The organism is Enterobacter sp. RCC_40 (assembly GCF_041360735.1).
GTDB lineage: Bacteria > Pseudomonadota > Gammaproteobacteria > Enterobacterales > Enterobacteriaceae > Enterobacter > Enterobacter ludwigii.
This window is the reverse complement of sequence record NZ_JBFUPR010000001.1, coordinates 740,295-795,306: the sequence shown is the minus strand read 5'-3', so window position 1 is coordinate 795,306 and position 55,012 is coordinate 740,295. Positions and strand designations below refer to the sequence as shown.

Sequence of the window (55,012 nt, the reverse complement as noted above, 5' to 3'; positions counted from 1 at the left end):
CGATAAACACGCCAATCTTCCTGTGACGATGAGTTGAACGCCACAGGGAGAGCGGACTTCTATTCTCAAAAGCAAACGTTGTAGCGCCCAATATAATACGTTACATCTCTCTTAACGCCATCCGCGTGCTCCGTGTTCAGGTAATGCCCTTATAAAGTGAAAAAGAATCAATAGTCGTTGAACAGATGAAGATAAAAAAACAACATCAAAAATCTCTTCTTCAGATTTTTAATGGTGAAGTCAATCTCCCTCGCAGCAAAAATTCACGTGATTATATGTGAATTCGCAGACTAACATCTTAACGCTCTATTAATTCGGCGAATCTCTCAAGAAATGCACTAAATGCAGCTTTCGGTAGCATCGGAACGACTTTAATTATAACCGATGGTGATATATCTCGCAGGGAAGGATAGTCTAATACCTTTTCCATACCCAGGTCCCTCGCTTCAGTAGCGAGCATGATCCGATCAGCATGCTTAACTTCTGAGGCTTTACAGGAGGAAATATTAAATTTCACTCTGATCAATGACTCAATTTCTTTCTCAAGGTTTATATACTGCGGCATACATTTTTTTAAAGGAGAAGGGAAATCTTTTATGTAAGCCTCGGTGGCATCATGAAGAAGCCCTTCCAGAGCCAAATGCACTGGCGTTAAATAACTTACCAGAACGGAATGCTGAGCCACTGAATAGAAACTTTCGCATTGCCCACCAAAACGGCATTCATTTGACAAGCCCTTAGCGATATCAATTATATCTATATCATTTATACTGAGATTAAGAAAATCAATTTTCTTGCCGCTAAAAGTAACGATAGTGGTTGCTGAATGCATAAAACCGCCCCAAATAAAATAACTCTCAGACCATTTACCTGGAGTATAAAAAACGCTTTATCGAAAAAAAAGGACGCATGTCCTTTTTTCGAAAGGAGTTTTATTATAAGAATTGATGACGATTTGAGAAAATGGTATAGATGCGCCAGAAATATCATCGCTGACAGGTTAACCTAGGGATGCCAGGCATATGACTTGAGATTATTTCATGCGCAATCTATAATAATTCACAAACAAAGCGTTGAGTCACCTTTATGAAATCATTACAAATAGATTTATCACATTCTGACATTCTGAACTCTAAACTTAAATTCATTTTACCAGATGACATACTCAGCAGAGCTAAATTACTGATTTTTAATAAGGGAGAGATTTTACTCCACCAAGGAGATTCCCCATCGGGAGTTTACTGTTTAATTAAAGGTAAGGTACAAATAGAGCATTTATCTAAAGATGGTAAAGATATTACTTTTTGTATAGAAGAACCTCTCTCTGTGATTGGTGCCATTGAAATTTTCCAACATGATAGCACCAGCAGAAATCTGAGTACAGTAAAGATCCTTAAGACGTCAACGATAGTTTATTTTTCACTTAACTATATAAATACTATTGGATTAAATGAGCCAGTTTTTCTTCGTTTTCTTTGCCAACAACTTGCAAATAAATTATTCATCTCTTCTCAATTAAAAACCACTATGTGTTTAAGTTCATTACAGAGAGTGTCAAATTACCTCATGAATGAATATAATAAACATGGTTCCGTTATCAGGCTTGAGCGAAGAGAATTGGTCGCATCATTTCTTTCCATTTCGGTGAGACATCTCAATCGAGTTTTAGCAGAGTTACAAGAAAATCAAATCATAGAACTCAAGAATAAAACGATTATAGTGAAAGACAGTGAATCATTAAAGCCAGAGTAATCTGCAAATAACCTTCGCACCACATTCTACCACAGCCGCTTTCAACGCCATCGGAAGATGGTTCATTTATATGAAGCCTTTTTTAATCACAATTTTTTTATTTTATAAAAGCACTAACCATATATAAAAACTATGGCGCGCGATTTTTTCACAAATATCTTAGCGAAGTTAGCGCTCAGAATACTAATCGTTATTGAAGCGAGACCGACTGGCATGTCCACTAAAAAGAGATAGATGTCCTTTTTTTTGGATGCATTGTTCGTCATCTTATCTCGTGACAAGCTTCCTTACTGAGAGAAATACTATGAGAAAATTACTTATTGATACTGATACCGCTTCTGATGACGCAGTCGCTATTGTGATGGCACTCAGAGAGCGTACCGTTAGGGTTGAAGCAATAACAGTAGTCGTTGGTAACTGTGAGATCGAACAGTGTGTTCAAAACGCATTAGTGAGTATTGAAAAAGCCGGAACATATGCTCCTCCTGTATTTTCCGGAATGACAAAGCCGCTTTTTAAAACCCACTTCACTTCTCACCATATTCATGGCAAAGATGGTATGGGTAATATGGAAAATCCCCCCACCACCCTAAAGTCGGAATCACTTCATGCGGTAGATGCGATTCTTCTTTATGCAGAAAAATTCAAAGGTGAACTTGAGATCGTTACCCTGGGACCTCTGACTAATCTGGCAATGGCAGTACTGAAGGAACCACCGCTTGCGAAAAAAATTAAACATGTTTATATCATGGGCGGTGCCGGCCTTACTTCGGGAAATATCACGCCTCTGGCTGAGTTCAATTTTTTTGTTGATGCGGAAGCCGCTAATATAGTGATGCAATCAGGGCTCCCTATGACAGTCGTTGGGTGGGAAATAGGCATGGGAGAAGCTTTCATTAATGAAGATGATATAGCATACCTCAATCAACTGAGCCCCTTGGGTCAGTTCGCCGTAAGATGCAACAAATCCTTGATGGAGTTTAATGCAGGCCGAACGGTACGCAAGGGTTTTGATTTGCCAGACCCCACCACCATGGCAGTAGCGCTTTTTCCTGATATTGTTGAGGAGGCGTTTTCCCGTTATTCCTGGGTGGAGTACAAATGTGAGTCATCGTATGGACATTATGTTATCGATGCGACAAACCTTACAGGGAAAGCACCTAATGCCAGAATTATACTTAAAATAAAAAGTGGTATGTTCAAAGAGAAATTATTCTCGTTACTCGCAGACTCCGCAATGATGTATAGAGGAACTTTAGATGCATTTTAATTCCCGAAGGATTCCGAAAATTGAGCTTCACGTTCATTTGGATACGTGTATTAGCTATCATTGCGCAAAAATGCTGATGCCTGCACTGAATCTTAAAGTATTTCAGTCGAATTTTATCGCACCGAGTCAATGTACTGACCTGGGAGATTTTTTAAGAAGAATTTCTCCGCAGCTGAGCTTATTACAAACCCACACTGCATTACGTCAGGCCGTCGAAGACATGTTTGATCAACTCCATGCTGATGGGGTAATTTATGCTGAGTTACGCTTTGCGCCACTCTTACATCTTAATCAATATCTTACGGCTGAAGAGGTCATTGAAACCGTCCTGGATGCCATGCAGATAAATAGCCATATTTTTGATATCAAAGCCAATTTAATATTATGTACACTGCGTCATTTTACGGCAGAACAGAGCCTTGAGACGGCAAGACTGGTGACAAAATACCTGCATTATGGGGTTGTCGCGCTTGACCTTGCAGCTGATGAAGCCCGCTACCCGCTGGATAACCATGTTGAGGCGTTTAATTATGTACGCCAGCATGGAGGCAACTGTATCGCACATGCAGGAGAGGCTAAGGATTTCGTCAGCGTAAATGAAACGCTTAATAAACTGAAAGTTTCTCGCATCGGACATGGCGTCAGAAGCATTGCTGACAGAGCGACACTAGATCGGTTGCTTGAAGAGCATATCCATCTGGAGATTTGCCCGGGTTGTAACATTGTCTGTAATATTTATCCTTCCATTGAAGAGCACCCTGTTAATGCGCTTTTTCGTGAAGGCATTTCATTAAGCATTAATACTGATGCCAGAACCGTTGCCAACACCTCACTGGATAAAGAATATCAACTATTACATCATGTTTTTGGATGGGACACAGAAGAATTTCTGGTTTGCAATATCAATGCTATTGACGCATGTTTTGCCTCGCTACCGCTGAAGAAACAACTCAAAGCCAATCTTACGGGGTGATAATCCCAGACATACATTTAAACAACAGGCATGAGCGCTCATAACATCGAATATGAAATAACATGACCACATTTTTGTATCTAATACTCTGTGCGATGTCTACCGCCGCCGGCACCGATATGGTTTTGCCTGCTATTCCACTTTTTGCTACAGTCTTTAATATCTCATCGGAGATATCACAAAGGATACTCTCCATATATGTAGCAGGTAATGCCTGTGGTTTATTACTATTTGGTAACCTGGCCGATCGCTTCAGCAAAATCAGGATGCTCTTCTTTGCGCTACTTTTATTTTCACTAACTTCTTTTGGTTGCGCGTATGCTCCAGAAATAACACTTCTTTTAATATTACGATTTATACAAGGGATGGCTTCTGCTGCAGCATCAGTTTTCATCCCTGGATTTATTAGAGGTTTGTTTCCTCATCGGAAGGCAGCCCGGGCAATTGGATTGTTAGGGAGCATACAGGCATTAGTTCCGGCGATAGCCCCTGTAGTAGGTACACTTATCCTGCAGTTCTTTAACTGGAGAATCACGTTTATCTCTCTGGGCGTACTGACGATGGCTTTAGCTGTAATGATAAGGTTTGCAAAGGGACCAGAACGAAACCCAGGCCAGCACACGCCTGGAACGTACGTACAATTATTGAAAAATGCTGTTTATCTTCGCTATGCATTGAGCCAGGCTTTGGCCGTTGGCGGTCTGATAACGTTCGTATTCGGAGCACCAAGCGTCATTATCCTTTCCATGGGCGGGAACCTGAATGACTTCATCCTTATGCAAATGTTGAACGTAGGAGGTTACATCATCGCCGCCAACATTTCTCCGGGGTTGGCTGAACGTTTTAGCCATGAAAAAGTAATTCTTGCCGGCACGCTTATGGCATTGCTCAGCGCCTTCGCGCTATCGGGATATGGTTTCCTGAACGGAAGCCGGGCTTTTGTTATGACCATACTCTTTACGCCAATGGGTTTTGCGCTGGGGTTAAGGGGCCCCGTCGCCTTCTACAGGGGTATCGTTTCTGCAGGCAGTAATGATGCCAGAGGATCTGCGCTTATGATTTTCCTCACCTTCATAACGACTGCGCTGGGGTCACTCATAACTGGACATTTTATTACGGGTGGGCTCACCCCTCTTGCCATGTCAGTCACCGCCATGTTCTTACTGTCATTTTTGCTTTTTGTGTTATTGCCAAAACTGAACCGCCAGTGAATAAACAACAATGGGTAAGTCAATATTCTTTACAGCAGTGCATGAACGCTGTTGAAGAGTCGCTTCGGGGCGCAGCGGACATTGCACCCGCCCACCCCGGCAGTTAAAGCAAAGTAACTCCCCGGTACCTGTCTTGTCAGTCACCAGACGTACACTTATCAGGAACCCGAATCCGCCTCAATCAGGATAGGTCATCGGCGTCCGGTTTCTGCGCACGGTGGATCTTGTCACGGATCTTATCAACTGATGCTTTGATGTCAGCAATGATGTCGGCATCCATGCCAAGGGTATCCACGATACAGCGCGTGATAGTGCTGGTCTCGCTTTTCAGCGCCTCACCCTTCTCCGTTAGGTGGATAAGCACTTCGCGCTCATCCTTCGGATTGCGTGTCCGGGTGATCAACCCCGCAGTCTCCAGACGCTTCAGTAAAGGGGTCAGCGTGCTGGACTCAAGAAAAAGAATTCCACTCAGTTCCTTCACTGTTCGCCCATCCTGATTCCACAAGGTGACCATCACCAGATACTGGGGATAGGTCAGGCCAAGCTTATCGAGCATGGGACGATAGAGCTGGGTAAAAGCATGTCCCGCTGAGTAAAGAGAGAAACAGAGCATACCGTGCACATCGGGCAGGGAATCCTCGGAAGTAGTGTGTTTAGTCATATGTCCTCCAGTCCCCCTAAAATAATTTGCATACGATTTAATTGCAAGCGATTGACAAAGGCAAAAAGGGCTGCCATATTCATTTGCACACAAACAAGTCGCACACAAACTAATAGCACAACACATGACAGGAGAACGAAATGACAACTTTCACCACCACAGACGGAACAGGCATTTTCTACAAAGACTGGGGTTCAGGTCAGCCTATCCTCTTCGCTCACGGATGGCCGTTATCGTCTGATGCCTGGGATCAGCAGATGCTGTTTTTCAGCCAGAAGGGTTTCCGGGTCATCGCACACGACCGTCGCAGCCACGGGCGTTCGGACCAGACTTTCCACGGCAACAATATGGATCAGTATGCGGACGATCTCGCTGAGCTGATTGAGGCGCTGGATCTGAAGGATCTGATTTTAGTGGGTCACTCAACAGGGGGCGGCGAAGTTGCACATTATATCGGTCGTCATGGTACCTCACGTGTGGCTAAAGTCGTTCTGGTCGGCGCTGTCCCTCCTCTGATGCTCCGGACGGATGCCAATCCTGACGGCACCCCGATGGAGGTGTTTGATGCCATCCGCGAAGGCACGGCCAAAAACCGCTCACAGTTTTTCTTCGACCTGACGGTTCCGTTCTATGGCTTCAACCGTGACCATGTCCCCACCAATGACGGGTTACGTGAAAACTTCCGCAGAATCGGCCTGCAGGGCGGTATTAAAGGGCAATATGACTGCATCCATGAGTTCTCTGAAGTCGATTACACACACGACCTGCAGCAGATTGATCGCCCTACCCTGATTATTCATGGCGACGACGACCAGATTGTCCCCATTAAGGCATCTGCACACCGCGCCGCTGAGATCGTCGCGAATGCGACGCTGACGATATATGCCGGTGGTTCACATGGACTGGCGGAGACAGAAGCCGATCGCTTTAACGCTGACGTACTGGCCTTTATTCGCAGCTAACAAGGTGGCCTGTTCCAGACAGGCCGCAACCATCATACGCATAGCCTTTAAACTGAATTGAAAAGAGGAACGATCATGTCCAAATTTGCTGCCTCCCTTGCCGTTGCCACCGTTTTGCTGTCTGCCAGCGCTATTGCAGAAACCGCTAAGCCGACTGTTGTCCTGGTTCATGGTGCCTTTGCCGACTCTTCTAGCTGGAATGGCGTTACCCAAATCCTGCAAAAGGACGGGTATAACGTCGTCGCTGCGGCGAATCCGCTGCGCAGTGTTTCGACTGATGCGGCTTACGTCTCTTCCGTGGTGAACAATATTAAGGGGCCGGTCGTCCTTGTCGGCCATTCCTATGGTGGCCAGGTCATTACGAACGCGGCCCGTGATACAAACAATGTGAAATCGCTGGTGTATGTCGCCGCATTTGCTCCGGATGCCGGTGAAGCGGCGGCCGACCTGGCCGGAAAATTCCCTGGCGGCACGCTTGGCCAGGCGCTCGCCGCACCGGTGAAGCTGGCTGATGGTAGCGTCGATCTCTCCATCGACCAGGCGAAGTTCCACCAGCAATTCGCACATGACGTTTCAGCTAAAGAGGCGGCGCTGATGGCCGCAGGGCAAAGACCGATTACCGAAGCGGCTTTAACTGAAAAGTCAGGGGCACCTGCCTGGAAAAAACTGCCCTCTTACTTCATTTACGGTGACGGCGACAAAAATATCCCCGCCCAGGGTTTGCGATTCATGGCTGAACGCGCGGGATCAAAACACACCGTGGTGATCAAGGGCGCATCCCATGTCGTGATGGTTTCTCATCCGCAGGACGTTGCCACACTTATTGAGGAAGCGGCGAAGTAAACATCGCTCTCCCCCCTGAACGCCATCCCTCGTCTGAGGGATGGCCGTATTAGTAATGCCTCTTATGTTCCTGCCGGTATCCGTGAAAATGACATCAGCGGTATTCTTAATAATCCCAGGGACCTGGAATGCAACGGAACGTATCGCCGTCGACAGCAACATGGCAGACAGACGGGAATGAGAGATGAGTAGCGATCAATGACTCCCTGTTATCTGCCAGTTCCTGCAGCAGACGAATGCGAATCTGTGCCGCTTCTTCGGGATAATGGTCGAAACCATTGAACCAGTCAGGATGTTCAAACCCAACCTGGAAAATGGCATCGCCGGCAAAGGTGAGTCGTTCCCCCTCAGAGGCCAGCCTTACCACGCTGTGTCCGGGAGTATGCCCGCCTGTACGAACGACACGCACGCCGGGTGCAACCTCGTATTCCTCTTCGAATGTATGCAGTTGAGTCTGGTACGCTTCCAAAAATTGGGTAGCGGTTTGGCGCAGTGCTTCCGGGAAACCAGGCGGCATGGAGACCTGTGAAAAATCGGGGTCACGCCAAAATTCCACCTCAGCAGCAGCGACATGAATGCGAAGGTCTGACCGCATGCGCGCTTTCACACCCTCAATAAGCAGCCCACCAACGTGATCCATATGCAGATGCGTGATAATCACATCCGTGACGCTGGCAAGATCTATCCCCGCTGACGCCAGGCGGTTAACCGTTCGACCGGCGCGGGGTAAATCAGGGAAAGCCTCCCCCATCCCTGCATCAACCAGGATCGTCCGGTCACCGCTATGCACGAGAACCACATTTAAGGCCCAGTCGAGAAAATCGGCAGGCAGAAACTTATCTTCAAACCAGTGGGTACGTTCGGAGGCCTCCGCGTTATGACCCAACATGGGTCCAGGTAATGACAACACGCCGTCACTGATCACCAGAACATCAATCTTACCGACCTGTAGTGCATAACGTGATGGCACCTTTTCATAAACGGCTTCCCCATGCGAGGTGCCATTAACCGGTGCTAACGACGCTGCATCATTCTTAGATATCGCCATATTTCCTCCAGACAACATAATTAATCGATTTAAGGGTATACACACCGTCGAAATGACTTTTTCCCCTCTGTTATTTCCCATCATCAAAAATAAACATGCAGACAGAACACAATGAAACAGGGTTAAAACATCGCTATACTCTTATGATGCCCACTGTTATTAACAGGTATACTCATGAAAAATCATGATATTCCTCTTGACGATGCCGTTCATAAAATGGCTCAGGTATTAAAGAACCGACCTGAATTAGGCATAGACAGTGGAGATGCGCTGCAAATTCGCTGTTATCACTGGCCGCATGGGCCATTGCATGAAACTATCCCGCCACTCGATCAACATGTGATTATTGCTCACGTTGGACATATGCAGCGTGTTGAGCGAAAAACAGAAAATAAAATCGTTCAAAACACGATCCGGAAAGGCGCCATCACGACAATTCCTCAGGGAAGTACGTCTCGCTGGGATATTGCTGGTCTTGTAGATGTTATGCATTTATATATTCCTGATAATATTTTCGCCGATCTTCTGAATCAAATGGAGATACCCACTGCAGAGTTACTCTTACGCACAGCGCATTTTGATGAGACGGCATCAAAAATCACGCTGGCCGTTGCGGAAATCATTTCGGACAATAACAAAATTAACCAACTGCTCTGCGAGCACTTAACGCTGTCATTAATATTACAGTTAATAAAAAACCATCCCAACACGCTGACAGCCGCAGGTCAGTCGCAAGGAGTATTGTCTTCGCGCGCATTAAAAATGGCGCTGGAAAAACTGGATAACAGCCCCATAGGGGATGTCACGATTAAATCACTGGCTCTTGAGTTGGGAGTTTCCTCAGCTCATTTCTGCCGTGCCTTTAAAAACAGTACCGGCTTAACCCCGTACGGGTGGCTTAAGCAGCGCGTAATGGAACGCGCTTTCCACGAGTTACAACACACCGATAAACTGATTACAGAAATTGCCATTGAAAGCGGCTATGGCTCGCAAAATGCATTCACCCAGGCCTTCAGAAAAATAACAGGCTTGACTCCCGGTCAATGGCGTGAAAAAAAGAACACACGTTGATGCTGCCAGCCGCCAGGCAGCATCAATAGAGATGCCCTGTTACGGAACAATAATATAATCAGGGTTAGCAACAGAAAACATTTTCTCTCTGTCGGGTTCTGGCGGATAAATCCACTGAGTATTAATTTCCTGCTTTATTTTTTTCGCTTCCATGCCCTGGTACATAACCTGATGATCCCAGCCTTCCGTGTAGACCGCCCCCCATTTGCCCAGATCAAGACAGGTAACATATTTTGGCTGGCTGTAAGAATGCAGCGGTAATCCCAGTATTTCTGCTGCCGCGTTATGACCGGCGACGCGCCCCAGGCTCATCGCATGCTGGCAGGACATGACGTTATAATTACCTTCATCATCCGTAGGGACTTTTACGGTATCGCCGGTAACGAAGATACCCCTGGCGGCAGGTGCCCGCAGATACGCATCCCCAATAACACGGCCCAGATTATCGTGGTCGCCCGGGATGAGCCCGGCTAACGCGCTGGCCCGCATTCCCGCCGTCCATATCACCGTTTTGCTGGGGATAAATTCATCGTCCGAAAGCATCACCCCCTCAGCGTTGATTGCGCGCACTCTGACGCCCGTTCGAACAGTCACGCCATTACTGGCCAGCGCCTGATTGATGATCTCACAGGCATCCTCGCCCATCGCCTGACCAATTTTGTTCGAACTGTCCACAATAATAACCTGCAAATGGCGCTCCGAACCCAAGAGGTCTCTGAGGCGTTCCGGCATTTCAGTGGCGGTCTCAAGCCCGGTCAGGCCCCCACCGGCGACAACAACAGTATTTCGTGCGACAGAATCAGGCTCTGAAGCTAACGACATGAGGTGTTGCTCCAGTTCATGAGCAGCATTCAATGAGTTCACGTCAAAACTGTATTCCGTGATCCCCGGCAGTTCAGGGTGAAATGCCTGGCTTCCGGTGGCCAGCACAAAACTGTCAAAATTAACCGAGGTTTCGCCACTCTCTTTTTTTACCGAGATAGTTTTATTTTCTGCATCAATACCGGTGACATAACCGGCAATATAGTGCACACCCGCAGCCTCAAGAACATGCAGAATAGAGGGTGCCATATTTTCAAGTACGGCTTCATACAATCTTGGGCGAATGGTTAATGCAGGTTCCGGAGAAACCAAAAAAATCTCAATCCGATCATTTGCCTTTTCCATATGTACCAGCCTTGCTGCTGAAATGGCGGCCCACATACCTGCAAAACCCGAACCGGCAATAATAATACGTTTTTTCATAGCGATACCTGTTAACAGCGGATGATGAAAATGTCGTTACCGCACCAAGAGTAGTGAAAGTCAAACCTGCCTGCTCTAGCAAAATTGATGTGCTTTAATCAAATTTGATGTTTTTTTATCAGCGCTGCACGCGTCGCTAAATTTGTCCCATCCCGCCATCGACAGACAGGTCGATACCCGAAATAAAACTGCTTTCATCCGATGCAAGAAACAGCGCTGCCGCGGCAACCTCGTCGGGTTTGCCTAATCGACCTAACGGAATACGACTTGCGATGCTGGCGTCAAAAATCTCGCGTTCGCTCAGGGAAACGCCCATTTTACTGATAATCGGTGTGGCGATGGGTCCTGGGCTCAGGCAATTCACGCGGATCCCACGACCTTTAAGGTCGGTCGTCCAGCTGCGGGCAAAAGATCGCAGCGCGGCTTTTGAGGCGGCATAGATAGTGTGGCCATCGAACCCTTTATAATGCGCAATGGAGGACGTTAATATTATCGAGCCACCGTCGGACATTAACGGGAGGGCCTGTTGCACGGCGAAAAACGTCCCTTTTACGTTGATATCAAACTGCGTATTAAAATCATCTTCGGTGGAGGCCGGGAAATCGGAAAGCACAATAACGCCGGCATTTGCAAACATCACATCCAGCTTGCCGTACTTTTCGTTAATAATGCGAAAGAGGTTTTCATGGCTTCGTATGTCACCGATATCATGTTGTATTGACAGTGCATTATCGTCACCGAGCTCATTCATCGCCTGCTGCAGGGTTTCTGCATTCCTGCCAGTGATAATCACCTTTGCACCTTCTTCAATAAACCGTTTGGCCGTGGCCAGTCCGATACCGCTACTGCCTCCGGTAATTAACGCGACTTTATTGTCTAACTGTTTCATGATGATATTTCCTGTTATTACTGCTCAGACAGAGCGATCACTCGTAAGCGTGAATACGCGTGGCAAGTGTATTTCTGCGTTCATTAAGTAATTCGATAAGCGTGTCCAGTGCCCGAAGTTTTTCTCTGTGCTGCGCCAGACACTGGATAAAACGCGCATCATCCATGTCGCTTACCTGAGAAAACTTTTCCAGCTCTGCAATCTGTCGGGTACTGAACCCACATTTTAAAAGCGAGGTTATCCATCTCACTTTCTCGACGTCTTTTGCGTTGTAATTCCGATAACCGTTGTCCAACCGCTGAGAAACAATCAGTCCTTTAGCTTCATAATGTCTTAGCACTCGGGTGCTGACGCCAGTGAGCGCCGCCAGTTCAGATGGTCGCATACCTTTCTCCTCGTCATAGATGCACTCTACAACATTGACACTAGTGTCAATGTAAAGAGCCTAGCGCTAGCTGGAATGTAAGCAGATATTCCTGAGACAGGCAAAATTAACTCCGCCAACGAAGATTGCAGCAATCTTGATTTTGCCTTGACCGTTTATTGATTAACGGTCGGGATAATCAGCCTGTTCAGACAGAACTGCCCGGCGCTGACAGCGCCCTCTGATGAGATTGCAAGGAGAAACAATAATGGGCTTTAGACATTCGCTTTTTGGATGGGAACGTTCAAACTTCACGCATTACCAGGCGGCTTATTATAAGTACGGCGGCAGTGTTAATACTCACCCCGACATTATCAATTTCTTTATGCAGAAGAAGGAAAAAGATTTCGCATTCTGGCATTATCGACGCGATGGCGAGGTCACCGCAGCGTACTTTACCAGTGATAAAAATACCTTCGGCCTGAATGTCTGGCGCGATTACCCGGTATCTTATGATGAAATCATTATCCCCATGGCTGCCGATCAAAAAATCGTTCTGCCAGTAAAAACAAACCGGCTGTCTTCATCGCTGCGTGGGAATATAATAAATGCCACCTATGCTTTTCGTGAAAAACGTAAGGTTTGCCTGATTAAAACGTCTTTCTCAGGTAAAACGGTGAAAAAAAGAAACGGCGAGCTAAGAAAAATGCTGGCTGCGGGCGGAAAATGCATCCCGCTCAGAGAGATGTCACCGGCGGATATTGCTGATATTTACGTGCATCTTTTCAGGCTGCGTTTTGCTGACAGCGTCAGATGCTATAACAGGAAAAACATCACTGAACTGTTAACCGCCCTGCCACATATGGTCACCGGCAATGTACTTTTCTTTGAAGGTGCCCCCGTTGCGATAGATCTCGTACTGTGTGCCCGTAGTGAAAAAAGCCTGTATTTTGATGTTCCTAACGGAGGGATTGACCCGTCGATCACCGCATTCAGTCCAGGAAGTCTGCTCATGTGGAAAAATATTGTTGATGCACGAGAAGTGTGTCGCAATGAAAATAAGGCAATGCAATTTTCAATCGGATTGTATGATAAAAAATGGGACTATAAACTGCTTTGGGCCGAAACCCAGCCCACAGGTAAATCACTGGTTCTTTGAACTGTATTCGCCGCCCTGCCCTCAACAATTATTTATCTCCTTTCGGCGCATCCAATAAAACAATAATGATAACCTGAAATATGACAATCACCGGTGCGATGTACAGTAAAAAACATCCACATCGTACCATTTTACGAAAGGCAGAAAGCAGAGAGAGAAGTAATTCAGGTGACATGGTAAACCCCCGTTTACCATGTATTTAAACTCAATTTTTACAAGATTCAGTTCACCCTTTGTTAAGGAACCGTCAATGCTGTCCCTTTTCGCTTAGCGGTATCGTCATCGTGAACGATAGCCCTCCGCTGGCATTCCGTTCTGCAAAGATAGTACCGCGATGCGCCTCGCATATCGCTCGGGCAATAGAGAGCCCAAGCCCGGATCCACCGGTATGTCGTGAACGGGACTGCTCCTCACGCACAAACGGTGAAAATATGGTTTCAAGCAGTGCGTCCGGGACTGCCGGACCGTTGTCGCGGAAAATAACGGATACCTTTTTATCGCTGACATGATAACGAATATCCAGGATACCCCCTTCCGCAGCGTAACGCAGAGCATTGTCCATCAGGATCAAAAAGACCTGGCCTATCCGGTACGGATCAACCCGACAGGTCACAGATTCCCCCTCATGGTAGATAATGTTCACTCCCACCCTTTGGGCTGAAGGCATCGTCCATGCCACTTTCTCACGGATTATCTGGTCCAGGCTGGTTGATACCAGGCTCAAATTCAGCTGGTTGGCATCAGCCAGTTTTAACAGATGCAGATCGTCAACCAGTCTGTTTAAATCATTCATCTGCTGCATAATCATGTTCAACTGGGCCTGACTGGGTTCAAATACGCCGTCCATAATGCCCTGCAGACGACCGATGGCAGCCGTCAGCGGCGAGCGCAATTCATGTGCCATGATCACATGCGATTTTTTCAAATCTTTCTCGTAGCGTTCCAGCTGCATCGACATCCCGTTAAAGTTCTCGCTGAGGCTACGCAATTCAAGCGGCAGATTGTCCGGGACGGGCACACGGGTCCCAAATCCGCCTTCAGCAACAGACCGTGCCGCACCGGCAAGCCGGCTAATATGATGGGATATGGGGCGCGCTGTTTTCAGCGTAAGCATAAAAATAATCGGTATGAATATCAGAACCAGGATGCCAAGAATGACCCAGTCCTTAATCCCCATCGTCGGATCTGAGTAGGACAGCCCATACCAGGTGTCGATAATTTCATGATAGCGGTTGATGTTCTGTTCAGGGTGCTTGCTCAGAACTGAGAGTTCAGCCCTGACGGCCTCTGGCATCCGGTAGGCGTGCCATTTGTTTTCAACAAAAAATCGCACCCACATAAAAAAGGCGATAAGAATAATACTTCCGACTGCCAGAGATATCAGCCGCTTGCATATCCAGTTCCACAGCGTACTCGGTTCGCCTCGTGGAGATAACGTAAAATTTTTCATGCATTTGCAAATCGGTAACCGATCCCTCTTACGTTTATCAGCAAATCAGTCTGCCCCGCTGACTCGAGTTTTTTTCGCAAGTTATAGATATGCGTGTCCACAACGCGCTCCAGGGCTTCACTTTCTGGGAGACACGCTTCAAGAAGCGCCTGACGGGTGAAAGCCTTATTCGGTGACTTAAGAAATGTCATCAGCAGCAGCAGTTCCGTCGGCGTTAAATCCAGCGCTGTCCGTTGCCCGTGCTCGCTCTCAACGCTTACCGTCATGGACTCTGTATCTGCCTGCAGTCCCCGGTACTCAATAAGCGTGCTGCTGCGCTCGCCGGAATAACGACGGAGTACAGCATGGACTCTGGCGACCACCTCACCCGGGTTATAGGGCTTCACCACATAGTCATCCGCGCCAAATCGCAGGGCGCTGATTTTGTCGCTGCCGTCGCGGATGGCGGTGATCATAATCACGGGAATATCACTGCGCCGGCGCAGGGCCAGCAGAACATCGTTCCCGCTCATGCCGGGCAACATCACATCCAGCAAAATAATGTCGGGCTTCCAGCTGAATGCCAGTTCGAGCCCCCGGTTACCGCTGCTGGCCGAAGAGGTCTGAAACTGATCGCGCTTAAGGTAAGCCTCAAGCACATTCGCGGCATCCAAATCGTCTTCAATAATTAAAACACGTTTCACATTCGCACCTTGATGGAATCTTGATTAAATCTTGCAGGAATATTGATTGACCGCCCGCATACTCCGCAATTCATAGATATAAGCATAATTCATTCAGGAAGTTTTATGAAGGAAATAAAAATCGCCTTAGTAACACTCATCGCAGCATCGTTCGCTTCACAGGCATCATCAGATAAAAAAGCATCTTATGTCACGATTGGCGTGGGTTCACAATATGCGCCTGAATATACCGGCTCGAATAAATATGATGTCAATACGCTGCCGTATTTCGGATGGACTTACGATGACTGGTCCGTCAATACCGACAAAGGTATCGTCTATTCCCATCAGTTCAGTAATGGCGTTTACCTGGGGCAAGCTCTGGGGTATTCCCTTGGCCGCACGGATAGCGGAAACGCCTGGCTTCAGGAAGGCTCTGATAAACTTAAAGGTATGGGTAAGATTAATACCGTAATGAATACCACCACCACGGCAGGATGGTGGATGGCACCCTGGATAGGCTTTGAGGGAAATATTACGGCACCGCTGACTGAAAGCCAGGGAATACAATATAAAATTAAACTTAATGTCGTTCTTTTTGCTAACGACACAGATACCCTGCTAATCAGTACCGAAAGAAAATACGGCGACGCACGGTATAATAATACCTGGCTTGGGGTGAATGAAAATCAAAGTACCCATTCCGGATATAGACCTTTCAACGCGGGTAGCGGATTAAACAGTGTGAATTACGATATTAACTGGCAACACACATTTAATGATAACTGGTCCGGCTATGCGGATTTAGGGTATATCACACTTGCAGACCGTGTAAGCAGCAGCCCCATTGTGCAAAAGGATGAATATCTTCTCTTTACCGTCGGGGCATTTTATACATTCTGATGCAGGATATCGGTTATCTGGTGCTCTGACCGCCAGATAACCTGGTTTAGTGCGTTTTAAGCTTATTAATAAACCAGCGTCCGGCTGGCCCTGGAGGATATTGCGTCATATGTACCGCATGCATGGAAAAACCAGGGCCAACATCGGGCTGCATCTCCAGGTTCAGGATAACCAGTCTGCCATTAGCAAGATCGTCCTCAACCATAGGCAAAGGCATATAACCCCAACCGAGGCCCGCACGCAAGAATGCATGTTTTGCCCCCATGTCACCCAAACGCCACGTCTTAGCCGACATCACACCAATATTGGTGTGTCCATGATGCAGGATATTGAGCTGCGGGAAGTGTCGGGCGAACGCGATGAAACACTGTCAGCCCTGCTGGAACTTATGCGCGCAGAGCTTTATTTTCAGCACCCACCCAGTGGACCTTACATCCAGGGTATCGCTCAAGCCCTTGCCATACATCTCTCCCGTGCTTACCGGACATCGGCAAGGCGACACCACGGCGGGTTGCAGGCATATAAATTACACCGGGTATTTAAGGCGATGCATGAAGAGCTGGCTCACCCCTTTGACTTAGCACGTCTGGCTGGCCTTGCCGAGCTTAGCGAATTCCATTTCAGCCGGGTCTTTAAACAGTCTACCGGGCTTTCGCCTTCCCATTATTTTATCCGCTTGCGAATGGAAGAGGCGCGCCGCCTGTTGTCCGAGACAGAGGATTCGATGATCAGCATTGCCCTGACCGTGGGCTACAACAGCCCCAGCCATTTTGCTGCCATATTCCGCAAGCACACCGGTATTTCGCCCTCCCAATATCGCCACGAAAATATGCGTAGCAAAACACCGACAGTGTGAGCAAACCACCGCGCGAAGAGAGTGCCTTTTGCAGACATGATTGACCCGAACTTCAGATGTTCTTTGCTGAAGCGCTGAAACAAACGCATAAGAGGATCAATCATGGAACTCAACGGTAAATCAGCCATCGTGACCGGTGCATCAAGCGGAATCGGCGCAGCCACCGCCATTAAATTGGCCAGAGAGGGGGTCAAAGTGGGACTCGCGGCCCGCCGCCGGGATCGTCTCCAGGCGCTGGTGTCAGAAATCAAGGCCTTCGGCGGAGAATCCATTGCGCTGGAAATGGATGTGACTGACCAGGCGTCAGTCTTCGACGGCGTGAAGAAACTGCACGACGCCTATGGCCACATTGATATCGCCTTCAACGATGCCGGACTCATGCCCATTTCAGACATCGCCAGTCTCAAACTGGAGGAGTGGCATCGTATGGTTGATGTCAATATTAAGGGCTTAATGAACACGGTTGCCGCGGTACTCCCTGTGATGCAAGCGCAAAAGTCAGGGCATATCATCAATACGTCCTCGATTGCGGGCAGAAAAACGTTCGCTGGACTCGGGGTATATTGCGCGACGAAACATGCGGTAGCCGCATTTTCAGATGTATTACGCATGGAGCTTTCGTCTCAATACAATATTCGCGTAACCTCACTTCAGCCAGGCGCGGTTGAAAGTGAATTATTCGAGCACATTACTGACGAAAACTACCGTGCACAGATGGAAAACCTGAAGGAACACATGACGTTCCTGAAGTCAGAGGATATTGCTGATTCCATCCTTTATGTGCTGCGCGCGCCGGACCATGTCGACGTGGCAGAATTGTTCATCATGCCCACAGAGCAGCAGTGGTAAGTTTGTCATGCGGGCCACACCGGTTGTCTGGCCCGCGTTATGACCTTTTCAATACACATACAATTTTCACCCTGCACTCTGTGACGCGACAAAAAAAGCTGCCTTACAGGCAGCTTTCGTGGTGCATATGCGTTAGCCAGTTCAGTTCGCAGACGCGGTAGGTCGAATCGTGATTTCTGTTGTATCAACATTTTCAGGCGCTTCAATCACTTGCCGAACAGCGCGGGCAATATCAGCCGGCTGGAGTGCAATGGAACGGTATACCTCCATTGCCGCCTGCGTTTCCGGATGAGTAATGGTCGAGGCAAGTTCGCTTTCCACCACACCGGGGTTGACGCAGGTGACACGGATGCTGGCACTTTCCTGTCGCAAGCCATCTGAAATCGCCCGAACGGCGAACTTTGTGGCGCAATAGACGGCAGCTGTCGGCACCACAGAGAGAGCACCGATAGAGCCAATATTGATTATCTGACCGGAGCCCTGCGCTTCCATGGTGGGAAGCACGGCGCCAATCCCCCATAGTACGCCCTTGATATTCACATCGATGGTACGTTCCCATTCATCATATTTACCCGCTGCCAGCGGAGAAAGGGGCATTATTCCCGCGTTGTTGATCAGAACGTCAATACGCCCCCACGTAGTCAGTGCCGCCTGCACGAAATCAGACATCGACTGGCGATTTGTGACATCCAGCTCGCAGGCTTCAGCATGCCCGCCTGTACTGCGGATTTCTGCAGCGATGGCTTCTATACGATCTTTCCTGCGTGCCCCAAGTAACAACTTCGCGCCTGCATTGCCAAGCTCTCGTGCAATACCCTCTCCGATACCGCTGGATGCACCGGTGATCAAGATGACTTTATCCATGATTTACTCCTTCAGTTGAGTTCAGAGGGATAATAGAACGAGGGTATTGTTTCGTGTATCCTGCCACTGGTGTACACACTGGTTAGCAAACCTAAACAATGAAAATTGACCTTAATCTTTTACCTCTGTTTCTGGCTGTCGCGGAGGAACGTAGCTTCAGCGCTGCCGCCGAACGTCTTGGCGTGACGCGATCGGCGGTCAGCCAGGGGATCAGACGCCTGGAGGATACGTTCGGGACCCTGCTTGTCATGCGCACCACACGTTCGGTAAACCTGACTGAAGCGGGAGAACGGCTGCGAAAATCGTTGTCCGTACCGCTATCAACGATTGACGCGGCGTGCGAAGACGTTCTCTCTGACAACGGGCCGCGAGGGCATCTGAAAATTGCTGTCACCTCAATTGCAGAAGAATTTCTTTCAGGCCCTCTGCTCGCGTCCTTTGCAGCCGCTAACCCTGCCGTCACCATCGATATCGTCGTGTCGGATGACGAATTTGATATCGTGGCAGCGGGCTATGATGCCGGCGTAAGGCTCGGTGACGTGATCGAAAAAGACATGATTGCTGTCCCTCTGACGGGACAGCAACGGGAAGTGGTGGTGGCATCACCAACTTATCTGGCCGCCCACAGCGCACCGCGCCATCCGCGAGAGCTTATCCGCCATCGCTGTATCGGCTGGCGCCCATCGCCAGACGTCGCGCCCTATCGCTGGGAATTTGAGGAAGCGGGAAGACCTTTCGACGTGGCGGTTGAACCGCATATCACCACCAACGATCTCCGTCTCATGCTCAGGCTCGCGCTTGCGGGGGGAGGAATTACCTTTGCAACCTATGAAACATTCAGGCCATTTATTGAAAAAGGACAGCTTGTTTCATTACTGGATGATTTTCTTCCGCCTTTTCCTGGGTTTTATCTGTACTTCCCGCAACGTCGAAATATGGCCCCCAAGCTGCGGGCTCTGATTGAACACGTCAGGCAGTGGGGGAAGACGTCACTGCAGTAGTTTCAAACCCGCGCAGAATATTTAGCTGCCGGAGAGTTGCCGCGCCGTAGCAGCGAATGACGCATGCTCGACTGGGCAAGCCATTAACCGGGGTGTACCTCAGGCAGGCAAGAAATTTTGTTCAACCGTTTATTTAACAGCCTCATATTCGAGTTTGAGAACTATGGCTGCCCTTTTGTTACCGAGCGCGTAAGGCTTGTGCGAAGTTCGTTTTCAAGGAAAGCGACACATGCTCGTGTTTCAGCGGAGATGATATTAGCCGGGGGATAAAGTAGATATGCAGGGAATGAAGGAACAAGGTAGTCGGGTAACACAGGTACGAGATGCCCGTCGGCAATCTCCTGTCGGCAAACCGGAGACTGCAATACCCCGATTGCCTTTCCTGCCAGAAGTACAGTACGTAACGGCCGCCAGTGGCTGGAAGTGAATGTTATTCTCACAGGGACGGTGAGTAACGCGTTGTCAGGCGCGATCAGCGTCACATGGTTATTCATAAACAGGCCCGAAACACGAGCAAACGCATGTCGGGCGAGCTCACCCGGTGTACGGGGCATATCATAACGCTGCAAATATTCGGGAGAGGCCACCAGCAACCGCTCAATTTTCCCCAACGGGCGGGCAACATAATATCCTTCCCCCGCCTCACCAAGACGTAGCGAGATATCCACACCTTCGGTGACCGGGTCCGTCACTCTGTCACTGAGCACCAGATCTATGTTTATGCCCGGATAGGCCAATTGCAGTTTAAGCAGGGCGGGCATAAGTACCTCTTCCCCGGCACCATAGGGTGCGGCAATGCGCAGGGTTCCACTAATTGCTTCACCATTATCCACGATTGCCAGCGCATGGTCAGCCGCTGCAACGGCGCTTTTGCTCCGTTCATAGAACAGCGTCCCGCTATTGGTGAGAGACATTCGGCGCGTGTGACGTCGCAGCAGGCGGGTATTAAGATGAGCTTCCAGACGCTCTATCCTTTCACTGACCGCCGGCTGTCCGATGCCGAGATCGCGCGCGGCGGCAGACATGCTTCCGCGCTCAACCACCCGAATGAAAATACGCATTGCCGTAAGTAAATCCATTCACCGATTATATTGGTAAAACCGATAAATGAAAGTGGTCCCGCCCCTCTACTGGCAGGCCCTTCTGTTAATGAAAATCTGTGCGTCCACGGCTGGTGTAGCTATGGCGTACAGAACATTTCATTTTTTACGGGAAAAGAAGCATGTCAGATATCAGGCTTTATATGTTCCAGTCGGGCTATCAGCGTTGTAAATATCACGATATCAGGATGAATCAGGGTGAAGGCTCCGACTACATTATACCTGTCCCCTGGTTTTTACTGACGCATCCGCAGGGGAATGTTGTTATTGACGGTGGTCTTGCGGTGGAAGGGCTGAAGGATCCCCGCGCCTACTGGGGACCGACTGTTGACCAGTATCACCCCATCATGGATACAAACCAGGGCTGTAGAAGACAACTGGCGAAGCTCGGAATAAGGCCAGAATCGGTGCGTTATGTTTTACTCTCCCACCTCCATTCTGACCATACCGGTGCGATTGGCCGCTTTCCTGAAGCCACTCATCTTGTGCAGCGTGCTGAGTACGACTATGCCTTTTCACCGGACTGGTTTACCGCCGGGGCCTACTGTCGGAAAGATTTTCATCGCGAAGGTCTCAAATGGCAGTTTCTGGCAGGAGATGCCGATGACGGTTTTGATCTGTATCGCGACGGCGTTCTGAAAATTATTTACACACCAGGCCACTCCCCGGGTCATCAATCTTTTGTCGTCTCCCTGCCGAGTGGAAAATCGTTCACCCTGGCGATAGATGCTGCCTATACGCTTGACCATTTTCAGGATAAAGCCCTGCCTGGCTTGATGACATCGGCCAGTGAGGTGGCACGATCGGTGGCAAAACTAAGAGTGGTTACCCAGATGCATAATGCGGAAATTATTCCCGGGCACGATCCTGATATCTGGCCGCATTATGCGATGAAGACGGAGGGCTATAACTGATACGAACGGTGATAGTGACAATACCTCTTCCCTGAGGCGATAACCCTGGTCATTTATGCTTAGCACAGAGGCAAGCCTTCATTGCTATCACTCATGAATTTTAACCACCACTTTCCCCTTTGCATGCCCGCGAGCCAGATAGGCGAAGGCGTCGCCAGTTTCGGCAAAGGGGAAAACGTTGTCGATAACGGGTTTGATGCGTTGAGCGTCCATGAGTTCAGCGATTTGGCTAAGCTGGCTGCCATCAGGGCGGACAAAAAGAAACGAATAGGTTAACCCTCGTTTTTTTGACAGTCGCATGATTTTGCGGCTCATCAGTCCTAATACGAAACGCAGGAACACATTAAGGTGCCTTTCCCGTGCGAAAGCCGTATCTAACGGCCCGATCAGGGAAACTATCTTCCCTCCCGGTTTAAGGATTTGGGTGGATTTCTCAATCGCGTCACCTCTGATAGTCCCGAGGACAATATCGTAGCCGCTCAGCACTTTTTCGAATTCCTGCTTTTTATAGTCAACCACCTCATCTGCACCAAGGCGGCTCACCCAGTCAATGTTGGCGGTGCTGGTTGTCGTCCCTACCGTTGCGCCAAGGTGTTTTGCCAGTTGGATAGCAAAACTGCCAATTCCACCGGAGCCGGCCGGGATAAATACTTTCTGCCCCGCTCGCAGCTTCGCGCGTTCCGTCAGCGCTTGCCAGGAGGTGAGACCGACCATCGGAAGCGACGCTGCCTGTACGAAATCCAGAGTGGCGGGTTTTAACGCTGCAAGGTTTTCTGGCACCCGCACAAATTCAGCAAGCGAACCCGTTCCCCTGTCAAAAATACTGGCAAACACCTCATCGCCTGCTTTGAAACGCGTCACGCGACGTCCTGTGGCAACGACAACGCCGGACACGTCACTGCCCAACGTCGCGGGGAGACTGAAATGCAGAACACGTTTGAACATGCCGGTCGGGATCATGTTATCGATCGGGTTCAGACCTACTGCATACACTTTGACCAGAATTTCATCATCACCAGGGGAGGGAAAATCGACGTCGTCGAATCCCAGTTCAGGGGATTTACCATAGCGTTTGAACGTAAATGCTTTCATCGTCTTCTTATTCATTTGTCTTTTACTCTGCCGGGTTTGCCGGTGGCGTGTTTCTTACCAACGCTGTTGCTGAGTAAAAAAGCGATACCCAGGAATAGCTCGATAAATACTGCAATAACGATCTGCCCATTAACGTGTCCTGCATACCACTCAACAACGCCGGACACGGCTAACGTACCGATCCCTGCTGCCAGGGCATAGCGTGCCAGCGTGGGCTCTGCATGCCTGGCGAATAAACACATCACCCCCAGGCCTGCATACAGGGCGGCAGAGCGATGGCCGAGCACATCAGTTCCCGGTGTTGGCGTGATTCCCCACTGCGTTAACAGCAGTTGCGGGCAGAACATCCATATCGCCGCCAGGATGAAAAACAACCCGGCAGTCAGAATAGCCAGTTGAGAAAATTTCATATTCTTATTCTTTCGCGTCGAGCTGAAGACTGTTGCGTACTACCTTGTCCAGAAGTGAAGCAGGCGCAAAGCGGCGAATGAAATTCAGTTTCCCCGCCAGCGTGCCCGCCGTATAACGCACCTTAGGCCGTAAAGACTGGGCAGCCTTTACCACCACATCAGCCACCACTTCCGGACGTTCCGCCTCGTCCATTGCCTTGCTGACGACGTTGTTCAGCTTAGCCCGGAGCGGTTCATATTCTTCTAGCTTCGCGTCAGGTTCTAAATTGTTTGCGTCGAACTGTGTCTTTATATAGGCCGGCTCGATCACGGAAACCCTGATACCCTGTGTGCGCAGTTCATGGTCCAGCGCGCCCGTATACCCTTCAACCGCATGCTTACTGGCTGCATACAGTGCCACGTAAGGTAGCGGGACAATCCCTAATATCGAACCAATGTTGATGATGCGCCCACTGCCCTGACGGCGCATGTGCGGGATCACTGCCCGCGTCATTCTGACCAGGCCAAGAAAGTTGGTGTCGAAAATACGCCTGGCCTGATCAATCGAACTTTCTTCCGCGGCCGCAGGAGCAACCCCAAAGCCCGCATTATTCACCAGCAAATCTATCCGCCCTTCCAGGTGCAGTAACGCCTCAATGGCGGCGCTCACGGACGCATCGTCCGTCACATCAAGCGTTAATAACGCAAAGGGATGTGTACCTGCCTGCGCACCGCGCCGGCTGGTGCCATAGACCGTATACCCCGCGGCCAGCAGTTTTTTAGCCGACGCCTCACCGATCCCCGAAGAAGCTCCGGTCACCAGTGCTACACGTTTTTTTGTCATTCTCACTACGCTCTCTTGATAGAGTCCTGCTCACCCTGCAGCGCAACAACACGCTGCAGGGAAACAACGCGGCATAGGGTTATGCCGAATCCCCGTGGCTACACTGTGTACCGTTCTGCCGCTTTAGCCTGATTGATATCCGCCAGAAGAGCCTGACGCGCCTTCTCCAGGTCATCCCAGTGGGCAGCATTTTGTAAAGGAGGGATGGTGACGAGTTCGCGACGATCAAAGCCGGCCAGGGCTGCGTCAACTAACTGACCCACTTCCATCATCTCGGGCGCCTTACTGATATCAATACCTGCACGTTCCCAGATTTCGGTGTAAGTGCCGGCCGGAAGTACCGCCTGGACGTAAACGCCCGCGGAGGACAGCTCAAGATGCAATCCCTGCGACAGGAAAAGCACAAAGGCTTTGGTTGCACCGTAAACCGTCATGGCAAATTCCGGGGCGAGCCCAACGACGGAACTGATATTGACGATTGCGCCTTCTCCGGTTTTGACAAACCGAGGCGCCGCGGCACTGGCAAGCCTCGTCAGCGCAGTGACGTTCAGGGCGATAAGACGCTCAATTGCCTCAGGCGTCTGGCCGGTAAAATTGCCCGACTGTGCCATGCCTGCGTTGTTAATCAGCACCCCTATTTTTTCGTCTTCACGAAGACGAGCTTCCACCGTCGCTAAATCCGCTGCCTGAGTGAGATCGGCTGGCAGAACATCTACAGAAACGCCCTTCTCCTGTCGCAGACGCTCGGCGAGTGCGTCTAATTTTGTTTTATCGCGGGCAACCAGTACCAAGTCATGTCCACGGTTCGCAAATCTTTGCGCATAAACAGCACCAATACCCGTCGATGCGCCTGTAATGAGAACTGAAGTTTTCGTCATATGTGATCTTCTTTATTCAATGTTGAACAGAATCTGCACTGTTCGATGCAGGTAAATCCGGGGATATGTCCGGCTCTCTTTGCTGATCTCAGTCAGACTGACAGAGCGCGCATACCTCTGCGAAGCGCCGTCGGGGACATGGATTTAATGATGATGATCATAATCTATAAAGTCAACTGGTTTGATTATGATCATCATCAATGTATAATTGAGCCTTGTTTTGTAAGGGGGCGGGAAAGCATGAAAGTGTCAAAAGAGCAGGTTCGGGAAAACCGGATGCGCATTGTTGAAACAGCATCAGAACTTTTTCGTGAGCGCGGCTATGACGGCGTGGGCGTGGCGGAGCTGATGTCTGCGGCGGGTTTAACCCACGGCGGGTTTTATAAGCACTTTGGTTCAAAGGCTGACCTGATGTCAGAAGCCATGAACTGTGGTTTTGTACACGCCGCGGAAAACCTGGCGGGTGTGGACAGAGAAAAATTCATTGAATATTACCTCTCCCGACAGCATCGCGATGATATGGCCAGGGGTTGTGTGATGTCTGCCCTGGGCACCGACACCGCCCGTCAGTCCGGGTCCATCAAAGAGACATTTGCAGCCGGGGTTGAACGCCAGCTGGCAATGTTAAGCGACGAAAATGTCTCACGTGCTGACCTGATAGACACCTTTGCACATCTTGTCGGGGCTCTGGTGTTGTCCCGTGCCTGCCCGGATAATTCTGCGCTCGCTGACGAAATTCTGGATGTCTGCCGCTCGCGTATTCTGCGTGAGGAGCCGCGAAAAGAGTGAATATTTTGCAGCCGGGTGAGTGATTGCCAGGAGATATCAGGAAGATTTGATGACGGAGGTCATAAAAAAGGTAGGTATTTTTGAGAAAAGTTTTGGAGAGGTTTTGGAGAAAGAAAAAAAGTTATATATTCCAGCCCGTTAAATCCAAATATACCTTCTGAGTTCAGAGGCTTACTCATGTCATGGCAATACTTCAAACAGACTTACCTGGTTAAGTTCTGGTCACCTGTACCCGCCGTTATCGCAGCGGGGATCCTGTCTACTTACTATTTCGGCATTACCGGTACGTTCTGGGCTGTAACCGGCGAGTTTACCCGCTGGGGTGGACAGCTGCTGCAGCTTGCCGGTGTGCATGCTGAAGAGTGGGGTTACTTTAAGCTCATTCATCTGGAAGGCACTCCGCTGACCCGCATCGACGGGATGATGATCATCGGCATGTTCGGCGGCTGTTTTGCCGCCGCGCTGTGGGCAAACAACGTTAAGCTGAGAATGCCAAAAAGTCGGATCCGCATCGTACAGGCGGTCATCGGCGGCATGATTGCCGGTTTCGGTGCGCGCCTGGCGATGGGCTGTAACCTTGCCGCCTTCTTTACCGGTATCCCACAGTTTTCGCTACATGCCTGGTTCTTTGCCGTCGCTACCGCCATCGGTTCTTACTTTGGCGCAAAATTTACCCTTTTGCCGCTGTTCCGTATTCCCGTCAGGATGGTTAAGGTCAGCGCCGCATCGCCGCTGACGCAAAAACCGGCCCAGGCACGCCGTCGTTTCCGCCTGGGGATGCTGGTCTTTTTCGCCATGGTGGCATGGGCACTGTGTACAGCGCTCAATCAACCTAAACTGGGTCTGGCAATGCTGTTTGGCGTGGGCTTTGGTTTGCTTATTGAACGCGCGCAGATCTGCTTTACTTCAGCGTTTCGCGATATGTGGATCACCGGGCGGACAATGATGGCAAAAGCGATTATTGCCGGGATGGCGGTGAGTGCTATCGGCATCTTCAGCTATGTTCAGTTAGGTGTTGAACCGAAAATCATGTGGGCTGGCCCGAATGCGGTGATTGGCGGCCTGCTGTTTGGCTTCGGGATTGTGCTGGCTGGCGGTTGTGAAACCGGCTGGATGTACCGCGCCGTTGAAGGTCAGGTGCATTACTGGTGGGTTGGCCTGGGGAACGTGCTCGGGTCAACTCTCCTCGCGTACTACTGGGATTCCCTTTCTCCTGTCCTCGCGACAAACTGGGATAAGGTCAACCTGCTCAGCACGTTCGGCCCACTCGGTGGCCTGTTGGTCACGTACGCCCTGCTGCTGGTCGCTTTTTTACTGGTGATTGCGCAGGAGAAACGGTTCTTCCGCCGTGCCGCTGTCAAAAATGAAACGCAGGAGAATGCCGCATGAAAGAGATCGTACCTGACTATCGTCTGGATATGGTGGGCGAACCCTGCCCTTATCCCGCTGTCGCTACGCTGGAAGCCCTGCCTCAGCTCAGGAAAGGGGAAATTCTGGAGGTGGTAAGCGACTGCCCGCAGTCCATCAACAACATTCCTCTGGATGCTAAAAACCACGGTTACACCGTGCTGGACATTCAACAGGATGGGCCAACCATTCGTTATTTGATACAGAAATAATCCCGCCACAGACGCTCCTTAACCGGGGCGTCTTTCCTGCCCCAAAAATCCGCCTTACGTCCCACTTTGGCGGTAAAAGCAGCCCTCTGTTCACCCCCGGAACTACACTTAAAGTGGATAAAAAACAAACAGGAGGTGTGGCATGTTTGCGTCAATTCTCGTTCCTGTCGATATTTCAGAGCGTCGCCTGACCGAACAGGTGATTCCCTATGTTCAGGCGAACGCAGCAATCAGTAACGGCAAAGTGCATTTTCTGACTGTCGTTCCTTCTTTCCCCTACTATTCCTCTCTTGGTCTGGCCTATTCCGTTGAGATGCCAAAACTGGAAGAAATGCAGCAGGAGGCGCTGGCGAAATTGAATGAGATCGTTACGCAGTTCAATTTACCGGCCGACCGCATTCAGACCCACGCCATTTCTGGCACGCCTAAAGATCAGATCCTGAAACTGGCTGAGAGTATCAATGCAGACCTGATAATTATTGCGTCTCATCGACCTGATATTTCGACCTATCTGTTAGGCTCTAACGCTGCGGTCGTCGTGCGCCACGCAAAATGCCCGGTGCTGGTGGTGCGTTAGCGTGCCTGCGAGGAAAGATAAGCCCCGGGCTATCGGGGCTTATCTACTGTGAAAGTGACCGTTTCTGTTTGACGGCTTTTATTCGGTGATAAACACCATATTTGCACGGCACGCAGCGTTTCGCGTTCAAACACCCCTTCAGGCTGTGCAGAGACAATACGTATATCGTATGGATGACCATCGTCGCCCACAGAAAAAGAGAAAACAACGTTACCCTCAATGCCCAGCGCCTGTGCCTTTACGGGCATGGCAGGGAAAGGCTTATTCGTTATTCCATTGCACGGTTTCTGCGCCGGTTCAGGTTGCATGGGCTGTTGATGGCAGCCAGAAATGAGCGTAACCGCAGCCGCAATAATTATTCTTTTCAATATTATGTCCTGTAAAATTTAACGTCTCGCTTTTCGAGAACAGTATATTGCGGCATCTGGCATTAATCTCCTCCCAACTCCGATAGCCTGCTTGCGGAATAACTTTCATAAATGGACTTTCTCATGAATCAAATTCTTTCGTCAGTGTGTATTACTGCTGTGCTTGCCGGATGTGTTCCCCTTCCCCCTAAACGCTGTCACAAACAACGTGCCCCCGATGCCTGTACTTATAAGCATTCCGGTAAAGCCTCGGATAACAATATCCACGGGCTACAGGCCTGCGCCATTGAGCAATCACTGGACGCCGCACTGACCGATCCTCACGCATAAAGCGGTAAGCGGTGCAACCTGCACCTCGACTTTAGGAATGGTGTGAATAGGTTATTGTCAGGCGTTGGCTGACGCGGCTAAACGGGCAGTATTTCGGCCGTTTACGGTTCAGCATGTATTTGATGAGATGAGTTCAGCACGCTGGAATATGGAGGGGCAACCTTAATCCCCCCGAAGCAAGACTGGCCATAACCAGGCCAGTCTCAGGGGATAAATCAGAAACGATAACCCGCGGAGAACATAAACACCCACGGATCGAGGCGAGTGCTGATACTTTGCTGTTCACCGCCCGCTTTAAAGCGAACGTCGGTATCAATGTCCATGTACCAGACCGAGGCGTTAATTAACCAGTCACGGTTAATCAGATAGTCCAGCCCCACCTGCCCCGCAACACCCCACGAGTCTTTCAGACTGAGATCGGTAAGCCCGGCTTCTTTACCGGTATCGTTAAATTTCTCGTCGAAGAAGGTGGTGTAGTTCACCCCTGCGCCAATATACGGACGCACCTTACTGTTAGCATCACCAAAGTACCACTGCGCCATCAGTGTTGGCGGTAAATGGTGCACCGTCGCGATATCCCCGGTTGGCCCTAAACCGACGCGATGACGGAATGGCGTTGCTGCCAGAAGCTCAACACCAATGTTCTCCGTCGCCATATACGTAAAGGTCAAACCGAGCTGGGTATTGTTGCTGACGTTAAAACCGCCCATACCCAGTACGCTATCAGAGCCTTCTGTTGGACGCACCGTTGCCGAACCGGCACGAATAAAGAATTCACCTGCTTCATGCGCATACGCGCCGCCAGAGAGACTGCTTAATACAAGGGCTGCCACCGCTAATTTTTTCATATCCGCTCCATCGTTGTGGTTTTAGTCGCGGAGGAGAATATACTCACAAATGAGTAATAAGTGATCTGCTACAGATCACATTAAAACCAGTAAGTTAACATTCATTGATCTGGGTTAATTTTTGGTGACACACCGTAAAGCGATAAGTTGTCGTCAGGTCAATTTCTGGCATTTCGGCGTTACAAAATTTTCTCTTTTCACCCTCTTGCTCTTCCTCTCGCGGCTGGATAATTTAGCGCTCTCACAAGTTGATTTGATGCGTTCTTCTTTTGCAGGTGTGCCATGAGTGATTTTAACCCGTGCATGACGTGCGGAGCCTGTTGTGCGTATTTTCGAGTCTCTTTCTACTGGGCCGAAGCCAGCGATGGCGGCGGTACCGTTCCGGTTCATCTCACTGAACCGTTAACGCCTTTTCTGCGCTGCATGAGCGGCACCAACCAAAAACCGTGCCGATGCGCTGCGCTTCATGGTGAACCTGGGGTGTCCACCCGGTGCTCTATCTACGAGCACCGCCCCAGCCCGTGCCGGGAATTTTCCATGTCAGGTGAGGATGGGCAGGTCAATGAAGCCTGTAATCGTGCCCGTGCGCGCTTTGGATTACCGCCGCTTTACAAAGATATGCTTTTCCATACAAGCCTTGATGCTGCCACGACAGTGTTATCCGGTGTACAATTGCTGGCTAATTAACACCTGCAATACTCAAGGAGAGTGCATGTCTATCACGGCGAAGTCTGTCTACCGTGACACGGGAAACTTTTTCCGCAATCAGTTCTTAACCTTTTTACTGATCGCGTTGCTATGCGCCTTCATTACAGTGGTGCTTGGCCATGCGTTCTCGCCAAGTGACGAACAGATTGCCAGCCTGAGCCAGGGCGACAACCTTGCAGATAGCGTGGGGTTGTTTGAACTGGTACAAAACATGACGCCGGAGCAGCAACAAATCCTGCTGCGGGCTTCCGCTGCTTCGACATTCTCTGGTCTTATCGGCAATGCGATTCTGGCAGGTGGCGTTCTGCTGATGATTCAGCTGGTTTCCGCCGGTCAGCGCGTCAGCGCCCTGCGGGCGATTGGTGCCAGCGCGCCGGTATTACCGAAGCTGTTTATCCTCATCTTTTTAACCACCATGCTGGTGCAGATGGGGATTATGCTGGTCGTCGTGCCGGGTGTATTACTGGCTATCGTGCTCTCCTTCGCGCCGGTAATGGTCGTGCAGGATAAACTGGGGATCTTTACCGCGATGCGCAGCAGCATCCGGCTCGCCTGGGCAAATATACGCCTGGTGGCACCGGCTGTTATCGGCTGGCTGTTGGCGAAAACGCTCCTGCTGCTGTTTGCCCCGAATTTTGCGGTACTCACGCCAAATGTTGGCGCGGTGGTGGCAAATACGCTGAGCAACCTCATTTCAGCGGTACTGCTGGTCTATCTGTTCCGCCTGTATATGTTAATTCGTCAGTAATCCTGTGGCCGGGAACGTCAGCCCGGCCCTACACAGAAGATGGAATCACAGAATGAAGCAGTTTCTTGATTTTTTACCGCTTGTGGTCTTTTTCGCTTTCTACAAGCTGTATGACATTTATGCCGCCACGACTGCACTGATCGTGGCCACAGCGGTTGTGCTGATCTACAGCTGGGTTCGCTACCGTAAAGTTGAAAAAATGGCGCTGGTGACCTTCGTCCTGGTCGCGGTGTTTGGTGGACTCACCCTGTTCTTCCACAACGATGAATTCATCAAATGGAAAGTCACGGTGATTTATGCTCTGTTTGCGGGTGCGTTACTGATTAGCCAGTGGGTGATGAAGAAGCCGCTGATCCAGCGCATGCTGGGCAAAGAGCTGACGCTGCCTCAGGAAGTGTGGTCCCGACTGAATATCGCCTGGGCGATCTTCTTTATTCTCTGTGGTCTTGCCAATATCTATATTGCTTTCTGGCTGCCGCAGAATATCTGGGTCAACTTCAAGGTCTTTGGCCTGACGGCTCTGACGCTCATCTTCACGCTGTTAAGTGGCGTTTATATCTATCGCCACATGCCACAGGACGACCAGCACTGATCGTTCACCGACCAGAACGTGTGCAGCAGGCGTTCTGGTCTATTCTCTCCAGCCTGAAATCATAGTAGCATCCCGCCTGAAGTCTTCAGTTACGAGTTAAAACAATGACAACAAATAACGCCCCTCAGGGCGAACTGGTTTTACGCACACTGGCAATGCCCGCTGACACCAATGCCAATGGCGATATTTTTGGCGGCTGGCTGATGTCGCAAATGGATATGGGCGGCGCTATTCTGGCAAAAGAGATTGCACATGGCCGGGTAGTGACGGTGAGAGTGGATGGCATGACCTTCCTGCGCCCGGTTGCAGTGGGTGATGTGGTTTGCTGTTACGCGCGTTGCGTAAAACGTGGCAATACCTCCATCTCCATTAACATCGAAGTGTGGGTGAAAAAGGTCTCGTCCGAACCCATTGGACAGCGTTATAAAGCGACAGAAGCGCTGTTTATTTATGTGGCCGTGGACAACGAAGGTAAACCCCGACCGCTTCCTCAGGCCTGATTGTCCGGTAAAAAAAGCCTCCTTGCGGAGGCTTTTTTTATTCCATCTGTGCCCCGCCATTCAGGCGGAAGACAATATTCACGATCAGTCCGTTGCCCGGTTTACCGGCTTCATAACGCCATCTGCGCATCGCCGTTTTCACTTCTCTTTCGAACATATTAGACGGCTGCGCGGACAGTATTTCCACGTTCTCAACACGCCCTTCCGGCGTAACATCAAATTTCACCCGTACACGCCCCTCAATACGTAATGCCTGAGCACGAGCCGGATACTGCGGCTGATTACGGCTGACCGCACGCGGTCCCGCGGGTGCGGTGACTGTCGGTTTGGCTGTCGTCGTGGTGTTATTCATCACCGGACGCGAAGGTGCTGCGTTTTCTACCGTCTGCGTGGCGCGGGGTTCAACCGGACGCGTTTCGCGTTTTGGACGTTCTTCTACCTTCTTCACCGGTTTTGGCTTCGGCTTAGGTTTCGGCTTCGGCTCGGGTTTGTGGATCACCACCGGAGCTTCTTTTGGCGGTTCCGGCACCGGTTCAGGTTCGGGTTCCGGTTCGGCGACGGGCTGTGGCGGCGGAGGCGCAACCTGCGGTGGTTCGAGATCCGCTGGCGATACCATCGTCACAGAAATAGGCTGTGCGGGCGCTGGCATTTCAACAACCTGATGAACCGAGGTATAAAGCAAACCCGCCACGACAGCACCGTGAATAACGACAGAAAGCAGCGTCGACCAGGGAAAGCGGCGAGGTAAATCAAGGGTCATCGAAGTCATAATCATCAACGTTAAAAAACCGAACACTGATTTTAAATGCAAATAGCAATCATATTCAATAAGACACTTTGTCCTGGCGCAATTTAAGCGCAAGAGAGGCCAAAAAAGGCGCATTCAGATCAGGGTTTTAACATTGTTTTTATCTTTACATTGCAGTCAGTTGCCCTTTCACATAACGTTACTGACACTTTTAATGGTTAAGGAGCTTCACCGTGCTTTACGTGATTTACTCTGAAGATGTCGCTGATTCCCTCGAAAAACGCCAGTCCGTTCGCCCTGCCCATCTGGCGCGTTTACAACTGCTCCAGGATGAAGGTCGATTACTGACCGCGGGTCCAATGCCTGCGGTAGACAGCAATGACCCTGGCGCTGCCGGTTTCGCGGGCTCCACGGTGATCGCCGAGTTTGAATCCCTGGAAGCGGCTCAGGCCTGGGCTGATGCAGACCCGTACGTTGCCGCAGGTGTCTATGCGAAGGTGACGGTTCGCCCGTACAAGAAAGTGTTTTGATGCAAAAGTGGCTCCGAAAGGAGCCACTCATCTCTTCAGTGCAGTGACGCTAAGCGCGCCGCAAATCCGACAAACAGCAGCCCAATCAGCCCGTTCCCCAGCTTTGCCAGTTTCTTTTTGGTTTTCAGATAACGCGTGACAAACGCACCAGAGAAGATCAGGAAGCTCATATACATAAAGCTAATCAGCTCCAGCGTGGTCGCGAGGATCAGGAAAGACGTGCCCGTGTTTTTCGCATTCACATCGATGAACTGCACAAAGAACGAGACATAGAACAAAATAGCCTTTGGATTCGTCAGGCTCAGCACCAGCGAGCGTTTCATGATCATGCTCGCAGGCTCGGTTCCGCTCTCATGGGTATTCTTCTGACGGGTGATGACTGACCAGAGCATTTTGCCGCCGAGCCACAGGAGATAGAAAGCACCGAGGTAGCGCACAATATTAAACAGAACCGGGGTCGCCTGGATTAATGCTGCGACGCCCGCCCAGGCCAGAAACATCAGCACTGCATCGCCGATAAACACGCCAGTGGCGGCGAGATACCCTTTTTTTACACCGTGCCCAATACCGGTTTTCAGTACAAACAATGTGTTCGGTCCAGGCACCAGCACGATAAAAAATGCCCCTACAACATAGGTCCAGAAATTAAGTACACCAAACTCCGCAAACACCTCTCCCTCCTTTTGCTAAAAAACGACGGGAATATCGCTGCAAATACGATATCCTCAAAATCAGACGCTATTGTACGCCGTTATAGCCATCAAGATAAGTCGCAGACAGTTCGTTACCAAATAAAACAGCGTCCTTCTCTTCCATTTGAGACGTCCATTTATCCGCGGTATTACCGTCGAAAGCATGCTCCGTTTTCGCCTGATTCTTCAGTTGATCGCGAATGCTTTGGGCGTACTGGTTTGCCTCAGACAGTGTGCGTCCTGCAGCGCGATCGGTTTTCCCCTGCTCATACAGCTCACGGAACTGAGGGACATTCAGACGATAATTTTGCGATACACTTGACGTAAAATTGCCGCCAGTAAAATTGGTTTTATGCGACACGAAATAATAAGCATGCCTTTCCGGTGACGTTTTACTGCTGGCACAACCGCTCAACACGGCAATCCCAAGAAGGGCAGCAACCACTTTTCCGTTCATCTCTTTTCCTTTTTAGTTTATCCAGTGCGATATCCCGCTGAGCAGTAAATTAATCAACGCGGATAATGACGATAATCCTGCGTTTTCCCTGATCGCATCCAGCGCAAGCAGCACAATAAATACCCAGAGATAAGGATTCATCTTTGAAATGCATAAGATTAAGAGGGCGGAGTATATCGCGGAATGAATCGGGGGAGAGACTGCGAAAAATGATAGCCTGAAAATCAGTGGGCACCTTAACGGTGCCCTGATGGTTCTCAGATAACCTGTGTAGCGAACAGCAACGCGTTACGGTGTCTGGTCATTCCACATTTTCTGATGGCGTGTATACGCATATTGCGGCGGGATTGTGCTTCCAGCCAACGAGCCTTGCGACGACTCACCTGTCGCAACATGCGCCAGCGCCCTACTTCTGTTCTACTGCGCTTCATGTTTACAACTCTTTCTCTAACAGAAACCCCATTATAAACCCAACCCCGCAGCAAACCAGCGCTTTTAACTGGCGTTTTTATTTGCCAGATGATTCCTGATGCGTACACTCATAACAATACGCTTTCAAAAGGATTTTTTTACCTATGACAACCTTCTACACCGTGGTGAGTTGGCTGGTCATTCTGGGATACTGGCTGTTAATCGCGGGTGTGACTTTGCGCATCCTGATGAAGCGCAGAGCCGTACCCTCTGCCATGGCCTGGCTGCTGATAATCTACATCCTGCCGCTGGTGGGGATTATTGCCTATCTCTCTTTCGGTGAGCTACATCTGGGTAAACGCCGTGCCGAGCGTGCCCGCGCCATGTGGCCTTCAACCGCCAAATGGCTCCACGATCTCAAAGCCTGCAAACATATCTTTGCCGAGGAGAACAGCAGTGTTGCCTCCTCGCTGTTTAAGCTGTGCGAACTCCGTCAGGGTATTGGCGGCGTTAAGGGCAACCAGCTCCAGTTGCTGACCTCCTCGGATGACGTCATGCAGGCCCTCATCCGCGATATTCAACTGGCTCGCCATAATATCGAGATGGTGTTCTATATCTGGCAGCCTGGCGGCATGGCCGATCAGGTTGCTGAATCGCTGATGGCCGCTGCGCGTCGGGGCATTCATTGCCGCCTGTTGCTGGACTCCGCTGGCAGCGTCGCCTTCTTCCGTAGCCCCTGGGCGGGCATGATGCGTAATGCCGGTATTGAAGTGGTTGAGGCGCTGAAGGTCAATCTCTTGCGTGTGTTTCTGCGCCGGATGGACCTTCGCCAGCACCGTAAAATGATCATGATCGACAACTATATTGCCTATACCGGCAGCATGAACATGGTTGACCCGCGGTTCTTCAAGCAGGACTCGGGTGTCGGGCAATGGGTAGACCTGATGGCGAGAATGGAGGGGCCCATTGCCACCTCGATGGGCATCGTTTATTCCTGCGACTGGGAGATAGAAACCGGGAAACGTATCCTGCCGCCACCACCGGATGGCAATATCATGCCGTTTGAAGAGGCCAGCGGGCACACCATCCATACTATCGCTTCCGGACCGGGCTTCCCGGAGGACCTGATCCATCAGGCGTTGCTGACGGCCACTTACGCAGCGCGTGAATATTTGATCATGACCACCCCCTACTTTGTTCCCAGCGATGACCTGCTGCACGCCATCTGTACCGCGGCACAGCGCGGTGTCGATGTGAGTATCATCTTGCCACGCAAAAATGACTCGCTTCTGGTGGGCTGGGCCAGCCGGGCATTCTTCAGTGAACTGCTGGCTGCGGGGGTGAAAATCTACCAGTTTGAAGGCGGATTACTCCACACCAAGAGCGTGCTTGTCGACGGCGAGTTAAGTCTGGTGGGTACGGTTAACCTGGATATGCGCAGTCTGTGGCTGAACTTTGAAATCACACTGGTGATCGATGATGCCGGCTTTGGCGGCGATCTGGCCGCGGTCCAGGATGATTATATCTCCCGCTCGCGACTGCTGGATGCCAGACTGTGGGTTAAACGCCCGCTGTGGCAGAGAATTACCGAACGACTGTTTTACTTCTTTAGTCCGTTGCTGTAAAACGTGCCCAACGATGTTAAACAGGTAGTCATCATGGAAATGGATCTGAACAATCGCCTGACCGAAGACGAAACGCTCGAACAGGCCTATGACATTTTTCTCGAACTGGCGGTTGATAACCTCGATCCCGCAGACGTGATCCTCTTTAATCTCCAGTTTGAAGAGCGCGGGGGCGCCGAGTTGTTCGACCCTTCTGAAGACTGGGCTGAACATGTGGATTTCGACCTCAATCCTGACTTCTTTGCCGAAGTGGTGATTGGCCTGGCCGATGAAGATGGCGGTGAAATTAACGACATCTTCGCCCGCGTCCTGCTGTGTCGCGAGAAAGACCACAAGCTGTGTCATATTCTCTGGCGCGAATAATAAAAAAGGCTGCGATTGCAGCCTTTTTTATTTAATCCGGTAACTCACTTCCGCACTGATTACAAAACCGCGCGCTGTGTTCATGTTCACCCTGGTGACATTTCGGGCATTTTCGTTGCGCCTTACGGTTCTGAAAGGCGCTGCTCATGTGCGTAGTAATGAGCCCTGTCGGGACCGCAATCACCGAATAACCAATCAGAATCAGTACCGAGGCGACAATCCGTCCCAGCGGAGTGTGAGGGGCTATATCACCATAGCCAACGGTCGTAACGGTCACAATCGCCCAATAAACAGAAGCATTCAGCGTTGAGAAGCCATTCTTCGGCCCTTCTATCAAATACATCAGCGCGCCGAATATCACCATAACGATGGCAATAAATGAGTAGAACAGGATCAGCTGATGCCGTGCGCTGACGATGGCACTCCAGAATATCCGCAATGACGGCATAAACCGCAGCAGTTTAAGAATGCGTAACACTCGAATAACGCGCATCGCTCGCCAGGCAAAAACATAGCTCAGACTGATTTCCGGCCATAGCCACATGACATAGAGCGGCAGGATCGTGGCTAAATCAATAAATCCCCAGAAGCTGAAGACATATTTCGCCGGGTCAGGCCAACAGAATACCCGCAGGAAATATTCAGCGGTAAAGACCAGCGTAATGACCAGCTCCAGCCAGACAAAAAGATGCCATTCTTCCAGCGTCAGGTGATACTGCGTTCCGACGCCCGATTCGATAAAAATGATCACCACGCTGAGCAGCGCAAACAGCGCGCAGAGGGCTTCAAAACGCCGTCCGGTTACCGTTTCAGGATCGAATAAAAGATGATAGAGCCGCCGACGGACGGAGGTGAATAATCGCGACACATTAACCTCGCAAATAATAAGGGCTGACATCATGTCAGCCCTTGCGATTATAACGGGTCTACTTTCAAGCAGGAAACCGCATGTCGGAAACTGCCCTCCAGAACCGGACGTGTTTTTGCACATTCCGGCCCGGCCATCGGGCATCGCGTACGGAATACACAACCGGACGGCGGGTTAATCGGGGACGGTAATTCACCTTCCAGAAGCTGGATGGTTTTATTTTTTTCCAGATCCGGATCGGGAATCGGTACCGCAGACATCAGTGCCCGGGTATATGGGTGCAGTGGGTTATGGTACACCTCATCGTAAGTCCCTAATTCCACCGCATGGCCCAGATACATCACCAGTACGCGGTCAGAAATATGTTTCACCACCGCGAGGTCATGCGCAATGAAGATCAGCGACAGCCCCATTTCACGTTGCAGTTTCTGCAGCAGGTTAACCACCTGCGCCTGAATAGAGACGTCCAGCGCCGAGACGGGCTCGTCACAGATAATCAGCTTCGGCTCAAGGATCAAGGCGCGGGCGATACCGATACGCTGGCACTGACCACCGGAGAATTCGTGCGGGTAACGGTTGACGAGGTTAGGCAACAAGCCCACTTTCATCATCATTGCCTTCACACGGTCGCGTACTTCCTGACGCGGCATCTTCGGATGATAGGTTCGCAGTGGCTCAGCAATGATCTCCCCGATGGTCATACGCGGGTTCAATGAGGCCAGCGGATCCTGGAAAATCATCTGGATGTCGCTACGCACATCGCGCCACTCGTCTGGCTTCATGCCCAGCAGATCTTTACCCAGCCAGGCAACTTTGCCGTCGGTGGCTTTCACGAGGCCTATGATGGCACGCGCAAACGTGGATTTACCGCAGCCGGACTCACCCACCACCCCCAGGGTTTCCCCTTCATACAGACGAAGCGTTACGCCATCGACCGCTTTCAGGGTTTTCGGCGGCTGCCAGAACCACTGTTTTCCGTCTTTAATGTCGAAATGCACCTTAAGGTCAGCAATTTCGAGCAGGACATTTCTTTTTTCATCTAATGCGTTCATACCAGATCCTCCTGCGGCTTAAAGCAGGCGCGCAGACGGCCTGGTGCAAACTCTTCCAGCGGCGGCGCGGTATTGCAGATTTCCATCGCGTGCGGGCAGCGTGGCTGGAACGGACAGCCTTTCGGCAGACGCAGCAGGTTTGGCGGGTTGCCAGGGATGGTCAGCAGGGATTCCCCTTCTGCATCGAGGCGCGGCACCGCATTCAGCAGACCAATGGAGTAAGGGTGTGCAGGCTGGTAGAACACGTCGCGCGCCTTACCATATTCCATGGTGCGACCGGCATACATCACCAGTACCTTGTCACAGATACCGGCCACTACGCCCAGATCGTGAGTGATCATGATAATCGCGGTGTTGAACTCACGCTTAAGCTCGTTCAGCAGCGTCATGATCTGTGCCTGGACGGTCACATCAAGCGCAGTGGTCGGTTCATCGGCAATCAGCAGTTTTGGCCGGCACATCAGCGCCATCGCAATCATGACACGCTGACGCATACCGCCGGAGAACTCATGCGGGAACATGCGCATACGCTTGCGCGCTTCCGGCATTTTCACCGCGTCGAGCATTTTGACGGACTCCTCAAAGGCTTCCGCTTTGCCCAGGCCTTTGTGCAGCATCAGCACTTCCATCAGCTGCTCGCCGACACGCATATACGGGTTCAGCGAGGTCATCGGGTCCTGGAATATCATCGAAATCTGCTCAGCGCGCAGCTTGTTCAGCTCGTATTCCGGCAGGTTGAGGATCTCACGCCCGTTGAATTTGGCGGAACCGCCAATGACACCGTTAGACGCCAGCAGCCCCATCAACGCAAAGGCGGTTTGGGATTTACCGGAACCCGACTCGCCCACGATCCCCAGCGTTTCACCCGCACGCAGGTTGAAGTTGAGATCGTTCACGGCGGTCACATCGCCATCCGGCGTTTTAAAGGTCACGCGGAGGTCTTTTACGTCCAGCAGAAGGTTACCCTGCTGTTGCGCCTGTGGCGCAGTGGCCGTTTCAATAATCGTCATGACGGCGCTCCTTAACGGTCTTTCGGGTCGAGGGCATCACGCAGGCCATCGCCGATAAAGTTGAAACAAAACAGGGTGACGACCAGGAAGCCCGCCGGGTACAGAAGCAACCACGGTGAGACTTCCATTGAGTTTGCACCATCACTCAGAAGCGCGCCCCAGCTGCTCAGTGGCTCTTGTGTACCCAGACCCAGGAAGCTGAGGAAAGATTCAAACAGGATCATGCTTGGTACCAGCAGCGAGGCATATACCACCACCACGCCGAGCACGTTAGGAACGATATGGCGAACCACAATATTACCGGTGGAGACACCGCCCACCTGCGCCGCTTCGATAAACTCTTTACGCTTAAGACTCAGCGTCTGACCACGAACGATTCGCGCCATATCCAGCCAGGACACCATCCCGATTGCCACGAAGATCAACAGGATATTCTGGCCAAAGAAGGTCACCAGCAGGATAACGAAGAACATGAACGGGAAGGAGTTTAAGATTTCCAGCATACGCATCATGACGGAGTCCACTTTACCGCCAAGGTAGCCTGAGAGTGAGCCGTAAAGCGTACCCACGATCACCGCCACCAGGGCGGCCGCAATACCGACCATCAGCGAAATGCGGCCACCGATAGCGACACGCACCAGCAGGTCGCGCCCTGAGGAATCCGTACCAAAATAGTGCCCGGACGTCATATCGGGTGCGCTGGACATCATGCCCCAGTCGGTGTCGAAATAGGTAAATTGCGACAGAATCGGCGCCAGGGTGACAAACAGCGCGATGAGCACCAGAACAACCAGGCTGGCGACCGCGGCGCGGTTATGCATAAAGCGACGACGGGCGTCTTGCCAGAGGCTACGACCTTCTACTTCCAGTTTTTCACTGAAGTTTTCCAGCGCCTCGCTGTTTTTCTTACTCAACATCATGGCGTGCTCCAGTATCAGTAACGGATTTTCGGGTCGATAACGGCATACAGCACATCGACGATAGCGTTAAACAAAATGGTCAGTGCGCCGACAAGGATTGTCAGGCTCAGTACCAGTGAATAGTCGCGGTTCAGCGCGCCATTAACGAACAGCTGACCAATGCCCGGCAGACCGTAGATGGTTTCGATAACCATAGAGCCGGTGATGATCCCAACGAATGCCGGCCCCAGGTAGGAGAGCACGGGCAGGAGCGCAGGCTTGAGTGCATGGCGGAATATAATCCGGCGCATCGGCAGCCCTTTCGCACGCGCGGTGCGGATGAAGTTCGAGTGCAGGACTTCAATCATGGAACCGCGGGTGATACGCGCGATACTGGCGATATAAGCCAGGGAGAGAGCCACCATTGGCAAAATCATGAACTTCAGCGCCCCACCGTTCCAGCCGCCTCCGGGCAGCCATTTCAGCGTAATGGCAAATATCATCACCAGTAATGGCGCGACAACGAAGCTGGGTATAACCACCCCGGTCATCGCCACCCCCATTACGGTATAATCCCATTTGGTATTTTGTTTGAGCGCGGCAATAACGCCCGCGGTGACGCCGAGAACGACGGCAAGTATGAATGCCGCAGCACCCAGTTTCGCCGATACAGGGAAGCTGGACGCCACCAGGTCGTTAACGGAATAGTCTTTGTATTTGAATGACGGCCCAAAATCACCGTGCGCCAGTTGCTTCAGATAGTTGAAGTACTGCGTGGAGATAGGATCGTTTAAATGATACTTCGCTTCGATATTGGCCATCACTTCCGGTGGCAGCGTACGTTCACCGGTAAATGGACTTCCCGGCGCGAGACGCATCATAAAGAAGGAAATCGTAATTAGAATAAATAACGTTGGTATCGCTTCTAAGCAGCGACGCAGGATAAATTTCAACATTGCCCGTACCTTCTGGCGTGTGCCTGATGAATGTTACAAAGTAGACACAGTGGGGCAAGCCAGGCCTGCCCCACGTATTGCCATTAATGCTTGATAATATAAAGATTCTTAACGGAAATATTATCCAACGGGTCTTTACCGGTATAACCCCCTACCCACGGTTTCACCAGGCGGGCGTTAACGTAGTAATAGACCGGTACAATTGCAGAGTCTTTATCGAGCTGCTCTTCTGATTTCGCGTACAGATCAGCGCGCTGCGCATCGTCTGTGACTTTCAGCGTATCAGTAATGATCTTATCGAATGCCGGGCTCTTATAGTGCGCGGTGTTATTCGAACTGTCACTCAGCATGGTGTTCAGGAAGGAGGTTGGTTCGTTATAGTCCGCACACCAGCCGGCACGAGCAACGTCGAACGTCCCCTGATGGCGGGTATCCAGGAAGGTTTTCCACTCCTGGTTTTCCAGCTTCACGTTCACGCCCAGGTTTTTCTTCCAGATAGACGCGACGGCGATAGCCAGTTTTTTATGCAGGTCAGACGTGTTGTACAGCAGGTTAAACGTCAGCGGCTTGTCAGCGGTATAACCGGCTTCAGCCAGCAGTTTTTTCGCTTCTTCGTTACGTTTTTCCTGTGACCACTTGAACCACTCAGGCTCAACCAGTTTCATACCGTCGGTATAAGGAGGGGTATAGCTGTATGCCGGCAGGTCGCCCTGGTTTTTCACCTTGTTCACGATAATATCGCGATCCAGTGCCAGCTTCAGCGCTGTACGCACGCGCACATCGGTGAAAGGTGCTTTCTGGTTGTTGATTTCGTAGTAATAAGTGCAGAGATACGGATCAACATGCACTTCTTTCGGGATCTCTTTTTTCAGCTTCTGGAACAGTTCAATCGGCATGTTGTTATAGGTCATGTCGATTTCGCCGCTGCGGTAACGGTTAACGTCAGTGACTTCAGAAGAGATCGGCAGGTAGGTAACCTGATTAATGACGGTTTTCGCGTTATCCCAGTACTGCGGGTTACGCTCCAGAACCATACGTTCGTTGACCACCCAGTCTTTCAGTTTATAAGCACCGTTGGTCACGATATTGGCAGGCTGGGTCCATTTTTCACCAAATTTTTCCACCGCGGATTTTGGTACCGGGGAAACGGACGGGTGAACCAGTAATTTGTAGAAGTACGGAACAGGCTCGCTCAACGTCACTTCAAAGGTATTGGCATCAATCGCTTTCACACCCAGGTCGGTGACCGGTTTTTTACCGGCGATGATGTCATCAATATTGGCGATGTGGCCATATTGCAGGTAGCTAGCATACGGAGAGGCGGTGGTTGGATTCGCCAGACGCTGCCAGCTATACACGAAATCTTCGGCGGTAACCGGCGTACCGTCGGACCATTTCGCATCTTTACGCAGATGGAAGGTCCAGACTTTGAAATCTTTATTTTCCCATTTTTCCGCCACACCCGGTGCCGGGTGGCCGTCTACGTCGGTCACCAGCAAGCCTTCGAACAGGTCGCGGTTGACGTTAGACTCCGGAACACCTTCAATTTTGTGCGGGTCAAGAGACTGAACTTCCGCACCGTTGTTACGAACCAGCGTCTGTTTCTCAGCCAGTTGAACGCCTGCAGGAACGTCCGCAGCCATTGCAGCGTTGCCCGCGATTAGCGCAGTTAAAATCCCCGCCGCTACCAGATTTTTTTTTGTGATGATGGACATTGTGTTGGTACTCCACTCATTATAATTACTGGCCTTCGCCAGCTGTGTAATCCCCTGTTGGGGCCTGTACAGCGCAGGAGTTTTTTTTGCTGCTGTCAGGTTCTTCTTTTTACTTCTTGCTATCACCGACTTTTTTATTACTGACCGCTCGTATGGCCGTCTTGCGTCGATTCTTCACAGGTCTCCCCTGTCTGAGGCCTGCGCTGGATATCTGAGAAGAGGACTATATGAAAATAATTCTCATCTGCTTGTTTTATGCTGCAAAATATTAGGCCGGAAAGTATCAAATGGCGTAAACGCGCGCCAATACATTTTGCAAATTTGTTAAGCAATTCTCTTTTACGGTGAGTACCGTATCTCGGGGGGCAGCCCTGCCTGACATCAAAAGCCGCATAAAAACATTGGTATTCAATATGATAGAGAAAACATTCTCTACAAGCGCGTCGCTGCGCTATCATCGAGTGGTTTTGTACAAAAATTTAACAACTGATTATTATTTAGCACATTCCTCTAGGGGAACGTTGAAATTACTAATATCATTTCGGTTATGACTCAGCAAGCCCCAGAGTATCATGTGAGTAAAATAACAGATCGATTGAAGGTTTTATGCGCAGAGAGGCACGAGGTAAATTGATAACTTATTGAAATATAAGAAAAGCGGATTATTAGTAGAATTTATTATGATATGTGAGCATTTCAACTTTAGTTATATGATTTGCTGATAATCACGTAAAAAAACGGAGCCGCAGGCCCCGTTCTTTCATTTGAAATATTAGTGCAGTAAGCCGGGGAAAATGCTTTTAATACCGGTGACAATAAATTCGATGCCTAACGCCATCAACAACAGCCCCATGATACGCGTAATGACGTTGATGCCCGTTTGCCCCAGCCAGCGCACCAGCCAGGGTGCCATACGGAAAACACCCCAACAACACAGTGCGAAGATAGCGATGGCGACAGAAAAGCCAATCAGGTGCATCAGGCTATGGTAACGTGTCCCCCAGACAATGGTGGAACTGATTGCCCCAGGCCCTGCCATTAAAGGCAACGCAAGCGGGACCACGCCGATACTTTCGCGAATGGCGGTTTCTGATTTCTCCTGTTTGTTCTGTTTATCCTCACCCAGCTTACCGCTGATCATCGACATGGCAATGGTCACCACCAGGATGCCACCTGCGATGCGGAAAGAATCAATTGAAATGCCGAACAGCTGGAGAATGGCATCACCCAGGAAAAGCGAGGTGAGCAAGATAATGGCCACTGACAGGTTAGCGGTGAGGTTGGTTTTGTTCCTGGCCGCCGCCGTCTGGTAACTGGTCATACTAATGAAGACAGGGATGATCCCTACCGGGTTGACCAGGGCAAACAGACCAATAAAAAATTTAAAATACGTTGGAAAATCAAAGAGCGTTTGGATCACGTTTTGCTCCGCTTATGCACATGCCCGGGACTGACACTTTGTCATGAAAAATCGCGCTGAAGATACGCTTTTTATGAGCATACTTCACCAGAAATCTGTGCCTAAACGTTATCCTTTCAGGATGTTAAACAGATGTAGAATCAGTGATAGCATCACTTCCAATAGTTACTTAATTATTTAACACTGGAAATATCTACAATAAATAACCCTGCTGAAAGGTATCAGCTTGGGGAAAAATTGACGCAGATCATGATTTTCGTACTCAGAAGTGAGTAATCTTGATTACGCCCCCCAGGAAGGTCACCTGTCACAAAGGGATGATGTTAAGGTAAGGCTCTTTTAGTAAGTTAGCGCGCCAGAGCATAAAGTAACTCTTTGTTTTACTTTATCTAACGCAAGTCGTAGTGGCTCTGTCTATACTGTCAGACGTATCGAGCGCTGGTTTACTAAAAGAGTTTAAACATTATCAGGAGAGCATTATGGCTGTTACTAATATCGCTGAACTGAACGCACTCGTCGAGCGCGTGAAAAAAGCCCAGCGTGAATACGCCAATTTCACCCAAGAACAGGTTGATAAAATCTTCCGCGCGGCCGCTCTGGCTGCTGCAGATGCTCGAATCCCTCTCGCTAAAATGGCCGTTGCTGAATCCGGCATGGGTATCGTTGAAGATAAAGTGATCAAAAACCACTTTGCTTCAGAGTATATCTATAACGCCTATAAAGATGAGAAGACTTGCGGCGTCCTGGCTGAAGATCATACCTTCGGTACCATCACCATTGCTGAACCTATCGGTATTATTTGCGGTATCGTTCCAACGACTAACCCAACGTCTACTGCCATCTTCAAATCGCTGATCAGTCTGAAGACCCGTAACGCAATCATCTTCTCCCCTCACCCACGTGCTAAAGATGCCACTAACAAAGCAGCGGATATCGTGCTGCAGGCTGCTATCGCTGCGGGTGCGCCAAAAGATCTGATCGGCTGGATCGACCAACCGTCTGTTGAACTGTCTAACGCCCTGATGCACCACCCGGACATTAACCTGATCCTGGCAACCGGTGGTCCTGGCATGGTTAAAGCAGCATACAGCTCCGGTAAACCGGCTATTGGTGTAGGTGCGGGTAACACGCCTGTTGTTATCGACGAAACGGCCGATATTAAACGTGCTGTTGCATCTGTACTGATGTCTAAAACCTTCGACAACGGTGTTATCTGTGCGTCTGAACAGTCCGTTGTTGTTGTAGACTCCGTCTATGATGCAGTTCGCGAACGTTTCGCCAGCCACGGCGGCTACATGCTGCAGGGCAAAGAGCTGAAAGCCGTTCAGGATATCATTCTGAAAAACGGCGCGCTGAACGCCGCCATCGTTGGTCAGCCAGCCTATAAAATCGCTGAACTCGCCGGCTTTACCGTTCCGGCAACCACCAAGATTCTGATCGGCGAAGTTAAAGTTGTCGACGAAAGCGAACCGTTCGCTCACGAAAAACTCTCGCCTACGCTTGCTATGTACCGTGCGAAAGATTTCGAAGACGCGGTAGTAAAAGCGGAGAAACTGGTTGCAATGGGGGGTATCGGTCATACCTCTTGCCTGTACACCGACCAGGATAACCAGCCAGAGCGCGTTGCTCACTTCGGTCAGATGATGAAAACTGCGCGCATCCTGATTAACACCCCGGCTTCTCAGGGTGGTATCGGTGACCTGTACAACTTCAAACTCGCACCTTCCCTGACTCTGGGTTGTGGTTCCTGGGGTGGTAACTCCATCTCTGAAAACGTTGGTCCAAAACACCTGATCAACAAGAAAACCGTTGCTAAGCGAGCTGAAAACATGTTGTGGCACAAACTTCCGAAATCTATCTACTTCCGCCGTGGCTCTCTGCCAATCGCGCTGGATGAAGTGATTACTGATGGCCACAAACGTGCGCTCATCGTGACTGACCGTTTCCTGTTCAACAACGGCTACGCAGACCAGATCACTTCTGTTCTGAAAGCGGCTGGCGTTGAAACTGAAGTGTTCTTTGAAGTTGAAGCTGACCCAACCCTGACCGTAGTACGTAAAGGTGCTGAACTGGCGAACTCCTTCAAACCCGATGTGATCATCGCACTGGGTGGTGGTTCCCCAATGGACGCCGCGAAAATCATGTGGGTTATGTACGAGCACCCAGAAACACACTTCGAAGAACTGGCGCTGCGCTTTATGGACATCCGTAAACGTATCTACAAGTTCCCGAAAATGGGCGTAAAAGCGAAAATGATCGCCGTTACCACCACTTCCGGTACAGGTTCAGAAGTCACGCCGTTTGCTGTTGTAACCGACGATGCAACCGGTCAGAAATACCCACTGGCTGACTACGCGCTGACGCCAGACATGGCTATCGTTGATGCCAACCTGGTCATGGAAATGCCGAAATCACTCTGTGCGTTCGGTGGTCTGGATGCAGTGACTCACGCCCTGGAAGCTTACGTTTCCGTCCTGGCTTCTGAGTTCTCTGACGGTCAGGCTCTGCAGGCTCTGAAACTGCTGAAAGAAAACCTGCCAGCGTCTTATAATGAAGGGTCTAAAAACCCGGTTGCCCGTGAACGTGTTCACAGTGCAGCAACCATCGCCGGTATCGCGTTTGCTAACGCCTTCCTGGGTGTTTGCCACTCAATGGCACACAAACTGGGTTCACAGTTCCACATTCCTCACGGTCTGGCGAACGCCCTGTTGATCAGCAACGTTATCCGTTATAACGCGAACGACAACCCAACCAAGCAGACTGCTTTCAGCCAGTACGACCGTCCACAGGCACGTCGTCGTTACGCTGAAATTGCAGACCACCTGGGTCTGAGCGCACCGGGCGACCGTACTGCGGCGAAGATTGAGAAACTGCTGGCATGGCTGGAAAGCCTTAAAGCTGAGCTGGGTATTCCTAAATCTATCCGTGAAGCGGGCGTTCAGGAAGCTGACTTCCTCGCGCATGTTGATAAGCTGTCTGAAGATGCATTCGATGACCAGTGTACCGGCGCCAACCCGCGCTACCCGCTGATCTCTGAGCTGAAACAGATCCTGCTGGATACCTTCTACGGCCGCGAGTTCAAAGAAAATGACACTGTTGCTGTGAAAGTAGACGCACCTGTCATTAAAGCTGACAAGAAAGCGAAGAAAAACGCGTAACTGACAGCCTGATAAAAAACCCGCCTCTGGCGGGTTTTTTTATGTCTGCATTTTACTGTGAAGGATTATTTGCGGTTGTCAGGCTGAAGCGCCGTCAGTGAGCCGACAATCAACGCTTCCTTATAATGCTTACGGCACACCGATACGTAGCGCTCATTGCCTCCTATGACCACCTGCTCGCCATCAGCATAGGGTTTTCCGGCCTGGTCGAGGCGAAGCACCATGCTGGCTTTACGGCCGCAAAAACAGATGGTTTTAAGTTCAACGAGTTTATCCGACCACGCAAGTAAATACTGGCTGCCGGCAAATAGCTCACCACGAAAGTCAGTGCGCAACCCATAGCACAGAACGGGAATATCAAGCTCATCGACAACCTCTGAAAGCGCATGAACTTGCTCACGCGTCAGAAACTGGCTTTCATCAACCAGAACACAATGGATGGGCTGTGAAGCATGCGCTGCGCGGATATCCTCCAGCAGGTCAGTTTGCGGGTTAAACAGCCTTGCAGGCGATGAGAGGCCTATTCTGGAACTCACCTTCCCTGCACCAAAGCGGTCGTCAATTTCAGCCGTATAAACAACGGTACGCATCCCACGTTCCTGGTAATTGTATGAGGATTGCAGTAGCGCTGTCGATTTCCCGGCATTCATTGCCGAATAGTAGAAATAAAGTTGTGCCATTGGCCGTAAAACCCTAATCAATGTGTAATATTACCGATGATTCATTGTACCATATTTTGTCTGGTTATCAGCGATACGACGCACAGACTATGCGGTTCAGCGCGAGGTTTACCGCCAGCATTTTGCAAAAATAATGCGTTAAAACATGAAGTAAACGCATCCAGCCCAGCCAATATGTTATAGGGTCAGCCAAACATAACACTTCATTTTATAGTGGAATCATCGTTCATTAAAATTCACTATTTATTAACTATTTCTGCCTTAACATACCCGGTGTAAACTAATACAAAAGGCTGATATTTATCCGCCGCAACTATAATTCCTGAGGCAAATGTCACAAAAAAAAGATGCAATCGACTGCGTTAAGCCACTTTACGTGATAACAAGCGAGACTGGCGGGTTATGAAATTTAAGTTAGCGTAATTAATAATAGCGGCAATATTCACTATTTTTTGAATTCCTTACATTCCCAGCTATTGCACAACTGAATTTATCGCTCTATTATTAGGACAACAAACCACCCCCCATTATAAGTTTGAGATTACTACAATGAGCGAAGCACTTAAAATTCTGAACAACATCCGTACTCTTCGTGCGCAGGCAAGAGAATGTACCCTCGAAACGCTTGAAGAAATGCTGGAAAAATTAGAAGTTGTAGTTAATGAACGTCGCGAAGAAGAAAGCGCTGCTGCTGCTGAAATCGAAGAGCGTACTCGTAAACTGCAGCAATATCGTGAAATGCTGATTGCTGATGGTATCGATCCAAATGAATTGCTGAACAGCATGGCTGCAGCTAAAACCGGTACCAAAGCAAAACGCGCTGCTCGTCCTGCTAAATATAGCTATGTTGACGAGAACGGCGAAACTAAAACCTGGACCGGCCAGGGTCGTACTCCCGCTGTTATCAAGAAAGCAATGGACGAGCAAGGTAAACAGCTGGATGACTTCCTGATCAAGGATTAATCATCTCGCTTCCAGAAAAATCCCGCGTAATGCGGGATTTTTTTTACCCGCAATTTACCGCAAACATCCCCTTACACTCTGTCATAAAGCGTTATTTGGCTATTTAGCTTGCCTTACAATCGGACGTGATGACGGCGTGTTATGGGCATAAAAAAACCGGTGGGCAGAGCCTCACCGGTTCAGATCAAATGAAGCCTGAGTTATTTCTTAATACCCGCGCTCTCTTTGAGCCAGGCTTTAAATTCTTCACCGAGCGTATTGTGGCGAATGCCATATTCTACAAACGCCTGCATATAACCGAGCTTATTACCGCAGTCATGGCTCTTACCTTTCATATGGTAAGCTTCAACGGTCTCTTTCTCGATCAGCATATCAATGGCATCGGTAAGCTGGATTTCATCACCCGCTCCTGGAGGCGTTTTCGCCAGCAGAGGCCAGATTTCAGCACTCAGGACATAACGACCTACAACCGCCAGATTAGAAGGCGCTACGTCGGCCTTAGGCTTCTCAACTACGCCAATCATCGGCACGCTCTCACCCGGTTCAAGGTTAACGCCTTTGCAGTCAACAACACCGTATGCGGTAACGTCATCCACAGGTTCAACCATGATCTGGCTGCTGCCTGTTTCATCGAAGCGTTTGATCATCTCAGCCAGATTGTCCTGAGAAAGATCTGATTCATATTCGTCCAGAATAACGTCAGGCAGGATCACCGCAACAGGCTCATCGCCTACAACGGGATGCGCACACATGACTGCGTGGCCCAGACCTTTAGCCAGACCCTGACGCACCTGCATAATGGTGACGTGTGGCGGGCAAATAGACTGAACTTCTTCCAGCAGCTGGCGCTTAACACGTTTTTCCAGCATGGCTTCGAGTTCAAAACTTGTATCGAAATGGTTTTCGATAGAGTTTTTTGATGAATGTGTAACCAGCACAATTTCAGTAATGCCGGCCGCGATACATTCGTTAACGACATACTGAATTAATGGCTTATCAACCAGAGGCAGCATCTCTTTAGGAATCGCCTTAGTTGCTGGTAACATCCTGGTCCCCAATCCCGCTACCGGGATGACGGCCTTTCTGACTTTCGAATTTAGGGCAGCCATTCAAATTCTCCTGAGCTGTTCAAGTTTTGAACTTTTATGCAATAAATAACGCGTTAAGTATATCAGCCTCATCCCGCAGTCCGGGTCTGAAAAGAACGCGTTGCCGATCAATTAGGACAAATACGCATGATTCCGGGCAGCGATAGTAGCACTCCCCATAAATCACAGGTAAAGCAATCTTAAAATTAAGATCCAACTGCTTATTCCGTGGACAACATTAAGCGTAGCCGTCCCCCGGCACCCCAAATTTGGCACTGCCAGGAGGAACAGCGATGGCTAATTTGATTAAGATAAGCCGTACCCAATGTTCCAAGCGGGACACCGTTACTGACCTGAATATGATGTTCCCCGGTATTCAGCGAGGCATTAAGCCCCGCGGAAACGAGGATAAGATTTTTCAAACCGCTGTGGTAATAACCTACCAACAGCGGAAACTGTCCGGGTAAATTGGCCTGACGGAAAAGCTGGTTTACCTGTTTGAGTAAACTGCCTAACTCGGGAAGCCGCTGCCCCTGATGGGAGAGTTGTTCCTGCAGCAACCCGTTAAATAGCGCACGAAGTAATAACGCGGCTAATACACCATTATCCCCAGCCCGGGTGACATCAAGACAATAAAATGCAAGGTCTGAATCCGATAATGGCGCAATATCGAGCACCAGCCCTGGCTGGTCAGCGGCCACCAGCTGGCGATAATTCACACGACAGTGAGAAATATTTTGTTGTACCGGCGGTTGAAGTTCTTGCAACAGTTTCGCCGCCGCAGGGGGATTACTCACTAAGGCGTCCCAGTCCTGGAAAAGGCGTTCCTCTTCCTCAACCCGGGAATTAAACATATTGGGATAAAGACAGGCTAAGACGGTTTCACGAAGCCGGTTAAGATCTTTAACCGGTTTAAGCAGAATATCCTGAACCCCCAGACGCAAGGCTTTGGCTATATCCGCCATGTTCTCTGTGGCGGAAATCACCAGTATCGGCATCTGGTTGGCTTCATTGCGCAGATGTTCGACCAGCTTCAGTCCATTCATCCGTGGCATTTCAAGGTCACAAATCATCAGATCAGGCGTGATATTGACCATTTTTTCCAGCGCGTCGATGCCATCGTCAGCCAGTGAAGTGTTTGCCCCCAGTGATGATAACCACGAATCCAGTAGCGATCGGAAAACGGGCTCGTCTTCAACAATCAAAATGTGTTTTCCGGCCAATGGCTTCGTCATGGTTCCTCCCCTGGCTGACAGTAACTACATAGTGGCATGCTATCGGCACTGTCGCCTGTCAGATTTTGCTGAAGTAGTCAAAAAAAGGTGCTTAACGTGCTGTTCGCACAAAAGGCAGCAACTCATCTATTTTCTTTTCGACGGCTAACGAGCCCGCTGCGATGGCGGCCTCAGCCCGATGGAAATCAAGGGTAGAAATTTGCGGACAATACGGCTGAAGCAGAATATCCGGCGGGTCGCCAGCCATGCGGTTGCGCTTGAGGCGGTTCTCCAGGACCTGGATTGAGGTCGTCATAATTTCAATCGCCGTGGGTGCAGTTACCGCACGCCGGGCGGCCATGCGCCCGAGACGTCCGCGCAGACGCTCATGCCAGGCCAGTTTTTCGCCCTCGGCATCTTCACTCTGAAGATTGACTGGCATCAGGTCTTGTTGCATCAGATGAGCGTCGTGCTGTAAATCCACAGCAATAACGATATCGGCACCCATAGCGCGGGTCAGGGAAATGGGGACCGGGTTAACGACGCCTCCGTCGACAAGCCAGTAACCGTTGTGCGGAACAGGGGCCATTAAGCCCGGCATGCTGCAGGACGCGCGAACGGCAAGATGGATATCCCCTTCGGTAAGCCAGAGTTCGCGGCCGGTACTGAGGTTCGTCGCAACGGCACCGAAGGGTAACTGACAATGACTGAAGTCATCGAGAGGCATAATCTGACGGAACTGGTTAAAGACCCGTTCACCGCGCAGCAACCCACCGCGCTGCCACGAGAGATCCATCAGGCGCAATACGTCCCAGTAACTGAAGGAGCGTACCCAGGTTTCAAGTTCCGGAAGCTTTCCGCACGCGTATGCGGACCCCACAAGCGATCCGATTGAACACCCTGCAACAATATCAACGTCAATGCCCAACTGCTTTAAGGCATTTATCACGCCGATGTGCGACCATCCCCGGGCTGCACCTGAGCCCAGCGCCAGTCCAATTTTAACCTTTCTCATTAGCCCTGTTTTACGTCCCCTGGATTCCTGACATAGCATCAACGCAACTGCTCAGTTAACATGGTGCTACCCGAAGCGTTTAACGCCCTTATTTTTTGTTCCAGGAAGAGAATCGTGTCTCAACTCTGCCCTTGTGGTAGCGCTCTGGAGTATAGCCTATGTTGTCAGCGATATCTGTCTGGCGATCAGGTTGCACCAGACCCGTCACACCTCATGCGTTCACGGTATACTGCTTTTGTGATCAAAGACGCAGACTACCTGATTAAAACCTGGCACCCATCCTGCCACGCTGCCGATTTCAGACAGGATATTGAAGCCGGGTTTGCTAATACCCAATGGCTCGGCCTTACCGTCTATGAATCGTCAACGGGAAGTGATGCTGATGAAGGTTATGTCAGCTTCGTTGCCCGCTTTATCGAACGCAATAAGCCCGGTGCCATTATCGAACGTTCCCGGTTCTTAAAGGAAAGCGGGCAATGGTATTATATTGACGGAACGCGCCCACAGTTTGGTCGTAACGATCCCTGCCCTTGTGGTTCAGGTAAAAAATTTAAAAAGTGTTGCGGGCAGTAATGCCTGACAACCCAGACTTCGCAAATACTCAAACAGGATTTCCCGGCGATGCAATCACTACAACGTAAAGTTCTGCGCACCATCTGTCCCGATCAAAAAGGGCTGATCGCACGAATTACCAACATTTGTTACAAGCATGAACTGAATATCGTGCAGAACAACGAGTTCGTTGACCACCGTACCGGACGCTTCTTTATGCGTACCGAACTCGAAGGGATTTTCAACGACACCACCCTGCTTGCCGATCTCGACAGCGCGCTGCCTGAAGGCTCCGTGCGTGAACTGACCCCCGCTGGCCGTCGTCGCGTTGTTATTCTTGTGACGAAAGAAGCCCACTGTCTTGGCGATCTGTTGATGAAAGCAAACTACGGTGGCCTCGATGTTGAAATCGCTGCCGTTATCGGTAACCACGAGACGCTGCGCACGCTGGTTGAACGTTTTGATATTCCGTTTGAGCTGGTCAGCCATGAAGGCCATACCCGTGAAGAACATGACAACCTGATGGCCAATGCTATCGAAGCGCATAACCCGGATTACGTGGTACTGGCGAAATACATGCGTGTACTGACCCCATCCTTCGTGGCGCGTTTCCCGAATAAGATCATCAACATCCATCACTCATTCCTGCCAGCCTTTATCGGTGCACGTCCTTATCACCAGGCGTACGAACGCGGTGTGAAAATCATCGGTGCCACCGCGCACTACGTGAATGACAACCTGGACGAAGGCCCAATCATTATGCAGGACGTGATTCACGTGGATCACACCTATACCGCAGAAGATATGATGCGCGCCGGGCGTGACGTAGAGAAGAACGTACTCAGTCGTGCGCTCTATCAGGTGCTGGCGCAACGTGTGTTCGTTTACGGTAACAGAACGATTATTCTTTAATCGACAAGAAAATGAACTGGTTAGCTTTACAGCTTAACGCGTAAAATTCAGGCAACCAGTTTATTTTTATTGTGGTAACGCTTTACAGGGGCGTCTCATTTGATATGATGCGCCCCGCTTCCAGCAGGAAGCAGGCCAGTAAATAGCATTACCCCGTGGTGGGGTTCCCGAGCGGCCAAAGGGAGCAGACTGTAAATCTGCCGTCATCGACTTCGAAGGTTCGAATCCTTCCCCCACCACCATCTCTCAGCATTACTTCAAAATTTGAATTACCCCTGGTGGGGTTCCCGAGCGGCCAAAGGGAGCAGACTGTAAATCTGCCGTCATCGACTTCGAAGGTTCGAATCCTTCCCCC

62 protein-coding genes and 1 tRNA gene are annotated in these 55,012 nt (G+C 50.2%); 30 read left to right on the top strand and 33 right to left on the bottom strand.

Annotated elements, in window-relative coordinates:
• Positions 1–298 precede the first annotated feature (298 nt).
• On the bottom strand, positions 299–832 hold the full coding sequence (locus tag AB6731_RS03710) for a hypothetical protein (protein ID WP_025203966.1): 534 nt from the start codon (positions 830–832) through the stop codon (positions 299–301).
• 254 nt (positions 833–1,086) lie between these two features.
• On the opposite strand from AB6731_RS03710, the gene AB6731_RS03705 reads away from it, so the two are divergent.
• The 4 genes from AB6731_RS03705 (at position 1,087) to AB6731_RS03690 (ending at position 5,206) form a co-directional block, all read left to right on the top strand.
• A complete protein-coding gene (locus AB6731_RS03705; protein ID WP_371005898.1) occupies positions 1,087–1,752 on the top strand; it encodes a Crp/Fnr family transcriptional regulator in 666 nt (221 codons plus the stop codon).
• Positions 1,753–2,056: 304 nt separating this feature from the next.
• On the top strand, positions 2,057–3,022 hold the full coding sequence (locus AB6731_RS03700) for a nucleoside hydrolase (RefSeq protein ID WP_371005897.1): 966 nt from the start codon (positions 2,057–2,059) through the stop codon (positions 3,020–3,022).
• The gene (add, locus tag AB6731_RS03695) at positions 3,012–3,995 is read left to right on the top strand and encodes an adenosine deaminase (protein ID WP_040017659.1); all 984 of its coding nucleotides are present in this window, start codon (positions 3,012–3,014) and stop codon (positions 3,993–3,995) included. Before AB6731_RS03700 ends, add begins: the two co-directional genes overlap by 11 nt.
• Positions 3,996–4,057: 62 nt before the next feature.
• Positions 4,058–5,206, top strand: coding sequence for an MFS transporter (locus AB6731_RS03690; protein WP_040017661.1), 1,149 nt, complete (start codon positions 4,058–4,060; stop codon positions 5,204–5,206).
• A gap of 181 nt (positions 5,207–5,387) precedes the next feature.
• On the opposite strand, the gene AB6731_RS03685 is transcribed toward AB6731_RS03690, so the two are convergent.
• Positions 5,388–5,867 carry a MarR family winged helix-turn-helix transcriptional regulator gene (locus AB6731_RS03685; RefSeq protein WP_025203961.1) on the bottom strand — a complete coding sequence of 160 codons (480 nt, stop codon included), beginning with the start codon at positions 5,865–5,867 and terminating at the stop codon, positions 5,388–5,390.
• Between the two features lie 140 nt (positions 5,868–6,007).
• Between AB6731_RS03685 and AB6731_RS03680 the strand changes: the two genes are divergently transcribed.
• Positions 6,008–6,829, top strand: a complete 822-nt coding sequence (locus AB6731_RS03680; protein WP_047356786.1) for an alpha/beta fold hydrolase — start codon at positions 6,008–6,010, stop codon at positions 6,827–6,829.
• Between the two features lie 75 nt (positions 6,830–6,904).
• The gene (locus tag AB6731_RS03675; RefSeq protein WP_020882412.1) at positions 6,905–7,672 is read left to right on the top strand and encodes an alpha/beta fold hydrolase; all 768 of its coding nucleotides are present in this window, start codon (positions 6,905–6,907) and stop codon (positions 7,670–7,672) included.
• A gap of 106 nt (positions 7,673–7,778) precedes the next feature.
• Here the strand turns inward: AB6731_RS03675 and AB6731_RS03670 are convergent, their stop codons facing one another.
• On the bottom strand, positions 7,779–8,720 hold the full coding sequence (locus AB6731_RS03670; RefSeq protein ID WP_371005896.1) for an MBL fold metallo-hydrolase: 942 nt from the start codon (positions 8,718–8,720) through the stop codon (positions 7,779–7,781).
• A gap of 174 nt (positions 8,721–8,894) precedes the next feature.
• On the opposite strand from AB6731_RS03670, the gene AB6731_RS03665 reads away from it, so the two are divergent.
• Positions 8,895–9,791 carry a helix-turn-helix transcriptional regulator gene (locus AB6731_RS03665; RefSeq protein ID WP_371005895.1) on the top strand — a complete coding sequence of 299 codons (897 nt, stop codon included), beginning with the start codon at positions 8,895–8,897 and terminating at the stop codon, positions 9,789–9,791.
• A 39-nt stretch (positions 9,792–9,830) separates the two neighbouring features.
• Here AB6731_RS03665 and AB6731_RS03660 read toward each other — a convergent pair whose 3' ends face one another.
• From AB6731_RS03660 to AB6731_RS03650, 3 genes are all read right to left on the bottom strand, one after another.
• Complete coding sequence (locus AB6731_RS03660; RefSeq protein ID WP_371005894.1) at positions 9,831–11,036, bottom strand: NAD(P)/FAD-dependent oxidoreductase; 1,206 nt, start codon at positions 11,034–11,036, stop codon at positions 9,831–9,833.
• A 136-nt stretch (positions 11,037–11,172) separates the two neighbouring features.
• Entirely contained in the window at positions 11,173–11,925 is a 753-nt protein-coding gene (locus AB6731_RS03655) for a glucose 1-dehydrogenase (RefSeq protein WP_371005893.1), read from the bottom strand.
• 37 nt (positions 11,926–11,962) lie between these two features.
• Positions 11,963–12,310, bottom strand: a complete 348-nt coding sequence (locus AB6731_RS03650) for a MerR family transcriptional regulator (protein ID WP_014170408.1) — start codon at positions 12,308–12,310, stop codon at positions 11,963–11,965.
• A 247-nt stretch (positions 12,311–12,557) separates the two neighbouring features.
• On the opposite strand from AB6731_RS03650, the gene AB6731_RS03645 reads away from it, so the two are divergent.
• A complete protein-coding gene (locus AB6731_RS03645; RefSeq protein ID WP_333191635.1) occupies positions 12,558–13,448 on the top strand; it encodes a GNAT family N-acetyltransferase in 891 nt (296 codons plus the stop codon).
• A 247-nt stretch (positions 13,449–13,695) separates the two neighbouring features.
• Here AB6731_RS03645 and AB6731_RS03640 read toward each other — a convergent pair whose 3' ends face one another.
• Complete coding sequence (locus tag AB6731_RS03640; protein WP_371005892.1) at positions 13,696–14,898, bottom strand: sensor histidine kinase; 1,203 nt, start codon at positions 14,896–14,898, stop codon at positions 13,696–13,698.
• Positions 14,895–15,581: a response regulator gene (locus AB6731_RS03635; RefSeq protein WP_371005891.1), complete on the bottom strand. Its 687-nt coding sequence runs from the start codon at positions 15,579–15,581 to the stop codon at positions 14,895–14,897. Before AB6731_RS03635 ends, AB6731_RS03640 begins: the two co-directional genes overlap by 4 nt.
• 105 nt (positions 15,582–15,686) lie before the next feature.
• On the opposite strand from AB6731_RS03635, the gene AB6731_RS03630 reads away from it, so the two are divergent.
• Positions 15,687–16,463 carry a MipA/OmpV family protein gene (locus AB6731_RS03630; RefSeq protein WP_371005890.1) on the top strand — a complete coding sequence of 259 codons (777 nt, stop codon included), beginning with the start codon at positions 15,687–15,689 and terminating at the stop codon, positions 16,461–16,463.
• A gap of 46 nt (positions 16,464–16,509) precedes the next feature.
• Here AB6731_RS03630 and AB6731_RS03625 read toward each other — a convergent pair whose 3' ends face one another.
• Complete coding sequence (locus AB6731_RS03625; RefSeq protein WP_371006129.1) at positions 16,510–16,767, bottom strand: LysR substrate-binding domain-containing protein; 258 nt, start codon at positions 16,765–16,767, stop codon at positions 16,510–16,512.
• Here AB6731_RS03625 and AB6731_RS03620 point away from each other — a divergent pair.
• Both AB6731_RS03620 and AB6731_RS03615 read left to right on the top strand, forming a co-directional pair.
• Positions 16,714–17,319, top strand: a complete 606-nt coding sequence (locus AB6731_RS03620; protein ID WP_371006127.1) for a helix-turn-helix domain-containing protein — start codon at positions 16,714–16,716, stop codon at positions 17,317–17,319. The genes AB6731_RS03625 and AB6731_RS03620 overlap by 54 nt on opposite strands.
• 102 nt (positions 17,320–17,421) lie before the next feature.
• The gene (locus tag AB6731_RS03615; RefSeq protein ID WP_371005889.1) at positions 17,422–18,168 is read left to right on the top strand and encodes an SDR family oxidoreductase; all 747 of its coding nucleotides are present in this window, start codon (positions 17,422–17,424) and stop codon (positions 18,166–18,168) included.
• Between the two features lie 141 nt (positions 18,169–18,309).
• On the opposite strand, the gene AB6731_RS03610 is transcribed toward AB6731_RS03615, so the two are convergent.
• Positions 18,310–19,032, bottom strand: coding sequence for an SDR family oxidoreductase (locus AB6731_RS03610; protein WP_014170418.1), 723 nt, complete (start codon positions 19,030–19,032; stop codon positions 18,310–18,312).
• 98 nt (positions 19,033–19,130) lie between these two features.
• Between AB6731_RS03610 and AB6731_RS03605 the strand changes: the two genes are divergently transcribed.
• On the top strand, positions 19,131–20,033 hold the full coding sequence (locus AB6731_RS03605) for a LysR family transcriptional regulator (RefSeq protein WP_079230901.1): 903 nt from the start codon (positions 19,131–19,133) through the stop codon (positions 20,031–20,033).
• Between the two features lie 161 nt (positions 20,034–20,194).
• On the opposite strand, the gene AB6731_RS03600 is transcribed toward AB6731_RS03605, so the two are convergent.
• Positions 20,195–21,094 carry a LysR family transcriptional regulator gene (locus tag AB6731_RS03600; protein WP_223399124.1) on the bottom strand — a complete coding sequence of 300 codons (900 nt, stop codon included), beginning with the start codon at positions 21,092–21,094 and terminating at the stop codon, positions 20,195–20,197.
• A 161-nt stretch (positions 21,095–21,255) separates the two neighbouring features.
• On the opposite strand from AB6731_RS03600, the gene attM reads away from it, so the two are divergent.
• Positions 21,256–22,047 (top strand): N-acyl homoserine lactonase AttM, encoded by a 792-nt coding sequence (attM, locus tag AB6731_RS03595; protein WP_032680856.1) that lies wholly within the window; start codon positions 21,256–21,258, stop codon positions 22,045–22,047.
• An 87-nt stretch (positions 22,048–22,134) separates the two neighbouring features.
• On the opposite strand, the gene AB6731_RS03590 is transcribed toward attM, so the two are convergent.
• The 4 genes from AB6731_RS03590 to AB6731_RS03575 all read right to left on the bottom strand — a co-directional run bounded on the left by AB6731_RS03590 (position 22,135) and on the right by AB6731_RS03575 (position 25,250).
• The gene (locus AB6731_RS03590; protein WP_193162248.1) at positions 22,135–23,154 is read right to left on the bottom strand and encodes an NADP-dependent oxidoreductase; all 1,020 of its coding nucleotides are present in this window, start codon (positions 23,152–23,154) and stop codon (positions 22,135–22,137) included.
• Positions 23,151–23,549, bottom strand: coding sequence for a hypothetical protein (locus AB6731_RS03585; RefSeq protein ID WP_371005888.1), 399 nt, complete (start codon positions 23,547–23,549; stop codon positions 23,151–23,153). The genes AB6731_RS03590 and AB6731_RS03585 overlap by 4 nt, the downstream gene beginning before the upstream one ends.
• A 4-nt stretch (positions 23,550–23,553) precedes the next feature.
• Positions 23,554–24,372 (bottom strand): oxidoreductase, encoded by an 819-nt coding sequence (locus AB6731_RS03580; RefSeq protein ID WP_025203940.1) that lies wholly within the window; start codon positions 24,370–24,372, stop codon positions 23,554–23,556.
• A 98-nt stretch (positions 24,373–24,470) separates the two neighbouring features.
• Positions 24,471–25,250 carry an SDR family oxidoreductase gene (locus AB6731_RS03575; RefSeq protein ID WP_311382639.1) on the bottom strand — a complete coding sequence of 260 codons (780 nt, stop codon included), beginning with the start codon at positions 25,248–25,250 and terminating at the stop codon, positions 24,471–24,473.
• A gap of 240 nt (positions 25,251–25,490) precedes the next feature.
• On the opposite strand from AB6731_RS03575, the gene AB6731_RS03570 reads away from it, so the two are divergent.
• The 4 genes from AB6731_RS03570 (at position 25,491) to uspF (ending at position 28,235) form a co-directional block, all read left to right on the top strand.
• The gene (locus tag AB6731_RS03570) at positions 25,491–26,039 is read left to right on the top strand and encodes a TetR/AcrR family transcriptional regulator (protein WP_049023770.1); all 549 of its coding nucleotides are present in this window, start codon (positions 25,491–25,493) and stop codon (positions 26,037–26,039) included.
• A 177-nt stretch (positions 26,040–26,216) separates the two neighbouring features.
• On the top strand, positions 26,217–27,428 hold the full coding sequence (gene yedE / locus AB6731_RS03565; RefSeq protein ID WP_134178731.1) for a selenium metabolism membrane protein YedE/FdhT: 1,212 nt from the start codon (positions 26,217–26,219) through the stop codon (positions 27,426–27,428).
• Positions 27,425–27,658 (top strand): sulfurtransferase-like selenium metabolism protein YedF, encoded by a 234-nt coding sequence (gene yedF / locus AB6731_RS03560; RefSeq protein ID WP_014170428.1) that lies wholly within the window; start codon positions 27,425–27,427, stop codon positions 27,656–27,658. Before yedE ends, yedF begins: the two co-directional genes overlap by 4 nt.
• A gap of 142 nt (positions 27,659–27,800) precedes the next feature.
• Positions 27,801–28,235: a universal stress protein UspF gene (gene uspF / locus AB6731_RS03555; RefSeq protein ID WP_014170429.1), complete on the top strand. Its 435-nt coding sequence runs from the start codon at positions 27,801–27,803 to the stop codon at positions 28,233–28,235.
• A gap of 29 nt (positions 28,236–28,264) precedes the next feature.
• Here uspF and AB6731_RS03550 read toward each other — a convergent pair whose 3' ends face one another.
• Complete coding sequence (locus tag AB6731_RS03550) at positions 28,265–28,603, bottom strand: energy transducer TonB (RefSeq protein WP_080765204.1); 339 nt, start codon at positions 28,601–28,603, stop codon at positions 28,265–28,267.
• Positions 28,604–28,726: 123 nt separating this feature from the next.
• Here AB6731_RS03550 and AB6731_RS03545 point away from each other — a divergent pair, with 123 nt between their 5' ends.
• A complete protein-coding gene (locus AB6731_RS03545) occupies positions 28,727–28,933 on the top strand; it encodes a hypothetical protein (protein WP_315971845.1) in 207 nt (68 codons plus the stop codon).
• A 215-nt stretch (positions 28,934–29,148) separates the two neighbouring features.
• Here the strand turns inward: AB6731_RS03545 and ompW are convergent, their stop codons facing one another.
• On the bottom strand, positions 29,149–29,781 hold the full coding sequence (gene ompW / locus AB6731_RS03540) for an outer membrane protein OmpW (protein ID WP_014170432.1): 633 nt from the start codon (positions 29,779–29,781) through the stop codon (positions 29,149–29,151).
• Between the two features lie 282 nt (positions 29,782–30,063).
• Between ompW and AB6731_RS03535 the strand changes: the two genes are divergently transcribed.
• The 4 genes from AB6731_RS03535 to yciA all read left to right on the top strand — a co-directional run bounded on the left by AB6731_RS03535 (position 30,064) and on the right by yciA (position 32,329).
• Complete coding sequence (locus tag AB6731_RS03535; protein WP_371005887.1) at positions 30,064–30,468, top strand: YkgJ family cysteine cluster protein; 405 nt, start codon at positions 30,064–30,066, stop codon at positions 30,466–30,468.
• A gap of 25 nt (positions 30,469–30,493) precedes the next feature.
• Complete coding sequence (locus tag AB6731_RS03530) at positions 30,494–31,237, top strand: YciC family protein (RefSeq protein WP_020882388.1); 744 nt, start codon at positions 30,494–30,496, stop codon at positions 31,235–31,237.
• Positions 31,238–31,289: 52 nt separating this feature from the next.
• The gene (locus AB6731_RS03525) at positions 31,290–31,829 is read left to right on the top strand and encodes a septation protein A (protein WP_020882387.1); all 540 of its coding nucleotides are present in this window, start codon (positions 31,290–31,292) and stop codon (positions 31,827–31,829) included.
• A gap of 104 nt (positions 31,830–31,933) precedes the next feature.
• Complete coding sequence (gene yciA / locus AB6731_RS03520; RefSeq protein WP_014170435.1) at positions 31,934–32,329, top strand: acyl-CoA thioester hydrolase YciA; 396 nt, start codon at positions 31,934–31,936, stop codon at positions 32,327–32,329.
• A 37-nt stretch (positions 32,330–32,366) separates the two neighbouring features.
• On the opposite strand, the gene tonB is transcribed toward yciA, so the two are convergent.
• Positions 32,367–33,089 (bottom strand): TonB system transport protein TonB, encoded by a 723-nt coding sequence (tonB, locus tag AB6731_RS03515; RefSeq protein WP_148576771.1) that lies wholly within the window; start codon positions 33,087–33,089, stop codon positions 32,367–32,369.
• A gap of 221 nt (positions 33,090–33,310) precedes the next feature.
• Between tonB and AB6731_RS03510 the strand changes: the two genes are divergently transcribed.
• Positions 33,311–33,607, top strand: coding sequence for a YciI family protein (locus AB6731_RS03510; RefSeq protein WP_014170437.1), 297 nt, complete (start codon positions 33,311–33,313; stop codon positions 33,605–33,607).
• Positions 33,608–33,642: 35 nt separating this feature from the next.
• Here AB6731_RS03510 and leuE read toward each other — a convergent pair whose 3' ends face one another.
• The 4 genes from leuE to AB6731_RS03490 form a co-directional block, all read right to left on the bottom strand.
• Positions 33,643–34,278 (bottom strand): leucine efflux protein LeuE, encoded by a 636-nt coding sequence (leuE, locus tag AB6731_RS03505; protein WP_063214312.1) that lies wholly within the window; start codon positions 34,276–34,278, stop codon positions 33,643–33,645.
• Between the two features lie 67 nt (positions 34,279–34,345).
• Positions 34,346–34,756, bottom strand: coding sequence for an Exc2 family lipoprotein (locus AB6731_RS03500; RefSeq protein WP_032680848.1), 411 nt, complete (start codon positions 34,754–34,756; stop codon positions 34,346–34,348).
• A 12-nt stretch (positions 34,757–34,768) separates the two neighbouring features.
• Entirely contained in the window at positions 34,769–34,897 is a 129-nt protein-coding gene (locus AB6731_RS03495) for a hypothetical protein (protein ID WP_014170440.1), read from the bottom strand.
• Between the two features lie 116 nt (positions 34,898–35,013).
• Positions 35,014–35,187, bottom strand: a complete 174-nt coding sequence (locus AB6731_RS03490; RefSeq protein WP_086463573.1) for a YciY family protein — start codon at positions 35,185–35,187, stop codon at positions 35,014–35,016.
• Positions 35,188–35,331: 144 nt separating this feature from the next.
• On the opposite strand from AB6731_RS03490, the gene cls reads away from it, so the two are divergent.
• Both cls and AB6731_RS03480 read left to right on the top strand, forming a co-directional pair.
• Entirely contained in the window at positions 35,332–36,792 is a 1,461-nt protein-coding gene (gene cls, locus AB6731_RS03485) for a cardiolipin synthase (protein ID WP_025203931.1), read from the top strand.
• A 33-nt stretch (positions 36,793–36,825) separates the two neighbouring features.
• Entirely contained in the window at positions 36,826–37,155 is a 330-nt protein-coding gene (locus AB6731_RS03480) for an HI1450 family dsDNA-mimic protein (RefSeq protein ID WP_006810881.1), read from the top strand.
• A 31-nt stretch (positions 37,156–37,186) separates the two neighbouring features.
• Here AB6731_RS03480 and AB6731_RS03475 read toward each other — a convergent pair whose 3' ends face one another.
• From AB6731_RS03475 to AB6731_RS03445, 7 genes are all read right to left on the bottom strand, one after another.
• A complete protein-coding gene (locus tag AB6731_RS03475) occupies positions 37,187–38,056 on the bottom strand; it encodes an ion transporter (RefSeq protein WP_032678336.1) in 870 nt (289 codons plus the stop codon).
• A gap of 14 nt (positions 38,057–38,070) precedes the next feature.
• On the bottom strand, positions 38,071–39,075 hold the full coding sequence (oppF, locus tag AB6731_RS03470) for a murein tripeptide/oligopeptide ABC transporter ATP-binding protein OppF (protein ID WP_014170444.1): 1,005 nt from the start codon (positions 39,073–39,075) through the stop codon (positions 38,071–38,073).
• Entirely contained in the window at positions 39,072–40,085 is a 1,014-nt protein-coding gene (locus AB6731_RS03465) for an ABC transporter ATP-binding protein (RefSeq protein WP_014170445.1), read from the bottom strand. The genes oppF and AB6731_RS03465 overlap by 4 nt, the downstream gene beginning before the upstream one ends.
• Before the next feature lie 11 nt (positions 40,086–40,096).
• Positions 40,097–41,005, bottom strand: coding sequence for an oligopeptide ABC transporter permease OppC (gene oppC, locus AB6731_RS03460; protein WP_014170446.1), 909 nt, complete (start codon positions 41,003–41,005; stop codon positions 40,097–40,099).
• A 14-nt stretch (positions 41,006–41,019) separates the two neighbouring features.
• Positions 41,020–41,940 carry an oligopeptide ABC transporter permease OppB gene (oppB, locus tag AB6731_RS03455; protein ID WP_014170447.1) on the bottom strand — a complete coding sequence of 307 codons (921 nt, stop codon included), beginning with the start codon at positions 41,938–41,940 and terminating at the stop codon, positions 41,020–41,022.
• 83 nt (positions 41,941–42,023) lie between these two features.
• Positions 42,024–43,655, bottom strand: a complete 1,632-nt coding sequence (gene oppA / locus AB6731_RS03450; RefSeq protein WP_020882381.1) for an oligopeptide ABC transporter substrate-binding protein OppA — start codon at positions 43,653–43,655, stop codon at positions 42,024–42,026.
• A 772-nt stretch (positions 43,656–44,427) separates the two neighbouring features.
• A complete protein-coding gene (locus tag AB6731_RS03445; protein ID WP_014170449.1) occupies positions 44,428–45,075 on the bottom strand; it encodes a YchE family NAAT transporter in 648 nt (215 codons plus the stop codon).
• 479 nt (positions 45,076–45,554) lie between these two features.
• Between AB6731_RS03445 and adhE the strand changes: the two genes are divergently transcribed.
• The gene (gene adhE / locus AB6731_RS03440; RefSeq protein WP_025203929.1) at positions 45,555–48,233 is read left to right on the top strand and encodes a bifunctional acetaldehyde-CoA/alcohol dehydrogenase; all 2,679 of its coding nucleotides are present in this window, start codon (positions 45,555–45,557) and stop codon (positions 48,231–48,233) included.
• 65 nt (positions 48,234–48,298) lie between these two features.
• On the opposite strand, the gene tdk is transcribed toward adhE, so the two are convergent.
• Positions 48,299–48,913, bottom strand: coding sequence for a thymidine kinase (gene tdk / locus AB6731_RS03435; protein ID WP_032669745.1), 615 nt, complete (start codon positions 48,911–48,913; stop codon positions 48,299–48,301).
• A gap of 549 nt (positions 48,914–49,462) precedes the next feature.
• Here tdk and hns point away from each other — a divergent pair.
• On the top strand, positions 49,463–49,876 hold the full coding sequence (gene hns / locus AB6731_RS03430; RefSeq protein WP_008502781.1) for a histone-like nucleoid-structuring protein H-NS: 414 nt from the start codon (positions 49,463–49,465) through the stop codon (positions 49,874–49,876).
• Between the two features lie 200 nt (positions 49,877–50,076).
• Here hns and galU read toward each other — a convergent pair whose 3' ends face one another.
• The 3 genes from galU to rssA form a co-directional block, all read right to left on the bottom strand.
• A complete protein-coding gene (galU, locus tag AB6731_RS03425) occupies positions 50,077–50,985 on the bottom strand; it encodes a UTP--glucose-1-phosphate uridylyltransferase GalU (protein WP_014170452.1) in 909 nt (302 codons plus the stop codon).
• Between the two features lie 200 nt (positions 50,986–51,185).
• Positions 51,186–52,199: a two-component system response regulator RssB gene (gene rssB, locus AB6731_RS03420; RefSeq protein WP_014170453.1), complete on the bottom strand. Its 1,014-nt coding sequence runs from the start codon at positions 52,197–52,199 to the stop codon at positions 51,186–51,188.
• A gap of 91 nt (positions 52,200–52,290) precedes the next feature.
• A complete protein-coding gene (rssA, locus tag AB6731_RS03415) occupies positions 52,291–53,193 on the bottom strand; it encodes a patatin-like phospholipase RssA (protein ID WP_160890446.1) in 903 nt (300 codons plus the stop codon).
• Positions 53,194–53,307: 114 nt separating this feature from the next.
• Between rssA and AB6731_RS03410 the strand changes: the two genes are divergently transcribed.
• The 3 genes from AB6731_RS03410 (at position 53,308) to AB6731_RS03400 (ending at position 54,899) form a co-directional block, all read left to right on the top strand.
• Positions 53,308–53,766: a YchJ family protein gene (locus AB6731_RS03410; protein WP_025203926.1), complete on the top strand. Its 459-nt coding sequence runs from the start codon at positions 53,308–53,310 to the stop codon at positions 53,764–53,766.
• A 48-nt stretch (positions 53,767–53,814) separates the two neighbouring features.
• Entirely contained in the window at positions 53,815–54,657 is an 843-nt protein-coding gene (gene purU / locus AB6731_RS03405) for a formyltetrahydrofolate deformylase (protein WP_014170456.1), read from the top strand.
• 157 nt (positions 54,658–54,814) lie between these two features.
• Positions 54,815–54,899, top strand: a tRNA-Tyr gene (locus AB6731_RS03400).
• Positions 54,900–55,012 lie beyond the last annotated feature (113 nt).

What these genes read in the sequence shown, in the direction of transcription:
- AB6731_RS03710 (WP_025203966.1), bottom strand. Translation starts at nt 832, where the DNA reads ATGCATTCAGCAACCACTATCGTTACTTTTAGCGGCAAGAAAATTGAT.
- AB6731_RS03705 (WP_371005898.1), top strand. Translation starts at nt 1,087, where the DNA reads ATGAAATCATTACAAATAGATTTATCACATTCTGACATTCTGAACTCT.
- AB6731_RS03700 (WP_371005897.1), top strand. Translation starts at nt 2,057, where the DNA reads ATGAGAAAATTACTTATTGATACTGATACCGCTTCTGATGACGCAGTC.
- add (WP_040017659.1), top strand. Translation starts at nt 3,012, where the DNA reads ATGCATTTTAATTCCCGAAGGATTCCGAAAATTGAGCTTCACGTTCAT.
- AB6731_RS03690 (WP_040017661.1), top strand. Translation starts at nt 4,058, where the DNA reads ATGACCACATTTTTGTATCTAATACTCTGTGCGATGTCTACCGCCGCC.
- AB6731_RS03685 (WP_025203961.1), bottom strand. Translation starts at nt 5,867, where the DNA reads ATGACTAAACACACTACTTCCGAGGATTCCCTGCCCGATGTGCACGGT.
- AB6731_RS03680 (WP_047356786.1), top strand. Translation starts at nt 6,008, where the DNA reads ATGACAACTTTCACCACCACAGACGGAACAGGCATTTTCTACAAAGAC.
- AB6731_RS03675 (WP_020882412.1), top strand. Translation starts at nt 6,905, where the DNA reads ATGTCCAAATTTGCTGCCTCCCTTGCCGTTGCCACCGTTTTGCTGTCT.
- AB6731_RS03670 (WP_371005896.1), bottom strand. Translation starts at nt 8,720, where the DNA reads ATGGCGATATCTAAGAATGATGCAGCGTCGTTAGCACCGGTTAATGGC.
- AB6731_RS03665 (WP_371005895.1), top strand. Translation starts at nt 8,895, where the DNA reads ATGAAAAATCATGATATTCCTCTTGACGATGCCGTTCATAAAATGGCT.
- AB6731_RS03660 (WP_371005894.1), bottom strand. Translation starts at nt 11,036, where the DNA reads ATGAAAAAACGTATTATTATTGCCGGTTCGGGTTTTGCAGGTATGTGG.
- AB6731_RS03655 (WP_371005893.1), bottom strand. Translation starts at nt 11,925, where the DNA reads ATGAAACAGTTAGACAATAAAGTCGCGTTAATTACCGGAGGCAGTAGC.
- AB6731_RS03650 (WP_014170408.1), bottom strand. Translation starts at nt 12,310, where the DNA reads ATGCGACCATCTGAACTGGCGGCGCTCACTGGCGTCAGCACCCGAGTG.
- AB6731_RS03645 (WP_333191635.1), top strand. Translation starts at nt 12,558, where the DNA reads ATGGGCTTTAGACATTCGCTTTTTGGATGGGAACGTTCAAACTTCACG.
- AB6731_RS03640 (WP_371005892.1), bottom strand. Translation starts at nt 14,898, where the DNA reads ATGAAAAATTTTACGTTATCTCCACGAGGCGAACCGAGTACGCTGTGG.
- AB6731_RS03630 (WP_371005890.1), top strand. Translation starts at nt 15,687, where the DNA reads ATGAAGGAAATAAAAATCGCCTTAGTAACACTCATCGCAGCATCGTTC.
- AB6731_RS03620 (WP_371006127.1), top strand. Translation starts at nt 16,714, where the DNA reads ATGTTTTGCCCCCATGTCACCCAAACGCCACGTCTTAGCCGACATCAC.
- AB6731_RS03615 (WP_371005889.1), top strand. Translation starts at nt 17,422, where the DNA reads ATGGAACTCAACGGTAAATCAGCCATCGTGACCGGTGCATCAAGCGGA.
- AB6731_RS03610 (WP_014170418.1), bottom strand. Translation starts at nt 19,032, where the DNA reads ATGGATAAAGTCATCTTGATCACCGGTGCATCCAGCGGTATCGGAGAG.
- AB6731_RS03605 (WP_079230901.1), top strand. Translation starts at nt 19,131, where the DNA reads ATGAAAATTGACCTTAATCTTTTACCTCTGTTTCTGGCTGTCGCGGAG.
- AB6731_RS03600 (WP_223399124.1), bottom strand. Translation starts at nt 21,094, where the DNA reads ATGCGTATTTTCATTCGGGTGGTTGAGCGCGGAAGCATGTCTGCCGCC.
- attM (WP_032680856.1), top strand. Translation starts at nt 21,256, where the DNA reads ATGTCAGATATCAGGCTTTATATGTTCCAGTCGGGCTATCAGCGTTGT.
- AB6731_RS03590 (WP_193162248.1), bottom strand. Translation starts at nt 23,154, where the DNA reads ATGAATAAGAAGACGATGAAAGCATTTACGTTCAAACGCTATGGTAAA.
- AB6731_RS03585 (WP_371005888.1), bottom strand. Translation starts at nt 23,549, where the DNA reads ATGAAATTTTCTCAACTGGCTATTCTGACTGCCGGGTTGTTTTTCATC.
- AB6731_RS03580 (WP_025203940.1), bottom strand. Translation starts at nt 24,372, where the DNA reads ATGACAAAAAAACGTGTAGCACTGGTGACCGGAGCTTCTTCGGGGATC.
- AB6731_RS03575 (WP_311382639.1), bottom strand. Translation starts at nt 25,250, where the DNA reads ATGACGAAAACTTCAGTTCTCATTACAGGCGCATCGACGGGTATTGGT.
- AB6731_RS03570 (WP_049023770.1), top strand. Translation starts at nt 25,491, where the DNA reads ATGAAAGTGTCAAAAGAGCAGGTTCGGGAAAACCGGATGCGCATTGTT.
- yedE (WP_134178731.1), top strand. Translation starts at nt 26,217, where the DNA reads ATGTCATGGCAATACTTCAAACAGACTTACCTGGTTAAGTTCTGGTCA.
- yedF (WP_014170428.1), top strand. Translation starts at nt 27,425, where the DNA reads ATGAAAGAGATCGTACCTGACTATCGTCTGGATATGGTGGGCGAACCC.
- uspF (WP_014170429.1), top strand. Translation starts at nt 27,801, where the DNA reads ATGTTTGCGTCAATTCTCGTTCCTGTCGATATTTCAGAGCGTCGCCTG.
- AB6731_RS03545 (WP_315971845.1), top strand. Translation starts at nt 28,727, where the DNA reads ATGAATCAAATTCTTTCGTCAGTGTGTATTACTGCTGTGCTTGCCGGA.
- ompW (WP_014170432.1), bottom strand. Translation starts at nt 29,781, where the DNA reads ATGAAAAAATTAGCGGTGGCAGCCCTTGTATTAAGCAGTCTCTCTGGC.
- AB6731_RS03535 (WP_371005887.1), top strand. Translation starts at nt 30,064, where the DNA reads ATGAGTGATTTTAACCCGTGCATGACGTGCGGAGCCTGTTGTGCGTAT.
- AB6731_RS03530 (WP_020882388.1), top strand. Translation starts at nt 30,494, where the DNA reads ATGTCTATCACGGCGAAGTCTGTCTACCGTGACACGGGAAACTTTTTC.
- AB6731_RS03525 (WP_020882387.1), top strand. Translation starts at nt 31,290, where the DNA reads ATGAAGCAGTTTCTTGATTTTTTACCGCTTGTGGTCTTTTTCGCTTTC.
- yciA (WP_014170435.1), top strand. Translation starts at nt 31,934, where the DNA reads ATGACAACAAATAACGCCCCTCAGGGCGAACTGGTTTTACGCACACTG.
- tonB (WP_148576771.1), bottom strand. Translation starts at nt 33,089, where the DNA reads ATGACCCTTGATTTACCTCGCCGCTTTCCCTGGTCGACGCTGCTTTCT.
- AB6731_RS03500 (WP_032680848.1), bottom strand. Translation starts at nt 34,756, where the DNA reads ATGAACGGAAAAGTGGTTGCTGCCCTTCTTGGGATTGCCGTGTTGAGC.
- AB6731_RS03495 (WP_014170440.1), bottom strand. Translation starts at nt 34,897, where the DNA reads ATGAATCCTTATCTCTGGGTATTTATTGTGCTGCTTGCGCTGGATGCG.
- AB6731_RS03490 (WP_086463573.1), bottom strand. Translation starts at nt 35,187, where the DNA reads ATGAAGCGCAGTAGAACAGAAGTAGGGCGCTGGCGCATGTTGCGACAG.
- cls (WP_025203931.1), top strand. Translation starts at nt 35,332, where the DNA reads ATGACAACCTTCTACACCGTGGTGAGTTGGCTGGTCATTCTGGGATAC.
- AB6731_RS03480 (WP_006810881.1), top strand. Translation starts at nt 36,826, where the DNA reads ATGGAAATGGATCTGAACAATCGCCTGACCGAAGACGAAACGCTCGAA.
- AB6731_RS03475 (WP_032678336.1), bottom strand. Translation starts at nt 38,056, where the DNA reads ATGATGTCAGCCCTTATTATTTGCGAGGTTAATGTGTCGCGATTATTC.
- oppF (WP_014170444.1), bottom strand. Translation starts at nt 39,075, where the DNA reads ATGAACGCATTAGATGAAAAAAGAAATGTCCTGCTCGAAATTGCTGAC.
- AB6731_RS03465 (WP_014170445.1), bottom strand. Translation starts at nt 40,085, where the DNA reads ATGACGATTATTGAAACGGCCACTGCGCCACAGGCGCAACAGCAGGGT.
- oppC (WP_014170446.1), bottom strand. Translation starts at nt 41,005, where the DNA reads ATGATGTTGAGTAAGAAAAACAGCGAGGCGCTGGAAAACTTCAGTGAA.
- oppB (WP_014170447.1), bottom strand. Translation starts at nt 41,940, where the DNA reads ATGTTGAAATTTATCCTGCGTCGCTGCTTAGAAGCGATACCAACGTTA.
- oppA (WP_020882381.1), bottom strand. Translation starts at nt 43,655, where the DNA reads ATGTCCATCATCACAAAAAAAAATCTGGTAGCGGCGGGGATTTTAACT.
- adhE (WP_025203929.1), top strand. Translation starts at nt 45,555, where the DNA reads ATGGCTGTTACTAATATCGCTGAACTGAACGCACTCGTCGAGCGCGTG.
- tdk (WP_032669745.1), bottom strand. Translation starts at nt 48,913, where the DNA reads ATGGCACAACTTTATTTCTACTATTCGGCAATGAATGCCGGGAAATCG.
- hns (WP_008502781.1), top strand. Translation starts at nt 49,463, where the DNA reads ATGAGCGAAGCACTTAAAATTCTGAACAACATCCGTACTCTTCGTGCG.
- galU (WP_014170452.1), bottom strand. Translation starts at nt 50,985, where the DNA reads ATGGCTGCCCTAAATTCGAAAGTCAGAAAGGCCGTCATCCCGGTAGCG.
- rssB (WP_014170453.1), bottom strand. Translation starts at nt 52,199, where the DNA reads ATGACGAAGCCATTGGCCGGAAAACACATTTTGATTGTTGAAGACGAG.
- rssA (WP_160890446.1), bottom strand. Translation starts at nt 53,193, where the DNA reads ATGAGAAAGGTTAAAATTGGACTGGCGCTGGGCTCAGGTGCAGCCCGG.
- purU (WP_014170456.1), top strand. Translation starts at nt 53,815, where the DNA reads ATGCAATCACTACAACGTAAAGTTCTGCGCACCATCTGTCCCGATCAA.